At 32.5% G+C, this 57,671-nt stretch carries 52 protein-coding genes and 8 pseudogenes (1 of these 60 running past the window's edge); 7 read left to right on the forward strand and 53 right to left on the reverse strand.

Features of this window, described 5'->3' with window-relative positions; genetic code table 11:
- Nucleotides 1-72: 72 nt before the first annotated feature.
- The 3 genes and pseudogenes from F8162_RS29125 to F8162_RS22140 all read right to left on the reverse strand — a co-directional run.
- Nucleotides 73-357, reverse strand: a pseudogene (locus F8162_RS29125) (alpha/beta hydrolase); the annotation flags it as partial.
- A gap of 75 nt (nt 358-432) precedes the next feature.
- Nucleotides 433-1,185, reverse strand: coding sequence for a class I SAM-dependent methyltransferase (locus F8162_RS22135; protein ID WP_151630464.1), 753 nt, complete (start codon nt 1,183-1,185; stop codon nt 433-435).
- A gap of 266 nt (nt 1,186-1,451) precedes the next feature.
- Entirely contained in the window at nt 1,452-1,790 is a 339-nt protein-coding gene (locus F8162_RS22140; protein ID WP_151630463.1) for a winged helix-turn-helix transcriptional regulator, read from the reverse strand.
- Between the two features lie 193 nt (nt 1,791-1,983).
- Between F8162_RS22140 and F8162_RS22145 the strand changes: the two genes are divergently transcribed.
- Nucleotides 1,984-2,700 (forward strand): SDR family oxidoreductase, encoded by a 717-nt coding sequence (locus F8162_RS22145; RefSeq protein ID WP_151630462.1) that lies wholly within the window; start codon nt 1,984-1,986, stop codon nt 2,698-2,700.
- Nucleotides 2,701-2,743: 43 nt separating this feature from the next.
- On the opposite strand, the gene F8162_RS22150 is transcribed toward F8162_RS22145, so the two are convergent.
- The 3 genes from F8162_RS22150 to F8162_RS29130 are packed head-to-tail and all read right to left on the reverse strand — an operon-like array spanning nt 2,744 to nt 3,923.
- Nucleotides 2,744-3,319, reverse strand: coding sequence for an NUDIX hydrolase (locus F8162_RS22150; RefSeq protein WP_151630520.1), 576 nt, complete (start codon nt 3,317-3,319; stop codon nt 2,744-2,746).
- A gap of 49 nt (nt 3,320-3,368) precedes the next feature.
- Nucleotides 3,369-3,767 (reverse strand): HAD-IIIA family hydrolase, encoded by a 399-nt coding sequence (locus F8162_RS22155; RefSeq protein WP_225990187.1) that lies wholly within the window; start codon nt 3,765-3,767, stop codon nt 3,369-3,371.
- Between the two features lie 6 nt (nt 3,768-3,773).
- Complete coding sequence (locus F8162_RS29130; RefSeq protein ID WP_225990173.1) at nt 3,774-3,923, reverse strand: hypothetical protein; 150 nt, start codon at nt 3,921-3,923, stop codon at nt 3,774-3,776.
- 133 nt (nt 3,924-4,056) lie between these two features.
- Between F8162_RS29130 and F8162_RS22160 the strand changes: the two are divergent.
- Both F8162_RS22160 and F8162_RS22165 read left to right on the forward strand, forming a co-directional pair.
- Nucleotides 4,057-5,282 (forward strand): annotated as a pseudogene (locus F8162_RS22160) (MFS transporter).
- Between the two features lie 17 nt (nt 5,283-5,299).
- Nucleotides 5,300-5,956 (forward strand): hypothetical protein, encoded by a 657-nt coding sequence (locus F8162_RS22165; protein WP_151630461.1) that lies wholly within the window; start codon nt 5,300-5,302, stop codon nt 5,954-5,956.
- Nucleotides 5,957-6,071: 115 nt separating this feature from the next.
- Here F8162_RS22165 and F8162_RS22170 read toward each other — a convergent pair whose 3' ends face one another.
- The 5 genes and pseudogenes from F8162_RS22170 to F8162_RS22190 form a co-directional block, all read right to left on the reverse strand.
- The gene (locus tag F8162_RS22170; RefSeq protein WP_151630460.1) at nt 6,072-6,704 is read right to left on the reverse strand and encodes a type 1 glutamine amidotransferase family protein; all 633 of its coding nucleotides are present in this window, start codon (nt 6,702-6,704) and stop codon (nt 6,072-6,074) included.
- 74 nt (nt 6,705-6,778) lie between these two features.
- Nucleotides 6,779-7,450, reverse strand: a pseudogene (locus F8162_RS22175) (helix-turn-helix transcriptional regulator); the annotation flags it as partial.
- Between the two features lie 207 nt (nt 7,451-7,657).
- A complete protein-coding gene (locus F8162_RS22180; protein WP_151630459.1) occupies nt 7,658-9,601 on the reverse strand; it encodes an FtsX-like permease family protein in 1,944 nt (647 codons plus the stop codon).
- Nucleotides 9,573-10,346, reverse strand: coding sequence for an ABC transporter ATP-binding protein (locus F8162_RS22185; RefSeq protein WP_151630458.1), 774 nt, complete (start codon nt 10,344-10,346; stop codon nt 9,573-9,575). The genes F8162_RS22180 and F8162_RS22185 overlap by 29 nt, the downstream gene beginning before the upstream one ends.
- A 512-nt stretch (nt 10,347-10,858) precedes the next feature.
- Nucleotides 10,859-11,469: pseudogene (locus F8162_RS22190) on the reverse strand (sensor histidine kinase); the annotation flags it as partial.
- Between the two features lie 304 nt (nt 11,470-11,773).
- On the opposite strand from F8162_RS22190, the gene F8162_RS22200 reads away from it, so the two are divergent.
- Nucleotides 11,774-13,129: an RNA-guided endonuclease TnpB family protein gene (locus F8162_RS22200; RefSeq protein WP_151630457.1), complete on the forward strand. Its 1,356-nt coding sequence runs from the start codon at nt 11,774-11,776 to the stop codon at nt 13,127-13,129.
- Between the two features lie 317 nt (nt 13,130-13,446).
- Here the strand turns inward: F8162_RS22200 and F8162_RS22210 are convergent.
- From F8162_RS22210 to yqeK, 27 genes and pseudogenes are all read right to left on the reverse strand, one after another.
- Nucleotides 13,447-13,704 (reverse strand): annotated as a pseudogene (locus F8162_RS22210) (M20/M25/M40 family metallo-hydrolase); the annotation flags it as partial.
- A 395-nt stretch (nt 13,705-14,099) separates the two neighbouring features.
- Nucleotides 14,100-15,122, reverse strand: a complete 1,023-nt coding sequence (locus F8162_RS22215) for a sensor histidine kinase (protein ID WP_151630456.1) — start codon at nt 15,120-15,122, stop codon at nt 14,100-14,102.
- Complete coding sequence (locus tag F8162_RS22220) at nt 15,119-15,790, reverse strand: response regulator transcription factor (protein ID WP_151630455.1); 672 nt, start codon at nt 15,788-15,790, stop codon at nt 15,119-15,121. The genes F8162_RS22215 and F8162_RS22220 overlap by 4 nt, the downstream gene beginning before the upstream one ends.
- Before the next feature lie 81 nt (nt 15,791-15,871).
- A complete protein-coding gene (locus F8162_RS22225; RefSeq protein ID WP_151630454.1) occupies nt 15,872-17,854 on the reverse strand; it encodes an FtsX-like permease family protein in 1,983 nt (660 codons plus the stop codon).
- Complete coding sequence (locus tag F8162_RS22230; protein WP_151630453.1) at nt 17,844-18,611, reverse strand: ABC transporter ATP-binding protein; 768 nt, start codon at nt 18,609-18,611, stop codon at nt 17,844-17,846. Before F8162_RS22230 ends, F8162_RS22225 begins: the two co-directional genes overlap by 11 nt.
- Before the next feature lie 392 nt (nt 18,612-19,003).
- Nucleotides 19,004-19,229: pseudogene (locus F8162_RS22235) on the reverse strand (YxeA family protein); the annotation flags it as partial.
- A gap of 84 nt (nt 19,230-19,313) precedes the next feature.
- Nucleotides 19,314-19,454 (reverse strand): annotated as a pseudogene (locus F8162_RS29135) (integrase); the annotation flags it as partial.
- 255 nt (nt 19,455-19,709) lie between these two features.
- The gene (locus F8162_RS22245) at nt 19,710-21,539 is read right to left on the reverse strand and encodes an FtsX-like permease family protein (protein WP_151630452.1); all 1,830 of its coding nucleotides are present in this window, start codon (nt 21,537-21,539) and stop codon (nt 19,710-19,712) included.
- Nucleotides 21,540-21,555: 16 nt separating this feature from the next.
- Nucleotides 21,556-22,317, reverse strand: a complete 762-nt coding sequence (locus F8162_RS22250) for an ABC transporter ATP-binding protein (RefSeq protein WP_151630451.1) — start codon at nt 22,315-22,317, stop codon at nt 21,556-21,558.
- 283 nt (nt 22,318-22,600) lie between these two features.
- A complete protein-coding gene (locus F8162_RS22255) occupies nt 22,601-23,677 on the reverse strand; it encodes a sensor histidine kinase (protein WP_151630450.1) in 1,077 nt (358 codons plus the stop codon).
- Nucleotides 23,674-24,360, reverse strand: a complete 687-nt coding sequence (locus F8162_RS22260; protein ID WP_098096931.1) for a response regulator transcription factor — start codon at nt 24,358-24,360, stop codon at nt 23,674-23,676. Before F8162_RS22260 ends, F8162_RS22255 begins: the two co-directional genes overlap by 4 nt.
- Before the next feature lie 282 nt (nt 24,361-24,642).
- Nucleotides 24,643-24,804, reverse strand: coding sequence for a hypothetical protein (locus F8162_RS28880; protein WP_179196627.1), 162 nt, complete (start codon nt 24,802-24,804; stop codon nt 24,643-24,645).
- 112 nt (nt 24,805-24,916) lie between these two features.
- Nucleotides 24,917-25,849, reverse strand: a complete 933-nt coding sequence (gene bla, locus F8162_RS22265) for a class A beta-lactamase (protein WP_151630449.1) — start codon at nt 25,847-25,849, stop codon at nt 24,917-24,919.
- A 556-nt stretch (nt 25,850-26,405) separates the two neighbouring features.
- A pseudogene (locus F8162_RS22270) lies at nt 26,406-26,853 on the reverse strand (MerR family transcriptional regulator); the annotation flags it as partial.
- A gap of 115 nt (nt 26,854-26,968) precedes the next feature.
- Nucleotides 26,969-28,420, reverse strand: a complete 1,452-nt coding sequence (locus F8162_RS22275) for a serine hydrolase domain-containing protein (RefSeq protein WP_151630448.1) — start codon at nt 28,418-28,420, stop codon at nt 26,969-26,971.
- Entirely contained in the window at nt 28,420-28,932 is a 513-nt protein-coding gene (locus F8162_RS22280; RefSeq protein WP_151630447.1) for a hypothetical protein, read from the reverse strand. Before F8162_RS22280 ends, F8162_RS22275 begins: the two co-directional genes overlap by 1 nt.
- Complete coding sequence (locus tag F8162_RS22285; RefSeq protein ID WP_306638939.1) at nt 28,929-29,234, reverse strand: PadR family transcriptional regulator; 306 nt, start codon at nt 29,232-29,234, stop codon at nt 28,929-28,931. Before F8162_RS22285 ends, F8162_RS22280 begins: the two co-directional genes overlap by 4 nt.
- Nucleotides 29,235-29,653: 419 nt before the next feature.
- Complete coding sequence (locus tag F8162_RS22290) at nt 29,654-32,824, reverse strand: ATP-binding cassette domain-containing protein (RefSeq protein WP_151630446.1); 3,171 nt, start codon at nt 32,822-32,824, stop codon at nt 29,654-29,656.
- Nucleotides 32,825-32,903: 79 nt separating this feature from the next.
- Nucleotides 32,904-33,383: an SRPBCC family protein gene (locus tag F8162_RS22295; protein WP_151630445.1), complete on the reverse strand. Its 480-nt coding sequence runs from the start codon at nt 33,381-33,383 to the stop codon at nt 32,904-32,906.
- A 262-nt stretch (nt 33,384-33,645) separates the two neighbouring features.
- Nucleotides 33,646-34,206 (reverse strand): class I SAM-dependent methyltransferase, encoded by a 561-nt coding sequence (locus F8162_RS22300; protein ID WP_151630444.1) that lies wholly within the window; start codon nt 34,204-34,206, stop codon nt 33,646-33,648.
- A gap of 194 nt (nt 34,207-34,400) precedes the next feature.
- A complete protein-coding gene (locus F8162_RS22305) occupies nt 34,401-37,073 on the reverse strand; it encodes a M4 family metallopeptidase (RefSeq protein ID WP_151630443.1) in 2,673 nt (890 codons plus the stop codon).
- Between the two features lie 208 nt (nt 37,074-37,281).
- Nucleotides 37,282-37,656, reverse strand: a complete 375-nt coding sequence (locus tag F8162_RS22310) for a hypothetical protein (RefSeq protein ID WP_151630442.1) — start codon at nt 37,654-37,656, stop codon at nt 37,282-37,284.
- Between the two features lie 108 nt (nt 37,657-37,764).
- A complete protein-coding gene (locus tag F8162_RS22315) occupies nt 37,765-38,613 on the reverse strand; it encodes a GNAT family N-acetyltransferase (protein ID WP_151630441.1) in 849 nt (282 codons plus the stop codon).
- Nucleotides 38,614-38,711: 98 nt separating this feature from the next.
- On the reverse strand, nt 38,712-39,347 hold the full coding sequence (locus tag F8162_RS22320) for an SDR family oxidoreductase (RefSeq protein ID WP_151630440.1): 636 nt from the start codon (nt 39,345-39,347) through the stop codon (nt 38,712-38,714).
- Nucleotides 39,348-39,362: 15 nt separating this feature from the next.
- Nucleotides 39,363-40,100 (reverse strand): S-adenosylhomocysteine nucleosidase, encoded by a 738-nt coding sequence (locus tag F8162_RS22325; protein WP_151630519.1) that lies wholly within the window; start codon nt 40,098-40,100, stop codon nt 39,363-39,365.
- On the reverse strand, nt 40,100-40,774 hold the full coding sequence (locus F8162_RS22330) for a DUF3885 domain-containing protein (protein ID WP_151630439.1): 675 nt from the start codon (nt 40,772-40,774) through the stop codon (nt 40,100-40,102). The genes F8162_RS22325 and F8162_RS22330 overlap by 1 nt, the downstream gene beginning before the upstream one ends.
- Nucleotides 40,775-40,787: 13 nt before the next feature.
- A complete protein-coding gene (gene yqeK / locus F8162_RS22335) occupies nt 40,788-41,396 on the reverse strand; it encodes a bis(5'-nucleosyl)-tetraphosphatase (symmetrical) YqeK (RefSeq protein ID WP_151630438.1) in 609 nt (202 codons plus the stop codon).
- A gap of 192 nt (nt 41,397-41,588) precedes the next feature.
- On the opposite strand from yqeK, the gene F8162_RS22340 reads away from it, so the two are divergent.
- The 3 genes from F8162_RS22340 to F8162_RS22350 all read left to right on the forward strand — a co-directional run bounded on the left by F8162_RS22340 (nt 41,589) and on the right by F8162_RS22350 (nt 44,629).
- Complete coding sequence (locus F8162_RS22340; protein WP_151630437.1) at nt 41,589-42,284, forward strand: response regulator transcription factor; 696 nt, start codon at nt 41,589-41,591, stop codon at nt 42,282-42,284.
- Nucleotides 42,274-43,431, forward strand: a complete 1,158-nt coding sequence (locus F8162_RS22345) for a sensor histidine kinase (RefSeq protein WP_151630436.1) — start codon at nt 42,274-42,276, stop codon at nt 43,429-43,431. The genes F8162_RS22340 and F8162_RS22345 overlap by 11 nt, the downstream gene beginning before the upstream one ends.
- A 181-nt stretch (nt 43,432-43,612) precedes the next feature.
- Nucleotides 43,613-44,629 (forward strand): D-alanyl-D-alanine carboxypeptidase family protein, encoded by a 1,017-nt coding sequence (locus tag F8162_RS22350; RefSeq protein WP_151630435.1) that lies wholly within the window; start codon nt 43,613-43,615, stop codon nt 44,627-44,629.
- A gap of 63 nt (nt 44,630-44,692) precedes the next feature.
- On the opposite strand, the gene F8162_RS22355 is transcribed toward F8162_RS22350, so the two are convergent.
- The 15 genes from F8162_RS22355 to F8162_RS22425 all read right to left on the reverse strand — a co-directional run.
- Complete coding sequence (locus tag F8162_RS22355) at nt 44,693-45,145, reverse strand: DinB family protein (RefSeq protein ID WP_151630434.1); 453 nt, start codon at nt 45,143-45,145, stop codon at nt 44,693-44,695.
- Between the two features lie 12 nt (nt 45,146-45,157).
- Nucleotides 45,158-45,886 (reverse strand): alpha/beta fold hydrolase, encoded by a 729-nt coding sequence (locus F8162_RS22360; RefSeq protein WP_151630433.1) that lies wholly within the window; start codon nt 45,884-45,886, stop codon nt 45,158-45,160.
- Nucleotides 45,879-46,439, reverse strand: coding sequence for a hypothetical protein (locus F8162_RS22365; protein ID WP_151630432.1), 561 nt, complete (start codon nt 46,437-46,439; stop codon nt 45,879-45,881). Before F8162_RS22365 ends, F8162_RS22360 begins: the two co-directional genes overlap by 8 nt.
- A gap of 49 nt (nt 46,440-46,488) precedes the next feature.
- Complete coding sequence (locus F8162_RS22370) at nt 46,489-47,031, reverse strand: GNAT family N-acetyltransferase (protein ID WP_151630431.1); 543 nt, start codon at nt 47,029-47,031, stop codon at nt 46,489-46,491.
- A gap of 113 nt (nt 47,032-47,144) precedes the next feature.
- Complete coding sequence (exsK, locus tag F8162_RS22375) at nt 47,145-47,459, reverse strand: exosporium protein ExsK (RefSeq protein ID WP_151630430.1); 315 nt, start codon at nt 47,457-47,459, stop codon at nt 47,145-47,147.
- 289 nt (nt 47,460-47,748) lie between these two features.
- The gene (locus F8162_RS22380) at nt 47,749-49,689 is read right to left on the reverse strand and encodes an AMP-binding protein (RefSeq protein WP_151630429.1); all 1,941 of its coding nucleotides are present in this window, start codon (nt 49,687-49,689) and stop codon (nt 47,749-47,751) included.
- Between the two features lie 48 nt (nt 49,690-49,737).
- A complete protein-coding gene (locus tag F8162_RS22385; RefSeq protein WP_151630428.1) occupies nt 49,738-51,279 on the reverse strand; it encodes an acyl-CoA carboxylase subunit beta in 1,542 nt (513 codons plus the stop codon).
- Nucleotides 51,280-51,281: 2 nt separating this feature from the next.
- Entirely contained in the window at nt 51,282-52,070 is a 789-nt protein-coding gene (locus tag F8162_RS22390; RefSeq protein ID WP_151630427.1) for an enoyl-CoA hydratase, read from the reverse strand.
- 4 nt (nt 52,071-52,074) lie between these two features.
- Nucleotides 52,075-52,986 carry a hydroxymethylglutaryl-CoA lyase gene (gene mvaB / locus F8162_RS22395; protein ID WP_151630426.1) on the reverse strand — a complete coding sequence of 304 codons (912 nt, stop codon included), beginning with the start codon at nt 52,984-52,986 and terminating at the stop codon, nt 52,075-52,077.
- 21 nt (nt 52,987-53,007) lie between these two features.
- Nucleotides 53,008-53,223 carry an acetyl-CoA carboxylase biotin carboxyl carrier protein subunit gene (locus tag F8162_RS22400; protein ID WP_001985297.1) on the reverse strand — a complete coding sequence of 72 codons (216 nt, stop codon included), beginning with the start codon at nt 53,221-53,223 and terminating at the stop codon, nt 53,008-53,010.
- 26 nt (nt 53,224-53,249) lie between these two features.
- Nucleotides 53,250-54,587, reverse strand: coding sequence for an acetyl-CoA carboxylase biotin carboxylase subunit (locus tag F8162_RS22405; RefSeq protein WP_151630425.1), 1,338 nt, complete (start codon nt 54,585-54,587; stop codon nt 53,250-53,252).
- A 15-nt stretch (nt 54,588-54,602) separates the two neighbouring features.
- On the reverse strand, nt 54,603-55,748 hold the full coding sequence (locus tag F8162_RS22410) for an acyl-CoA dehydrogenase (protein WP_151630424.1): 1,146 nt from the start codon (nt 55,746-55,748) through the stop codon (nt 54,603-54,605).
- A 216-nt stretch (nt 55,749-55,964) separates the two neighbouring features.
- Nucleotides 55,965-56,933, reverse strand: coding sequence for a YbgA family protein (locus F8162_RS22415; protein WP_151630518.1), 969 nt, complete (start codon nt 56,931-56,933; stop codon nt 55,965-55,967).
- Between the two features lie 4 nt (nt 56,934-56,937).
- Nucleotides 56,938-57,591, reverse strand: coding sequence for a TetR/AcrR family transcriptional regulator (locus tag F8162_RS22420; protein WP_151630423.1), 654 nt, complete (start codon nt 57,589-57,591; stop codon nt 56,938-56,940).
- A gap of 24 nt (nt 57,592-57,615) precedes the next feature.
- Nucleotides 57,616-57,671, reverse strand: partial view of an ABC transporter permease gene (locus tag F8162_RS22425; protein ID WP_151630422.1) — the 3' end only. It continues 964 nt past the right edge of the window; only the last 56 of its 1,020 coding nucleotides appear in the window; its start codon lies beyond the right edge, outside the window; its stop codon occupies nt 57,616-57,618.

The following is a 57,671-nucleotide window of genomic DNA, read 5'->3' on the forward strand; positions in this document are numbered from 1 at the left end:
CATATACGCTTCAAAAAGGTTGATTCTTATACATTACAAGAATCAACCTTTTTGAAGTTATACTGGACTTTATCAATGTTTTCTCATTTCTTCTACTATACGAATAATTCCAATGTAACAGATGGTTAGAATACGGGATTAGATTTACTATCGCTCTTGTTTTTTGCCTAAAAATATTCGCTGTCTTCCCTCTATATTCATCCCAAATTTCTGGTACTGTAGCACGAAGTATTATTATATTAGATGGTAGCTCCTCATATATATTCATTGTTTCATCCTTATGCATACCTCTCGCATGTCAACATACTTATTTATTTCTATAGCAAAATCCTTAACTACAATTTCTAATAGTGGAGACTATCTTGTACAAACTTCTATTCCACACAAAAAGCTACTTTTTTTAAAGAAAAGCAGCTTTTACTCTATAACACATTATAATTTAACAGCAATAATCATAAATCTTTTTGAATTTGTACGAATCCCTTTTTCAGAACTATTTGCGTCAATGAAGTTTTGTAAAATAGTAAAATCCTCTTCCTCTACTCCAAATCTAGGAATAATAGGTGTATGTTTTAACAAGAAAATAAGATCTTCAGGCGTACTGTAATAATCAGTAATATTATATTCACGTACTTGCACGAGTTCAAATCCTGCATGAATAAGTTCCCTCATATACTTTTCTTTTAAAATTCCATCTTTTTCGCCTAAGCATTGCCCTCTTCCAAATGCTTCTTTCAGGTTCAATTTATCATGTTCGCTAACTTGTTGTGTTAAGAAAATAGCACCTTTTTTCATTACTTTTGCTAATTCAGATGCTATAAACGGTGCATGACAACTTGAAGCTATATCAAAATGCGCATGCGGAAACGCTAAAGCTTCAGAATCCATTTGAAGAAACTCAACATTTTGTACACCTGATTTTTTCAAGTTAGAATGTGCTGTTCCAATCATTCCATTAGAATTATCTATTCCAATTAACAATTTAGCCGAAGATGCTATGTTAAGTACATTCTCTCCTCCACCTGTACCAACATCAAGTAATATATGTGATTGCTTGCATCTTTCTTTTACCTCTCCATAAAAGTCCCATGTATCTCCTACAGTTTCACATTTTATTTTACTAAAATCCCATCCATTTAATCTTCCTACTTTATCATAAAAGTTTTTGTACTCTAATTCGTTCATTTTATTATTTCCCCTTTGTTAATATGCATGAAATGTTTAATCCTGATCATCCCGGAAATAGACTCGTAGTTTATATATTGGTAAATCTCCTTTTATATCTAGTGCGCATCTCTCAATCCCAAACAACTACTTACTTCGAGCAATACATAAATTCATCCCACCGCAATTAAAAGAATATATGTACGATAACATCATTTAATTAAGTATATTGTAAAATTTAAATTTTCAAAATAGCAGCTTTACACATTTTAGTTTACATAATATATTTACAGTCCATCTTCATTAATATATTCTAAATGTCTTCTTCCCCAACCACACATACTATCCAAGACAATACTTACTGTTTTTCCATGTTCAGATAAACTATATTCCACTTTAGGTGGTATTTCTTGATAAATTTCTCGTTCTATTAGTTGATCTTGCTCTAATTCACGCAATTGCTTCGCTAACGTCCCTTGAGATATATCTGGTATTAATCTTTTTAATTCACCAAACCGTTTTGTTCCATCTGTTAATAATATAAACAAAATGAGTGGTTTCCATTTCCCTCCGATTATTTGTAATGTCGCTATTACCCCTTTTAATTTCGGTTCTTGTAAATCCATTTTTCTCACCTCTCTCCTGATACCATAAATTATATTAAACATTTTTATATTACTTATATGTATGAAAAGCAATTAGTACGAAATTTGCGACTATGTACATATAAAGTGCGTACTTTTCACTTGCTATCTTTTAACGAATAATAAAAGCATAACAATTTTATTTTAAAATTTTTATTAAAGGAGTGGCTACAATATGTCTATTATTACATTAAAAGATAGTCGTATCGTTATCATTGGTGGGAGTTCTGGTATTGGATTAGCAACAGCAAAACAAGCAATCGAACAAGGCGCACATGTTATTATTGCAGGGCGTTCGAAAGAAAAATTAATGGTCGCTCAAGAAGTAATAAATAACAATCATCTTCAAACTTATGTATTGGATAACCAAGATAAAAATCAATTACAAGATTTTTTCAAGTACGTTGGGGATTTTGATCATTTATTCACACCAGGAGCTTCTTACTCACTTGGACCAATAACCGCTACGGATGATATTGTTGAAAGTAGCTTTATCGGAAAGTTTTGGCCACAATATTATGCTGTAAAATATGCAGTTCCTTTTCTCTCAAACACTGGATCTATCGTATTAATGTCCGGTGCATTTAGTCAAAGACCACTTAAAGGAGCGCCTGCTTATGGAGCATGTAATGGCGCTATTGAAAGTTTAGGGAAAGCTTTAGCTGTTGAACTAGCTCCAATTAGAGTTAATGTTGTTTCTCCCGGAACGATACAAAGAGAGAATGAACAAAATGAAAACAGACTAGTTGCTTATGAAACTTATAAATCTCTATCTCTTGTAGAACGGCCTGGGCATAATGATGAAATTGCGCATTCTGTACTATATTTAATGCAAAATAGTTTTTCTACAGGTAATGTATTGTTTCCTGATGGAGGATACACTTACCATTAAATTATTTAAAACAATAGCCACTTATAAAGGTGGCTTTTTGTTGCTAATTTAGAATCTGCTGAAGCAATACAGGATACTCTTTTAAAAGTTCTGCTAAAAACAAAAGTTGCGGAAAAGGTTGTAAGATTAATTCTTTATCCATTTTTTCTTTCAATATGGCTATTCCACCTTGCTTAATATAATCGTTTAGTGTTATTTCCTTACTACAAACTAGCCTAATATCACTTACTGAAAGCAATAATAACCCGCTCGTTTCAGAGGATGGAGTTGGTTCATTTTCTGAATGTGCCATATACATAATAGATAAAGTTTCATCTGGGCTATCAATAATTAATATTGGTTTGATTTCATTTTCTACTCTTATTTTCTTTGATTGTGCATTGCAATTCTCTTTATAATATGTACTTGGTGAACTGACTATTGCAATATCGATAGCAGCTTCTTCTTTCACTTCTCTTTTAGCAGTTTCTACTGCTGTTTCACCGGCTTCTTTATGTCCCCCCAGCCTTACTACACCTAATGTACCCCCTTTACTCGTTGGACCAACTTGAAAAACAAATAAATTTTTATACACTACATACGCACCAGCTGTTCGCACATTCTTATCTATTTGTATCAACATTTTCCCTCCTAACGACCTTTGAACAAAATAGTTTACTATAATTTTATTATGTATTCAAATTATCTTCAATCCAACACGCAGCATCAAGTAGGTTTTGCGCTATATACTCAGGTACTGTTTCTTTCCACGAATTTCTATACTTTGTTAATGAGCTTTCTCCCCATCCTGTTCGTACTAAAATCTTTTTCATATTAGCCCTTTCAGCTGCAATCATATCTGTACTCCCTGTATCTCCAATAAGAAAACATTCTTTTAAGCATAGACCATGGTCTTGCGCTGCTTTCAAAAGTAAACCTATATTCGGCTTTTGGCAGTCACAACTATTATTCATTTTATGTGGACAATAGTACATTCCATCTATATATACATCTTCATCTTTTAAAATTTGTTGCATCTTTTGAAATCCTTTAAGCAGTTCTTTTTCGGTAAAATATCCCCTTCCGATTCTAGCTTAATTTGTATATAAAAACACTTTTAATCCTAAGTTATTTAACTTTTGAATTGCTTTAGGTGCAAAATCAAATAATGTAAATTCATTCGGGTGAATCCCTCTACCTGTCCCTCCAATTGTCCCATCTCTATCTATAAATACTGCCTTCATTTTTATTTCCTCCTTTAGATTTTAAAATACCTCTAAAAAGTAGGATTCATCTAAAAACTACAGAATTCTATACATAACAAATATTGGACGGATGATTTTCAAATTCCTCTATATTAAAGGTGGTATAAACAGTGTGAAACTTATACAAGAACGAAGACTTACCGCAAAGTCAACTTTCTCTAAAGAATACAAGATTTTCATTTTTGGTTTACTCATTTCACGAATTGGGGATTCACTATATACTTTTGCGTTGCCTTGGATTGCTTATCAATTAACCGGTTCAGCTGTAATTATGAGTTCTTTATTTGCTATTAATGTATTGCCAATTGTTTTATTTGGCCCTTTAGTTGGTGTAATAATTGATCGATACGATCGAAAAAGGTTACTTTGGATAGCGGATATTACCAATATTATTTTAGTAAGTCTTGTTCCCATTCTACATACATTACATCTATTAGAAATCTGGCATTTATACGTAATTACTTTTACCTTAGCAGTTATGTCTATGCTTTTTGATGTAACAACTGTTACAGTCATTCCACATATTGCAGGTGCATCATTGACGAAGGCTAATTCTTTCTATCAAATGGTCAATCAATCGGCTAGTTTATTTGGTCCAATGATAGCTGGTTTTTTCATTTCTTTTATTGGTGGCTTTCAGGTGCTTTGGATTAATGTTCTTTCATTTATTGCAACATTAGTTGCTGTGATGTTATTACTGCCTATGAAAACCGTAAACAAGAAATGCGAAGGCAAAAATGCACTTCAAAATGTACTTTCTGACTTGGTTAATGGATTTACATGGCTCAAAAATGATCGCTTAAATATAGCTTTATCTTTTCAAGCTATGATAGGAAACTTTGGAGCAAGTGCGGTTTTAGGTGTATTCATGTATTATTTAGTATCCACATTGCAACTTACCCCAGAACAAAGTGGCTTTAATTATTCATTAATAGGTATAGGTGGGATTTTAGGAAGTTTAATTGCAGTTCCTTTAGAAAAAAATTGCAGCGCGGTCTTCTAATTCCTTTACTCCTATTCGCTGGAGCAATTGGCTTAACTTTCGCACTTTGGAGTACATATTGGTTTGTTCCTGGCATTGCTTTCGGTATTGCAATGACTTGCAATATTGCATGGAATATAATTGTAGCCACAGTTCGCCAGGAAACCGTTCCATCAAATATGCAAGGAAGGGTTTTAGGATTTTCACGTGTACTTACCCGATTAGCTATGCCGCTCGGGGCATTGGTAGGAGGCATTATTTCAGCCTATAATCCAGTACTTGTATTTGCTTTAGCTGCTTTCACGAAACTACTTGAAGTTTTTATTGCACTATATAGTCCGATACGAAAACTATGAGGAAAGGAAAGATAATTATGTATGATTGGTTAATTAAAATCGAAGAGCAAAAATATCCAGCACCTACTATAAATGAAGATTTTTATATAGAAAAGGTACCTCCTGTATCTTCAAAGACTTCTCTCAGTCCAATTTACCAACTTTTCAGTGGCATGGATGTCATACTTGAAGAGGACGTTTATACGTCCTTTCCCATTACAAATGACATTACTTTAAATATAGTTAAAAGTGAATTAATCCCTCATTATAACGATGTGAAACAAGTTTATATTAATAATGAATTACATGAAATTTTCATGATAGGTTTAAAGGAAGAATCAAAACAAACTTTAAAAGCACTTCTAACTAACGGTATATATCCCGTAGTGCCTGATTTATACCGAAGTTGTTCTTTTAATAGAATTGTCGGTAGAAGAACATTAAAATATTATTCTGTAATATTCGATTGCATTGCTCCGATGTTCTTAAAAGAAACTCAAGAAATAGCATATTTCCTCAAACATTCATTCTTTCAAAAAGAGAATTGCATTTCTTTAGTACCAACAGGTTGGTTTTTAAAAGAGTCATTAAAGGATTCCATTACACTCCGCTCATTTTGTACATTTGCAAATAAAATTGTACTAGTAGTTGACGAATCGAATCAAGAAGTAATTTCTCTTGATATTTACGGATAAGTTGATAAAGGGGGCGCGTCAGGAAAATACGAATTTACAACGATAAGGAAATTCCAAATTTAAAAGCCCAACTTCTCTACAAATCAATATAGAGAAATTGAGCTTTTCAGTTACTTCATTTATTTATTGAGTTCATTAACTGGAAGAAGTATTCAGGTTTATGAGTCTTATTTAGGTTATACCATGAATGTAATGTATCTGGTGTAAATACATCTATTTTTTTCAGTACCTCCATTGCAAATTCCAGAGGAGCTATTCCTGATGCAGTAACTAAATTCGCATCAGATACCGCAGATTCCAACTCATAGAACTTTTCTCCTTTATAGTTAGGACATACCATTTTAGTATATTCTAAGTTATTACTTGTATGCTTTCTAGTATCTAAGTATCCCATATTCGCGAGACCCTCAATTGCACCACAAATTGCAGCAACAATAGTACCAAGCTTTAAAGCTTGGCCAATTCTTTCCAAGATCGGTTGATGAATTTCTTCACTCCAAGTGGTCCCTCCTGGTAAAATTAAAAGATCTTTACTCTCAAAAGTACATTCATCAAGGGAAATCTCTGGTTTTATGTTCAGTCCTCCCATAGTAGTAATCATTTCTTTATTAGCTCCTACTGTAATTACTTTTAAAGCTGCTAAATCTTTTTTGAAATATCTTCCTGAGTTTAATTCAGCAATTAAATATCCATATTCCCAGTCCGACATTGTATTAAATACATATAAAAATGCTTTTTTTGTTTGCATCCAATAACACTCCAATCACAATTTATATAGCTATTATAATATAAATTCCCTGACAGTTAACGTCAGGGAATTTATCATACTTGATGAAATTTTATTAATTCCGAAAGAACTTCAATAAGTCTTTTCTTAAGACTTATTGGCTCAATAACTTTAATAGATTTATTGTACGGTAAAAGTAAATAAGGTACATATGTATGTAATATATCTTTTTCAAGAAGAAAAACCGCTTGATTTGAAGTCCGTTCTTGTAAATAATGTCCTAAAAACCAATGTTGGCAAATATCAGCCAATACACTTTTATCCCCATTAATAACCAAATAAATAGTCCCTTCCTTATCTTCTATAGTTGGAAGAAGACCATTTATAAAAAAGTCACGTGCTGAAAAATTTTCTGGTCGGTTAAACTTATTTTCTGTAAGCATTAGACTTTCAATTCGATCTACTCTAAAACTACGGATATCATTCCTAAGATGACAAAATCCAATTACATACCACTTATTATTCCAATAGATAATTTTGTACGGATCGACCAATCTATAATTTAATTGCTTTTCGCCACTTTTATGGTAAAGAATTTTTACTGAGTAGCCGTCAGACACGGCCTGCTCCAACTCCTTCAAAAAAGGTTCCATAGAGAGTGAACTTAATCGACTTATTACTTCAAGACTAGCTAAATGTTGGTTTATCTTTGTTTCCTGCTCTTGATTTGAGTATTTACTTAGTTTTGAAATGGCTGTTTTAACAGAACTAAGGGAACATGTTAGTGCTGGTGATGTATCCATTGTGGACAGTAGACAATATAGAGATTTTAAGGAATATTTGTTAAGCCAAGAAGATCAAAATGAATCGGAACAAATACATATTAACCTTGGTATATTTTTAACATTCTAAATGTGCATAGCCAACCATAATTAGTGATTGAGTATGCACATTTAATTTTTTGCCTATCTTTTTTATGAATACATTTTTGTACATATACGTTTTAAATAGTGATGTCTAATAATGAGGAAGTAAATCATTTGCATACAAATAAAGCTTACTAATACAATAATTGAGCTTTGAATAACAGACATTTCCCTACTTACTGTTTGTCCTAATTGATGCAGAGTAAGAAATGCAAAACTGCTGTGAACCATAGCCACTACAATCGGTAAGAAAAATAGTAGCATCATTTGTCTTGTCACGATTTGCTTTAACTCACTTTGACTTAAACCTAATTTTGAAATCATTTCATACTGCTCTTGATCGCGTTCTAAATCAGTAAATAGACGGAAATATAAAAAGCTTAGTGTAAATATGAAAAATACAATCCCCACCATTACACTTGAAATAGAGAGTAATCCGTTTTGTTGTTTCAATTCAATCCATTTTAAATACAGTGATGAAAAGGCATAATAATCCTCTTGATTCGTACCAATGAACTTTTTAAGGTTTGTAGAAATCGAACTTGTTTCAGACCAATCTTTAACGATAAAACCGTAAATCGTGTAATCTCGCAGTACGCCTTCTTCTTGAACATTTAGGACCTTATTATAAACAGCATCAGATACAATAACAGAGCTTCCAACCATTGCTAATTCTGGGATATAAACCGATTTTTTCACAGAAAGTGAAACCTCTAAATCACCATGTTTTATAACAAAATCCGTTAGATCTTCTGCACTATTTTCGTTCTTATTAAGTCGTATAGCAATGCTATCATTTTCATTTGTTAATTTCTCTATGTCATACCCTAATTGTTTTGCATATTCATTATACGTAGATAGGTTAATTAACGCCAATCCGTTTAGTGTCCTTTTAAATTCTGTTGCTACTAGGTTATAAGAAAATCCTGATGCTTCTAATTGTTTTTTTATCTCTTCAATATGTGCCTTTTCTTGTACATTCCCTTTATCTGATCGATAGGTAAATGCATATGGAGTTTCATGTTTTGCCAATTCAGGATTTGCGATAGCTGTACAAACTCCAATTGCAGTAAAAGAAACAGCGGAAATAATTGTAACGATAAAGAACGTTCTTGCATTATCTTTCATTCGATACATTAATTCTGAAATAACAAGGAGATTGGTTCGTTTAAAGAATGTAGTTTCCCTATTTTTTAAAGTGTGTAACACATATACACACAATTGAGTAAAGAAAAAATAAGTTCCAAATACAATAAATACGACACCTACTCCTACGAGTAGGAATAATTGATTCAAAGTCATGTAATTTACAGCGGCAATACTGTGGTGAACAGCGGAGTAACCGGCTCCAAATAAAATAAATACCAACAAGGATATATAGACTGACACTATTGGCTCAGTTTTTGGTTTTTCATCTGATTTTATGAGTTCTACAAGCTCATTCATTTTCACCATTTTTGATGTAAACAAAGAAATAAGTAGAAATAAAACAACAAAGGACATTGCTGTTACTAGCATTGCCTTTAAAGGAAAGTAAAATGCTAACGTTTGCTCTACTCCTAATAAAGACCCACTAACTAGTAAAAACAATTTAGAAAAAACCATTCCAAGTCCGATGCCTACTACTATAGAAGGGATTCCAATCAACATATTTTCGAAAAAAATTAATCGATGAAGCTGTTGATGAGACATTCCATGTAACATTAATAATCCAAACTCTTTTTTTCTATTTTTTAAAAATGCACTAACAGAATAGAAAATAAATAAGAAAGAAAAGACAAAGATTAAGTAATAAGATAACTGAAATCCTATTTTCCCAAATGTACTCATAATGGTACTTACATGAGTCAGTTCACCTTGTAGGTTCGGATGAAAGATAAGTAGCCCATAAGTAAAAAAAATCAATACCGCAAATGCACTACTAAAAAAATGACCTAGATATATTCGTTTATTCCGTAAAACATTATTGAATGCCAGCTTTCGAAAAGTCATGTTTATTCCCCCCTAACATAGAAAGACTATCTATAATATTTTTATAAAATAATGGGCGATCACCATTGTAGCAAACTTCATTGTATAACTGTCCATCTTTAATAAAAATAATGCGGTCACAGTAGCTTGCAGCAACTGGATCGTGCGTTACTAACATCATTGTCGCCTTTTCTTCTTTATTTAATAGTGTTAATATCTCCATTACGTCTTGAGAGGCTTTAGAGTCTAAGTTTCCTGTCGGCTCATCCGCAAGAACCAATTTAGGAGAGTGAATGAGTGCACGGGCAATCGCTGTTCGCTGTGCTTGCCCTCCTGATATTTCATATGTTCGTTTATTTAAGATTTCATTGATTCCTAATTTATTCGAAATAGATTCTACTCGTTTATTTATTCTTTTCACATTCATGCCATCTAATACAAGCGGAAGAACCATATTCTCTTTTACTGTTAATGTATGCATCAGATTAAAAGATTGAAAAACGAACCCTAATTCCTGTCTGCGAAATAAGGCCAAATCATTTACCGAAAGTTGATACGGATTTTTATTATGAATGGTTACACTTCCTGAAGTTGGCGAGTCAATAGTAGAAATCATATTCAATAGAGTTGTCTTCCCACTACCCGAAGGGCCCATAATCCCAACAAATTCCCCCTCTGTAATTGTTAAATTAATATTTGAAAGTGCTGTATGTGAAACCATCCCTTTGTATTCTTTACTAAGATCTTTTACTTTTACTATTTTCATATGAGAAATTACCTCCAATTTTACACACTAAGAATGAGACTTGATAGAAGATGCCTGCCTACATTTTGGCTTTTTTTAAAATACGAGTAAAGTATCATTCATTAATTGTCTAGTTTCGAATTTTCTTATTTAGACTGGAATATTTGGTCAAATGTATTAAGCACGAAAACAACTTGATATCGTACCTCAGGATTTTTGCGAATGATTCTGTTTTTCATTGTAGTAGTAAGGTAGGTTTTTTCATATTGAATTATCTTTCATTTATCTTACACGCTTGAAATATTTCTGAAAATACAGTCTATCCAGTCAACAAGCATGATTTTTTTGAGAGATAGCATAGAGGTATTTTTCACATGCACCGTGCTATACAGTAAAAAATTTCCGTATAGATTATACTTACAATTCATTAAATTTCTTTACCGTTTACCAATTTCCCCCTCTATTTTTATGTACATTAAAGGAAATGTTGAGATTTGATTAAAATAAATGAAAAAAGGTGTTGAACAAAAGTTCTACACCTTTTTTTGTAAATAAAAATAAAACAACACACCATCAACTGTATTATATACTCCATACTCTGCTCCATGAAGTTCTAAGATGTTTTTTGAAATGGCAAGTCCAAGTCCTGTTCCACCTTGCGACCGTTGTCGCGCTGTATCAACCTGGTAAAAGCGATCCCAAATTTTATCTAATTAATCTTCTTCGATATGGGCACCTTTATTTTCAACACAAACTTTTATTCGGCTTGGTTCATCTACTGTAGAAACAATAATGTCTTCTTTATCTGGTGTGTAACGAATAGCATTCGTGATAAAGTTTGTGATTATTTGTTCCATAAGACGATGACTAGCAATGACTTCAATCGCAGAAAGATGTGTGTGAACATGTAATTGTTTTTTATTATCTCCAAAGATAACTGTTCACATATATGCTGAATGGCAATGTCAATATAAAAAACATCCATCTGCATTTTATACGTACCAGACTCAAATTTTGCTAACTCAAGCATATCTACAATCATCATATCCATCTTATCTACTTCTTTTTCCATAGCCCTAAATTAATACTCTCTCTTATGATCTGCAACACCATCTTTTAAAATAGAAATAGTTAATTTTAATAATAAATAAACAACATTAAAACACTGTTTATCCTTTTCGGCAAGAAGACTCCATCTGATTTGTGTTACGGGTGAAACCCAACAATTCAGGTGGAGATGAATTGCCGTCAGTCAATAAGGCTGAACTCTTTTGTTTCGCTTATAACAGTTTTCCCGGGGGGAATGTTTGTTTCTTTTTGTCTTACGATATGTCGGAAATAAGGAGGGAATATATCTTAAGATAACGAAATTGGATAATCATAATCATATTGTTACTTGCACCAAAAGGAATTAATAAGTTAATTCTTTAAGAAAGGTGGTGAAAACAATGGCTAAAAAGAAAGCAGTGAAAGTATTACGGAAACAAAAGAAAAGAGAAACGCTGCGACGTTTCACGCAGAAGCAAAATATCGGACGAGCTTGTCTCACGGCTAAAGAATTTCGTTTACTTCAGCGCATGTCACATAGTTCAAAAGCGTTGCGAAATGTTGGGTTGTATATAATTAAACAAAGTTATTTGAATCATAATAAAATAGCTACTGTAAAAGAAGTTGATACCGCCATGCAAGCCGATATGAATTACTGGGGCATGCAATCAAACTCTGTCCAAGCCATTCGTAGAGCCTTATATGCAGAAGTAAAAAGCTTTTTTAAAGCATTGGAACAGTGGAAGCAAAAAACGGAGAATTTCACAGGGCGTCCTAAGTTTCCGAATTATTCTCGTTCCACTGACAAAAGAATTATTGAAATCTATCAAGTTCCAAAAGTAGATGAGAACGGGTATTGGATGATTCCGATGAGTGTTGCGTTTAGGCAAAAATTCGGTTCCATTAAAATACGTATGCCTAAAAACATAAGAAATAAAAAAATCTCCTACATTGAGATTGTACCGAAGCAAAAAGGTCGGTTCTTTGAGGTGCATTACACATATGAACTGCACGTTTCTCAAATGAAGAAACAACCCACGACTACGAGTAACGCTTTGAGTTGCGATTTAGGTGTAGATAGATTAGTAAGTTGCGTAACAAATACAGGTGATACATTTTTAATTGATGGGAAAAAATTAAAATCCATTAACCAATACTTCAACAAAATGATACGTAATCTAGGGCTGAAAAATGTGGGAAATGGACTTTCAAAACGAGTTGTAACGAATCGAATGGCTGCACTTTGGCATAAACGAGAAAAGCAAATAAATGGTTACATTTCACAAACGGTAGGCCTGTTGTTCAAAAAAGCGAAAGAATTCGATATAGATACGATTGTCGTAGGGTATAACGCTGGCTGGAAACAAAAATCTGATATGGGAAAAAAGAATAATCAAAAGTTTGTTCAAATCCCGTTTCATAAACTGATTGCAGCAATTGAGAATAAATGTATAAAAGAAGGTATCCGATTTTTCAAACAAGAAGAAAGCTATACTTCAAAAGCTAGTTTTCTTGATAAAGATCCGGTTCCAGTTTGGTCTAAGGATGATAAGACCCATTATTACTTTAGTGGCAAACGAATCATGCGCGGTCTGTACCAAAGTAAATCAGGGAAATGTATTCACGCTGATATTAATGGTGCGCTGAATACATTGGAAAAATCAAGAGTTGTAGAATTGGATGCCAATCTCAAAGTGAAAACGCCGATTCTATTAGAAGTGCAAAAACGTAAGGCTGTTGCTTCGCGCATAGCTTAGTGGGTGCGTCAACCATCCATGTGTACCCGACTTGTCGGGGCTTGTAGTACACGCCAGATTCATCTGAGTGGTGGCTTCTTTCATAAGGAAGAACTGCTCTTTTTCGAAAGGGTGGTGCAAGTGGGAAAACGATAGTTCGTTGCCAGTACCAACCAAAAACATACTTGGGGTGTTACCATAAGGTGGCATGAATGCTAGAGCGTCAAACTGTCTAGCGATAGACGAAAAGACCTAGCGTTCTAACTCAAGCCCCCACTGAAATGCTTTATCTCAGTGGGGGTAGTTGACTTATTATTTATAAATTTACTTAAACCGTGTTAATATGCTAATTCATATAATGTATGAATTAATACATTTACTCCTTCAGCTAAATCTTTAGGGTTCGTAGACTCAAACGGAGAGTGACTAATACCTTTATGACTTGGGACAAAAACCATCGCTGTCGCTATATAAGGGGCTATAATCTGAGCATCATGCCCTGCACCACTATGCATCATTTTATACACAATATTATTTTGCAAACATTGCTTTTCGATAATGTCAGTTATATCTCTATCCATTGGTACTGGTGCAGCTTTACCTAGTAAATTACTTGGTTGACTTGATGGGCATGGGGTCGCCATACTAAAAAAAGAAAATTGTATATTTTGAAATAATTTAGATACAAAATATCCGATTCCTTGTACGCTAAGGAATCGGATATTTGTTTTACTGTTTTATATAGTGGACAATTTCTCGCTTACGAGGCCTATGTAGCAACCGAACCAAATCTTACTTTAAGTATTAATGGACATCAAAAATAGTAATGATTAATCCAGATTAACATCCATCCGATTCACAATTACATATACCAATATGTTAAATGGCCAAATAATACAAACGGTATGAAGTGAATTTCTACTCTTTTCATACCGTTTTAAATTTGTTTATAAGTTTCATACGAAATTCGTGGAAAGATGGCAGCATCTCTTTATAAACAAGGATCAAAAGTTACCATACCTGACAACGGAAATATTAATGTAACTCTAGTTCCTTTATTCACTTCAGATTCAATGCCAATTTTCATTCCTAATTTTGAGCACAGTTTTTCGCATAGATACAAACCCATTCCTGTACTTTTGCTAAATCTCCTTCCATTCTCTCCAGTAAATCCTTTTTCAAAAACTCTATTTATATCTTTAGTTATTATCCCTACTCCATTATCTTCTATAGTTAGTATTACTGAGTTAGTTTTCTTAATTGTGTATATACGTATCATTTGTTCTTTGTTATTTGAGTACTTTACAGAATTTCCTATTATTTGATTAATAATAAATTCAACCCATTTTCCATCACTATATACAATCTCATCAATATCCTGTATATCTAATTTTATTCTCTTATGAATAAAATCTCTATAATTTCTTTTAATTACAGTTCTTACTACACCATCAAGGTTGATTGGTTTTATAATGTAGTCCTTATCGACATTATTGCTTCGAGAATAATACAGCACCTGTTCTACAAACCCTTCGATTCGATCCAATTGTGAGTCTATTTTATTAGTTACTTCATTTTGATTATTTTCAATTATTAGCTTTGTGGAAGCTATCGGCGTCTTAATTTCATGCACCCATGTTTCTATATATTCCCTATAATCTAATTGCATGTCTCTATAATATTTTACATTTTCATGCATATCTCTACTTACTTCTTTCAGTATATCGTTAAGCTTTTCCCCATGTATAAAGTTTGCTTCCTTTACTACCTCTGGTAGTAGATATTTTTTCTCCAAGTTTTCTAATATGCCATTAATCTCATTATAATAATTTTTACATTTTATAAATTCTATAACCATATATGAAATCAATGGAAAAAACCAAATACAAAAGACAAAGAATATTATAATGAACTGAACATTCGCAGTCAGCAATATACCTGATAGTATAATAAATACCAGTACATTAGATAGTACTACTACCATTTTATCTTTAAAAAATTCACCTATATTCATGGCATTATATACCCTAAGCTTCTTCTTGTTGCAATTGGATTTTCTATACCTATCTCTTCAAGCTTTTTTCTTAATCTATTTATATTAACAGTTAAGGTGCTATCATCCACAAAATAATCAGATTTCCATAAAATTTCTATGAGCGAATCTCTTTTTACAATATTTCCGCGATTATTTATTAAGCATGATAGTATTTTAACTTCATTTTTAGTTAATTCTACAGACTTGTCTTGATAAGTAACTGTTGCATTTGAAAGATTCAAATTAAAATCTCTATAAATTAAGATATGATTCGTCTTGAAATCTCCAGATGTTCTTCTTAAAATGTTTGTTACTCTTGCTAATAGTATTTCTGTATTATAAGGCTTTGTTATAAAATCGTCTGCTCCTAAATTCATACTTATTAGTTCATCTACATCACTATCTCTGCTTGTAACCATGAAGATTGGAACATCTGAAGTTTTACGTATTTCTCTGCATATATAATAGCCATCGAACACAGGAAGATTTATGTCTAGTAATATAAGGTCTGCATTCTCACTTTCTATATATTTGATAATATGATTAAAATCTGTGGGAGCATTTACTTCATATCCATACTTTATAAAAAAATTTTGTAATTCTTCTCTGATGATTTCATCATCTTCAATCAGAATAATTTTTTTCATGACTTTTCCCTCCCTATACAGAATATAAGGCTATTACATCTTGAGAAACAAGGTGTAATAGCCCTAATGAGCATTATAAAATCAAGTATTACTTTTTACAATATTTTTATACCCGACATATGTCGTGTAGAAATATACTACATACACTACAAGAAATACTAAACCCGTCATCAATGCTGGTAAAATAATGTCTGTTTGTTGAAATGTGTTAATATAATAATTGACTACATAAATTCCAACTATAGAATGAATTAGGGCAAGAATAACTGGAAGACTAAAGTATACGAAAGTTTGAATAAAAATCGTTTTGTCGATCATTGTTCCGTTTGAACCAATTCTCTTCAGAGATTTATATCGATCTATGCTATCACTGGCTTCTGATAATTGTTGAAGAGCTAATACAGCCATACTCGTTATTAAAAATACAATACCTATATATATCCCAATAAACAGTACGATAGTTTTCAATCCCTTACTTCCTGCATAAACTTCATCCTTTGATTTGCCTGCTATACGATTAATATTTAATTTCGGGCCATTTTCGTCATAAAAGCCCCGTGCAACGTTATCATATTTTTTATTATATTCTTCTCTATTTCCATCTAAATAATTTACATTAAGTACGGATTCAGTAATTTTGTAGCCTGATAAAAACTCATCATTTATAACGATTGTGAAGTAATTAGTTCGCACATCATAAGTGTAAAGATTCTCTTGTATAACTTTAGCGTTTTTTACCAAATATTCTTTTTCTTTAATATTCACCTTATTGCTATTTTTTAATCTTTCATTTGTCGAATTAGCCAACCGGCTTTCATTTGATAAAAGTAAAATTTCATTGTTATTTAAAGTGATTTCCTTTTCACCTTTAAGATTTAAAATTTTATTATAATCAGATACTTTAATGAAATCTATATTGTTATTATAATCTTTACCTTCTGGTACAAAGTCCACCACTTCCATCCCTGTTCGATATACATTATAAGATACATATTTTTCGTTATTACTTATTTTAAAATTAGCTTTATTTAATACTTCTTCTATAGTGTAACTTTCATCCTTATTCTCCAACGTAATACTGGCATCAAATGGTGTTATTTCTTTCGTTGTGGCGTCCATCATTCTGTTAAAGCTGATTCCTGTAGATAAAGCCACCATTGTAAGGAATAACATTAAACAGATTACAGACATGGATATAAAATTTGTATTAACCTTACTATTTATTTGTTTGATGATAAATATATTTAAACCTTTAAAATAGACTTTTTTATTCTTCTTTACAACATATAATATAAATCCAGATAAACTAAAGAAAAACAACAATGTACCTAATATGCCAAGAATGATTGATACCACGAGCATAGGATTAGTAAAATTCAATCCGATTTTTAGTACAGTCACATATGCATATCCAAGTGATGCTACACACATAATAAATGTGATTACATAGATAAGAGGATTTCTAAATTTTACATCTTCGTTTTTTCTACCTGCTGTTAACAAATCAATTATTTTGTATTTAGAAACAACATATACATTAAATAACATAACAAGTAAAAACATGATTCCAAAGTATAATACGCTTTTACCTATAGCACCTGTTGAAATTGCAAATTTATATTTATTGATGGGCAAGTCAAATAGCTTTAATGCAAATGTAGATAACCCCTGCGATACTCCAATACCTATTATAAGTCCACTCACTAAAGATATAACGCCAACTAGAAATGTCTCTGTTACTAATATTCTGGATATGTTTCTTCTTCCCATACCTAAAGTCATGTATATTCCTAATTCTTTTTTACGTTTTTTAATTAAGAAATTATTTGCATACAATATTAAACCACCTAATATTACGGATACAAATACTGACACATTTGAGATAGCGTTCATTACTGTAGGCACATACTTTCTATCTGAAGCGTTAATTTCCATAAGTGCCTTTTGTGATTCTATTGAGTTAAAGCTATAAAATATACAAACAGCCAGTGTTAGTGTTAAGAAATATATTGCATAATCTTTAAAACTTTTCTTTACATTCCCAATAGCAATCTTAGAGTACATTATTATCGTCACCTCCAAGAAGGGTTATAACTTCGATAATTTTAGTAAAGAATTCTTTTCTAGAATCATTCCCTCTTACCAACTCAATAAATATTTTTCCATCTTTAATAAAAAGAATTCTACGAGCATAGCTTGCTGTAAATGCATCATGAGTAACCATAAGTATTGTAGCTTTTAAATCCTTATTTAGACTTTCAAATCTTTCAAGTAATAATCTAGCTGATTTAGAATCTAACGATCCTGTTGGTTCATCTGCAAGTACTAAAGATGGATCTGTTACGATAGCTCTTGCCGAACCAACCCTTTGTTTTTGTCCGCCTGACATTTGATAAGGGTATTTGCTTAATACTTGTTCAATGTCTAAATACTTTGCAACTGCTTGTATTTTTCCATCAATTTTTGAACTTTTCTCACCTTTTATTGTTAACGCTAGGGCAATATTTTCATAAGCAGTAAGGGTATCTAATAAATTAAAGTCCTGAAATATAAACCCTAATTCATTTTGTCTAAACTTATCTAGTGACTTTGATTTTAACCGAGTAATGTCACTATTATTTATCATTATTTTTCCCGTAGTAACATTATCAATAGTTGATATGCAGTTAAGTAATGTAGTTTTGCCACTTCCTGAAGGCCCCATTATCCCAACAAATTCTCCCTCATCTACCTTAAAACTAATATTATCTATAGCCTTTGTTACATTATCTTTATTACCATAAAATTTTTCAATTTTTTCTACACTTAATATATTTCGCATTAATACTTCTCCTTTTTCATTATAAAAATTCTTTAACTCTCATTCATTTATGTAACTAATTTTATATAATTTCATTTATAGTATCGATGGAATTACATTTCATTAACATTACATTTTTGTTATATTGAGTAATACCTCTACATATAAGTTATCAGAAATCGCGATGGTATAAGTAAGGATTATTCAATGCCTTAACAAAGAGGCAGATTAATGTAGGGATATCTGCTCTGGTGCAAAAAACGAAAAGACTTATGTAATTAATGGAAATAAACAAACTGATTACGACGTAATAACAGCTCTATTTAAAAGACATGGATTCATAGTCATTTTAGAAAAAGATTTTGAAAACAGAAAAGGATTCGACCGTTAAGACCAAACCCTTTTTATTTTTATTATTTCGCAGCTAGTTTTTCTTTCACTTTCGCAGGAATCTCGTCCTGCTTCACTTCTTCCCAACCTGATACATCTTCTTCAACTTTTTTATCAGAGTAATAGACGCGTAGGAATGCTTCTTTACGAAGTTTTTTTTGAGTATTGAATTCTAATTCTTTTTTCTTTACCGTCTTTATCAAATCCAGTTAAATTATAATTAAAACGTTTTGATGTTTCTCCGTTATCAATCAAAATACGTACAGATTTTAAATTCGAATGGTTTGCTAGAGTTTCATTAAAGTGTTGGTGGTACGCTTTATAGGAAAAGCCCTAATTTACTTCTTCATATTCCTTCATAATTTTATAAAAGGTTTTTTTCTTTAGTTCTAACATTTCCATAAATATAACAGCAGTTATTTCTCCATTCTTCCATTTTGAATGAGTTTCCTCTATTAAAAAAATTGATTGTTCCCCAAAACACAAAAAACACACTAAATTCTCATAAATAACTGTTGTAGTGATATGAATTTTTCGTTTTGGGATACTTTAAAATATTAGCTTGATAGCGTGGTGCTACCCCATATATAAAAAATAAAACTAAGTTTAGGTATTTATATACTTTGTAAAACACGGCGTTGAATATCCAAATAAAAACCCAGTAATATCATACATAGGTACCGATATTACTGGGCTTTATGAGTTTAACATTTTGTATATTTTGTAAAACTAATTTTCTTTTGGAAGTACAATTCTTTTATACAATTGAACTGTAATAAAATAGTAAATCGAGTAAATTACTACAAAAATAATAATTGGTACCCAAATACGACTGTACGGATTAGGCAAAAGAACTCTGAACATGTTCATACCAACTAATACGTGAACAATACCCACAATTGCTGGGACTAAGAATACAAAAAATAACTCCTTATAAATTGATTGTGCTAATAACTCTTGGCGAACACCGATTTTACGAAGCATTTGATAACGTGTACAATCTTTGAATGCACCAGACAGAACTTTAAACATCAAGCAACTTGCCATCATTGCTAAAAATGCAACTCCAACGAAAAAGCCCATAAACATTAGTCCGCTGGCAAAATTATGACTCACAATATACGCTTGATACTTACTATCCAATTCTTCCGCTCTCACATTTTTATATTTTGCCATCTGTAATTCATCAAGTTTTTTCCATTCTTTTATGTATGATCCAAAATCATCTGTTTTCCCCATAAACACAGTACTTTCTTTACCCTTCATACCATCGTATATGTTTTGATCTACAATTTTCATTTCATAATCAGGATACATATAATCTGGCTGGATCGTTCTGAAAGCCTGGATCCATTGTTTTGTGTTCGTCTCTCCTTGAACCCGTTTTATTGAAAATGCACCAATGGGTATTTCCTCTGAAACTTTCTCTATTTTCATACCTTGCAAGTAAGGGCGATTTTTTTCTACATCTTCTTTAAGATAATAAACATACCTATCATCAACTTTGTAATGATATTCATGTTTTTCTTGAAATAAGATACCACCCAAAATTTTCTTTTCTTCCGCTGTTGGATTATGAATGACTGAATCGTAAATTCGCATTTGATCTGTCGTTTTTAGGATGTTGTTTTTAAATGCCATACCACAAGCAATTCCACCAGCACCAAGAGCCACTAAGATTGCTACTGTTGCAAGCACATTTGTTAGACCATTAATGCGGAAATTTAATTGTGCAAAAGTAAAAGCATTTAAGCCTTTTTCACTATGTTTTTTATTACTCTTTAGCTTGTTAATCATAACTGGGAGAAGTGATCCAAATATAAGGTAAGTACCAACGGTTGCTGTGATTAATCCAACAGCCATTAATCCTAAAGCAATTAGCGGATTTACATATGACATATAAATCAATGATGCATAACCAATACCCAATAAAAGAATACCAAGGAATGCAACTACAACGGTCATTTTTCCTTTTACGGCGACACGTTCAGTTTGTGCATCTGCATGTACAAGTTGCAGTACAGAAATACGAGATAATTTAATACTATTCATAATTGCAGATAATACAAAGAGTGCAAAGAAGAAGATGCAAGTAATAGCTATAGATGGCAGATAAAATGCTTTATAACCTTCGCCAGCAAACTCGAGTTGTTTCATTAATAGCTGACCGGTACCTTCTGCAAGTCCTACACCAACTGTAATACCGATCGTAAGAGACGCAACGCCTAATACGATTGTTTCGATAAACATAAGTAATGTAACTTTATGCTTTTTTGCTCCTAACATCATATACATACCAAATTCTTTTTGACGAAGAGCTGATAAGAAAGAGTTTGCATATAAAATATAGAAAAATGTGATAACCGCTAACAAAAAGGAACCAATTTTAAAGACAGCCACAATATCCCTAATAGAAGAGTTAGATTCAAGGAACGTTTTATTGGATGCTAGCGTTTGAAACATATAAAAAGTTGAAATAGAGACAATAAGACCAACAAGTAAAACAATGTAATCTTGCAACTTACTTTTTAGGCCTGACATAGAAAGCTTAAATAACATGATTGAACTTCCTTCCTTACGCTTTTTTTGTGCCTAAGTTTGCAAGCACGTCTAAAATTTCTTTATAGAATTCTTCACGGGTACCACTGCGATGAATTTCTTTATATAACTCACCATCTTGAATGAATAAAATACGCTGACAGTAACTTGCACTATATGGATCGTGAGTAACCATCATAATAGATACACCTTGTTCTTCATTTAAGTTTGTCATCGCATCAAGTAAACTTGCTGCATTTTTAGAATCAAGCGCTCCTGTTGGTTCGTCTCCTAAAATAATTGCTGGCTCATGTACTAATGCACGTGCTGCTGCTGAACGCTGTTTTTGTCCACCAGATACTTCAGATGGATACTTTTGAAGGATTGCTGAAATTCCTAACATATCAGCTACTTTTTCTACTTTCTGTCCAATATTTCGTGATGAAACACCTTGAAGGGAAAGTGGAAGAGCGATGTTTTCGTAAATAGTTAAGTTCTCCAATAAGTTAAAGTCTTGGAAAATGAATCCTAACTTTTGTGAACGGAAATCAGAAAGCTCACCTTGTTTCATTTTCGTAATATCTGTTCCTGCAATTTCAACGATGCCGCCCGTTGTTTTATCTAACGTTGAAATTACATTTAATAATGTCGTTTTGCCAGAGCCAGATGGTCCCATAATTCCGACAAACTCACCCTCTTGAATTGAGAATGAAACACCTTTTAACGCATGTGATTGGTTCTCACCTTTTTTACCGTACACTTTTTGGACGTTTTTCACATCTACAACTGGTTTTGTCATATATATCCTCCTACGTTTGTTTTTTCATTTCTTTAAAATAAGTCGCTATTCATACTTGCTACTAACAAAATAGTCATGTTGCATCTACCTTTTCCATAAGGCTGTCACGATGTATCCAACTGAAAGCTATAAAGAAAATTTTATTTTTAATTTCTCCACTCACCTCATTGCTTTGAATACATACATGATAAACTATGAAAATTAGGAAACACCCTGTAAAATCCTTAAGAATTCTTAAGTTTAATAAAAAAAGCTTATGGAACCTGTAATTCCATAAGCCAATCTATTTGATTGGATGTTCAATAACAAAGGACATCCAGCCATCTTTATATTCTGCATATATATTACCATGATGAAGTTCAACAATTCTTTTTGAGATAGCAAGCCCCAGTCCATTTCCTTGATCACTTTTTCTTGCCTTATCACCCCTGAAAAATCTTTCAAACAATTTATTAGGATCGCTAACAGGTGGTTTCTCGACTTTATTCGACACTTTCAAAATTGCTTTATTACCTATTCGTTCAAGACATACGAATAATGCCGATGGTTTCATGCTGTACTTTATCGCATTCATAAACAGATTTTCATAAACACGTACCATTTTTTCTACATCTATGAAGATAGGTATTGTTTCTTCCGTGATTGATTTTTGAACGATTAAACTTTCCTTTTCAAATATAGGAGTATATTCTCCAACTATTTGCTCCAACAAACCTGATAAATCGACTTCATTAAAGTTTAACTTAGCATCGATGCCTGATAAACGCGTATATTCAAACAGCTCATCAATTAAATATTTCAATCTCTTTGATTTTAAATACGTGGTTTCAAGATATTCCTGTAATTGTGTGTTACTGTTGTATTGCCCTCTTTTTAATAAATCTATATAACCAATAATAGATGTTAACGGTGTGCGTAAGTCATGAGATACATTGGTTATAAGTTCATTTTTTGTACGTTCTAATCTTCTTTCTTGTTCAAATGTATTTTCCAATTCCTTGGACATATAGTTGATATTTTGAGCAAGTTGGGTCAATTCGTCCTTCCCCTTAATCCCAATTGTCAAACCCAGTTTTCCATTTGCAATAACATTTACATTATCCGAAATGAGCTTCAAATAGGCTATTTTCTTTCGAACCAATATTAAAAAAATTATTATAAAGTTAATGATTGCGAACGCGAATAAGAACAACAATGCTAAATTGAATTCAAACATACCAAATTCTTCGTATTTTACAAATAATGGATCTATGACATATACCAAAATGAGGATTGTTAAACCAAATGAAATAAAAAAACTAACTGCAACAGCACCAAGAAGTTTTATAATGATCTTATTTCTGAAACTAACATTCTTCATATTTTATACCCAATTCCCCAAACAGTTTTAATATAAATGGGATGTTTAGAATCTTCTTCAATTTTGTCTCTTATTTTTGTAATATGCACCATGACGGTATTATCTGATTTATAAAAAACCTCTTTCCAAACTGATTCATATATTTTTGCTACACTCAGGACAATCCCTTTATTACGGGCAAGTAGTTCGAGAATATCAAACTCTTTTGGAGTTAGCCTTGTTTCCTTTCCCCTTACCCATACTTGACGAGTATCTGTATTCACGGTTAAGTCACCAATTTCTAGAATGCTTTTATTATGTTCTATTGACGTATTGTATTTTTTAAACCTTCTTAATTGCGATTTTACCCTAGCAATTAATTCTAATGGGTTAAACGGTTTTGATAAATAATCGTCTGCTCCAGAGGCTAGACCCTGAATTTTGTCTATATCCTCAGATTTTGCAGATAGCATAATGATAGGCATATTGCGATTCTCCCTAATCTTCATGCAAGCTTCAATACCATCCATATCCGGCATCATAATATCTAAAATAATAAGATCAAATTCCTTTTCTTCTAACAGTTGTAAAGCTTCCATAGCATCTTCAGCTTTTTGAGTTTTCAGACCTTCATTTTCCAAATAAACAGAGATAAGATTTCTAATCTCTTTATCATCATCAACAATAAGAATTTTTAACTCCATATTATTCCTCCACATTTTTTCTCGTATTGGACAACTAAAGACATAAACAGTTGAAACATTTCTATCTTACTTTCTTCAAATTAATTCCTTAAAGTATTTTGACTCCAATAAACCTTGAAATTGGAAGGGCTGCACCAACTGATTTCTAGTTCATTATATACAAAAATAAGAAAATGAATTATTTTCATACTTAATCCACCCACAGGTTTGAATTCATAATTATACACTAGCGTCCAAATCTTAAAAAAAGGTGGGAAAAGTTCTTAAGAATTCTTAAGCTTTCTACAGCATTTTGTCATAAGGATATATAGCCACTCTTGAAGTGGTCACTATTAGGTCTGCTACTTCTTTTAATATCACATTCATAAATAATGAAATAGGTGTCACATATCGTTGTAATTCCTCTGTAAATGTTTGTAGCTCATCTTGAATCGAGAGACTCATCAAAAAACGTCATCCTTTCTAATCTAGCTTATTTAGAAAGGATAACGTTTTTTGGTACTTGAGGTACTAAAATTTCTTAAGTTGATGGGCATGTATGGTGAACCCACTATTGTTATTTATTCGTAGCTTTTAAAGCATCTAACACTATTTTAGTTGCTTCTGCAATAAGTTTATCATCGTAGTTAGCATCCTCTTTATCATGATTAGAAAGTATCGCAAGAACAATTGGCTTTTTATTTGGTGGCCAAATAATTGCGATATCATTTCGGGTTCCATAAGATCCTGAGCCAGTCTTATCAGCTACTTCCCACCCTCCTGGAACTCCAGCACGAATTAAGTTGTCTCCCGTAGTATTTCTTTTCATCCAATCTATTAATAAATCCCGTTTCTCAGTTGAAAGTACATCTCCTAGACCGAAAGCCTGAAGACTAGTAGTTAATGCCTTTGGGGTACTAGTATCATGAGTGTCTCCTGGATGCACTTCGTTTAATTCTGGTTCAAAACGTTCAGGATTTGTAACAGTATCTCCTATTTCTCTCAGTGATTTTTTGAATTCACTAGGCCCACCTAATTGTTTAAGAATAAGATTTTGTGCAGTATTATCACTATATCGAAGGGAAGCATCTGCAAGTTCTTTCAGAGTCATACCTGTATCAACATACTTTTCTGTAATTGGATTGTAATTAACAAGATCTTCACGAGTATACAAAATTCTTTGATTTAGATCTTCTATTGATTTCTTTTGTAAAAGTACTCCCACAGCTAGAGCTTTGTGGGTAGATGCGTATGCAAACCGTTCATCTGATCGATAAGTAACAGTTTGATTCGTACCAGTGTCCAATGCATAAATACCAAGCTTAGAATCAAACTCTTTTTCAAGTTTAGAAAAAGGATGGTTAACTGTATTTTCTTGTTTGGTTTGTTTGGGTGGTTCAGATTGAGTAGTATTATTGGAACAGCCTAAAAGCGTTACACATAAAAGCAATAATACAGGTATAATCTTTTTATAATGTGAAATGTTAAAAAACTTATTTAAAACTATCATAAAGTTCCAACTTTTTTCAAGAAAATATAGATTTTGTCTAGGTATTTTAAATACCGATGCAATTAAAGAGTGTATAGGATAACACTCCTCTCACACTTCTCTTATATTATAAAATAAGCAAACTATCATGTTGTTTTCAAAATCATCATTCCTTTCAAACTTTTACTACTAAAAACAAATATTAAATTCAATACATTGTATCCAATTTAAACACCTGTTTTATACGTATACTTAATAGACAATCTAAGTAACAAGTTTGTTCCATACATTTAAAAATATTTTCAATCAACAAAAAAGTTGTTAACCAAAAACAAAAAATGAAAAATAACAACTATGATAGCTTCCATTTCTCATTTCGAACCATATTTTCATTCTTTATATTATAAAGGCTTGTATATAGATAGAGTTTCTTCAATCCACCATACATTGCCATCAAGCTAAGGTTTTGAAGTACCCCCTAAATGAAAATTTTCTTTTTCTACAATTAGTTTTTTTGAGAAATGAGCTCATTTTTTTGTTTTGGGGATGTTTACTTTTCTTTAGTAGATGGGCATGTGACGGTACCCCATAAATCCCCTTCACCATTATAAGATGGAATAATCTTTCTAACACTAGCTACATTTCTATTTGGAATTTCTTTTAATGAAACATAATAGTTCATCTCAACAACATCCTCTCTTATCATTTTCATTGAGGCCTAGAGAAGACATAATTGTTTTTGTAGGTCATTCATTTTATCCTTGATTTGAGCACTACGATTTTCAAATTGTGATTTTATTATTTCAATATTATCGCTCTCCACTATTTCTTTAATAGTAGAAATAGTGAACCCCCTATTTTTTAACGTTTGAATTTGATTTACTTTCTTTAATCGGGCCTGAATAGTATCAATATCCACTTTGTTCATCAACTTTTACTGGTTGTAATAATTCCACTTTATCGTAGTGTCTCAACATACAAATACTAATGGAAGATAGTTTTGAAAAGTCCCCTATTTTAAATATATTTGCCTCCCATTAAATACCTCTACTTCCTAGCTCAACTTTATCCTAAACAATGACATCGTGTGAGAGTCAACTGTTTATAACACTTGAATTATATTTCTTTAATTATTTCCCCTTATATTCCCTTCCGTCTTAAGGCTATAAAGATTGATATTAGTCCGTTCACAACTAATAAAGTTACTATAATACTTGTAAGAAAGGCTAGATCTGCCGCAAATATTTTAATTGTTCGCCATGGTGAGCTTGTACTATAAGTAAGAATTGGGATGAAAATAATAGATAATAGTAGAAATAGATTTCCTACGAAAAACCAAGTTAGTTTTTTAATATTTTTCTTATGCCTATATGTTTTAACAAACATAATTGGTGAAATGAAAAGCACGAGTATAACTATAGACATAGCAATTTGTGTGAATGGTATGTTTTTAGGTGGATCAATTGGTTCTTTTCCATTCAAAATACTAATAATCCCATTTTTCAATACCGATAGTGCTGGTTCTTCTAATACATGATTTTTATTTGTTAAAATCACACCAACCCAGCCACTTTTATTTAAAATAAATATTTCTGCACGAGCATCGGGCGTAGATCCTGAATGCCAAATCATCGTTTCGCTTTCATTCATATTTGTTGTTCTTAACCCAAAACCGTAACTTTTTTCTGAATTTATTTTATAAAGTGGTGAAAGATAAAGATCCATGTTTTCTTGCTTTAAAAATTGAGCATCCTCAGACCGATTCAAAAACATAATATATTGAATCATATCTTCTAAATTTGCAGTAATATAGCCATACGGTGCCCCGGCATTATCATAGGACACTACACTTTTCCTTGGAATGCCAAACCAAGACTGATAACCTGTTAAATAGCCTTTTTCATATGCAGTTTCTTTACTTGCTGCCGCACCATTCATATTTAATGGCTGAAAAATATACTTTTCCATATATGATGAATATGTTTCATTTGTGACTTCTTCAATAAGTGCACCTAAAACAATGTAATTCGCATTACTATATTGATATTTTTCACCTGGTGGAGCAGTTAATTTTACATTTGAAAGTTTCATTACATTTTCTTTTAATGCTGTAGAATTTTTGGATTGCTTATCTGATAATGCTAAGCCCTCATATGTACTGATTCCGCTTGTATGAGTTAGTAGATGTTGGATTGTTATAGTTGAGGATATTTGCGAATCTTTTAGTTTAAACCAGGGAAGGTATCGTTGAGCTGGATCCTCTAATTTTAATTTTTTATCTTCTATTAATTTTACTATAGCTAAAGCTGTTAAAGATTTACTTATTGAGCCGATTGCAAATGGGGTTTTACTAGTTACCTTTTTTTCAGATTCTCCAGTAATTCCTATCGTTTTTGTGAAAAATACATCTTTTTTATGTACAATTGCAACAGAAGCTCCTGGAATGTTCTGCTCTTTTATAAATTTTTCAATATACTTATCCAATGCAATTTTAATATTTTGCTGAGCGTAAACTTTTGGATCTGTAATACATAACATTAATAAATTACAAAGAATATAAATTAGAGACATTTTATAGATTGTATTCTTCATTATGCTTTAGAGAGCTTTCTTTTTTTATAACTTACTAAACTAATAAATACTACTACAGAGAGCATAAAACTAATCATTATTAATAATGAATTCCACCATTGATTTTCTGAAATACGATATAAAAGATTATACTGAAATGTATTTTTACTATTAGTGGGATTTAATGATCTAGTTAAAAATATTGTAAATGTAGTTTGCGATATGAGGTAAGTAATAACTGCGATGAATATGCCGCGTAAGATAGATTTGTTTAATTTCCCCTTTTCATTTTTCAATTGCTTTCTTTTAACTTGTAAATCAATCTCATTTATTTCTAAATAATCTTGAACAAATAATTGAGGTGTACCTAAATCATCTATACTATCTTCACCATGTTCACGACATTCTTGAATATGTTCTAATATTTGTCGCTTAATATTTTCCCTTTCTTCTAAACTAATATTGTATTGCCTTAATTCCTTAAGTACGTCTGTTAAAAATTGTTTTTCTTTACCTAGTAATCTATTCCTCATTTCAGAAGGTCTCCTTTCAAACCGCTTTTTAGTAATGTTTGAATATCCGATTGCAATTCTAACCACTCATTTATTTTATTCTCAAGACGTATTTTCCCGTTTTCATTAATTTCATAATAAATCCTAACTTTACCACTGTCTGTTACTACTTGATAAGTATTAACCCACTCTTGATTTTTCAACTTAGTTAAAATGGGGTAAATACTTCCTACTCCTTTCAATTTTAAATTGTTTACTTCAAGTTCTTTCATAATCTCATAACCATAACTTTTCTTTTTCGACAAAATAGATAATACACACATTTCTAAATGACCTTTAATTAAACTTGTTCTGTCCATAGGATAAATTTAACAGAAATATATACTTCATTCAAGTATATATTTCTGTTAAATCCAAAAAATCAGATAACAGAACGAAGATATTATAAGCAAAAGATATTACTTGCTTACTATTTTTACCCCTAATAATCACTTTTATAATATAATAATTACATAATATATCAACTGTTTGTCCCTTTTACTTTTCTATCTCTCCTCCATATTTCTTAGTTGGAAATGTAGTATACGGGACATAAAAATACTAAAAAATCCAATTCCTTAACTTTCACATTAAGAAATTGGATCTTCTTTCATTACCTTTACTCATACTGCGTTATTATAAACATTATAAAGAATATACGTTTTATATAAGTTATGTTAATAACACATAAACTAATATAACTTTACTGATTACTCTCAAGACATTCATAAACCGCCATCATATCTCGTTTATCCAATTCTCGAATACGATTAAAAATTGGTATTTGCGCAACAGCTTCTGTTAATAAGCTTTCATCCACAATATCACTAACTTTTCCAGTTAACCATGTTTGTACATCCACGCCCTCAACAACTTCTTTTAGTCCTTCGTCATTAATACCAGTTGCATTACAAGTTACACAAGGAATTGTTAGTTTAAACACACCATCATGTAGATTATCTTCTGTAATAACTTTCTTTCCTTTACAAAATGGACATGGGTTAGCTTTTTTAATTTTATTAATTTGGGTAACTAACTTTTTGTATCCAAACGCTTCGTATACATACGTAAGTTTTTTATATTTACCATTTGTGAAATACTTATCTATAATGTTTTCTCTCGTTTCATATACATTAGGGAAATCACAAACAGTTACTTGATTATTAACACTAATGGATTCAATATTTCTTTTTATTTCATCCCAGAATGGTAAGACATTTTGTAACACCATTTCATAGTTTGAAAAACTTGCCTGTTCTAATTCAAACATTTTCAGTGCAACTTGTGCTTTTCTTGGCAATAACGAAACATCTTCTGTCAATTTCATATCGCCACCAACAATTGATTTCAATTTATGAAGTGCAGGTAAATCACCGACTATTTTCAACACTTCATCAATTGGTTGATTGATAATTTCACGAATATCGAAGTTAGAAAATTTAAGCGGTTTTTGATGATTTAATACCGTTCCCGCACAAATTGGACATGTCATCATTTCTTTAGAAGTCTTAATTTCCTCTTTAATAGCTGCTTTTGAAATAACAATATATCCACCAATAATCGTATTAAATCCTACCCATGTTCTGCGTGTCTTTCCTTTTTTATCATAAAATGATTTTTCAAAATATCCGTACCAAAACGTTTGCTTTTCTTCTTCTGACATATCGTTATAGCTCTTTGATAAATCGTGACCAAGCTCATTTTTAATTTCTTCAAATAAAAATTCTATTTTTTCATATTGATAAAATTTTAATACTTTCATGATTTCTGGATCAAATAAACCATCCCAAAATGGAATGTTTTTATCTTGAATTGTAATATCTTTATCGAAAACTTCAATTTGAAGACGTCCAGAACAAGATGGACAGTGATTGTCCTGTGAATAGAAATCAAAACTTCTCGTATCTTTATTAGTTGGATGAGCAGCTACAATATGATTAATTAGTCCACCAATCTCATATAAGAAACTATATTGACTATATAAATGTCTTTCAAGATCAATAGCAACTACAGGTGCAATTGTATCAGATTCATATTCACCATAAATTAAACGAGCCATTGATGATAAACTTTTTAAAATACCACCTTTATAAATGTTTTCGGCATTTTTAAAATAGTTAATATGATTTTCTTCTAAATAGTGAACGCCTTCTTTATGCTTAAGTGCTGAAGAAATATGTATTTGCTCAGTATTATTCACACTACTTTTTTGACGATAATAATCTTCATGACTTACTACATCAAGATGCTTTATAGATTCAAGCTGTCTTTTCCCGAAATCTACAATATAATCAGAGCTTTCTAACATGTAACGATTATGCTCAATCATAATGATAGAGACTGATTCATCTTGCAATATCCCTCTAACACTATCTATAAATTGATTTAAAATATTTTGTGATAAACCTTTTGAAGGCTCATCAAAAATAAATAATGTATGTGGATTTCTTGTGTTTACAAATAACTCCGAAACTAAATGAACACATTGAAACTCACCTGTTGATAATGTTTGTGTTTTTCGTTCTAACGTTAAATAACCAAGTCCTAATTTAATTAGTAGACTCAAGCGTTTATACGCAATATCTTCATTTGGAAGTTCATCTATAATATCCTCAATCGAACGCTCAAAAATATCATCAATTTCTTCGCTATACTTTGTTAGTTTCTTTTTAATATCTAAGAAAGTGGCTACAGTTGATCGACTTGTAATAGATTGATTTCGATCTTGTCCTACCATAACTAATTTATCTTTTGGATATCGTTTCATGAAATCTGTAGCTAAACATTCATTGACAAGTGTAGATTTCCCGCATCCAGATTCTCCTGTAACCGTTACAAGCCTATTTTTAGGAATTTGAAACTCCGCCATTTGGATATTACGGCAATATAATTCTTGGAATGTATAATATTCTGTTGGTATTTCTTTATTTAAATCCCACAGTATTGGTTTTGGTCTAGGTGATTCTTTCACAATTTGTCCACCATATTTTCCGCTACCAGGCCCAAAGAACAATTGCTCATCTGTTGTATCCAGTACTGTATCTGAATGATCGATGAGCCAAATTTGATTTTTACACCCTAACTGCTTAATCTCTTCTAATATTTGTAATAATGTTTCATGATCAAGTCCAACTGAAATCTCATCAATAATAATTACAGCATTTTCACTTACTGCCATGAATTCAGCCAAATATAGTCTTGTTAACTCTCCACCTGACAACGTACCCATAATTCGATTTAATGTTAAATAACCAATGTTCATATTAATTATATTTTGCAGTATATGTTGCTTCGCTTCACTAATATTTAACTCTTCCGCTAACGAGAGAATAGACTCAACACTTAAATCATTAATATTTGAAATTGTATGTGGTTTAGCAAATAAATCTATCGTATGCTGTTCGATTTCTTCACTATAACGTTTTCCCTTGCATTTTTTACACTCAATATTTTTAGTAGTGCCTCGACCTTTACAGCCAGTACACCAGCCTAACTGGTTATTGAATGAAAAAACCTCAGGTGAAAGATGAAATACTTCGGCAAGTTTTCCACGAACTTCAGTAAACACACCAGTATGAGTACCTATCGTTGAACGTGGGTTGGAAGAAATCGATGATTTTCCTAGAAAAAGAACTAAAGGCATATCTTCCATCTTAATAGCACTAAAATTCGTTTCCATAATGTTAGGAAATAAATATTGATATTCAGCCTTTGGCAATAAAGAAACTAATCGTTTTTTTGATTCTTCGCCAATCGTTTGGCAAAAAGTTGTTTTACCTGATCCTGATAAACCAGCGATTCCAAACGACTTACTAAATGGAATAGCTGTATCTAATTTGTTTATGTTATTAGCAATTAATTGATTTACTTTCATATTAACCTCTATTCTTATTTTTCATTAAAATCATTTTTACAGTGTAATAATTACATAATTAATATAACCTTTTATATAATTATCCTCTCACTTCAAGGATCTTATCCTTATATATTTCAAACCATTGCTGCCATTCATCTTTAGAAAATTCCTTTTCTTTTCCTTCTAGTACAGAGGAAAAAAGATTTAAGCAAATATGCCAACCAGCTATATCTTTCGGAGTATGATCCGTTAATTCATGAATGTACTCTTTAAGAAGGAAAAGAGCACCATTTTTTTCTTTATGTATTTCAAATCGGACACGATCTTTATCCCACGTAAATTCAAATACTGAGTTTACTTGACACTCTAAAATATCAATATTTATAAATGAACCGTCCATCATGTCAAACTTGATTATTCCACCTGTTTTAAGGCTTTCAATCTGTAAATTAGACATCCATTTTTTAAGCTTACTGTTTTCCGTTAAAACAGACCAAACTTCCTCTATTGTATATGGAAATTGGTATTCAAATTTTACAATATACCCATCAGTTACTTTTTCAATTTCAGCTATCATATTGATCCCCCCTATATAGAATGTATGTTCTCACTTTATTTTACACGAATATAAATATAAAATAAATATTTATATCACCGAAGTATTAATTTAAAGTTAATGGCGCTGAAAAACTTAAATATTTTCTAAATCAAGTTATATTTTGTTAGGAATTAAATATCATGTATGTCCATTTCCTTATTAAATATAAACTTACGTACAAAAAAAGCCGCATTTGCGACTTTTGAAATGATAGAATTTACTCGTGTTTTTGTTGAATGATTTAGCGCTTAATCGCATCGACAATTAGCGATGGAAAACCAAGTTTATCGCCTTTATTTCTAGAATCATACCTTTTGGAACGAAAAATAACACCATCGTTAGCATCCCATTCGTTGTAATAAAACTCACCATTTTCATCACAATATTCAAGTAGAACTACCTCAAATCCAGCAGTTTCAAACATTTTCGTTAATGTTTTATAATTATGAACAATTTTATGACTTGCTGCTGGATGATCTTTCGGACCAGGTCCGCCTATTTGAACTATATATTGGTATGCTTCGTCTCGGAAAAATGCATCAGGAACACCGCACCGAATGTGCCCTGCTGGCTTTAAAAATTCATAACAAATTTCTGCTGCCCTTACACCCTCTTCAAATGTAAGGTGTTCCCATACATGCTCAGCTAAAATAGCTGAAATAGAGTTGTATTCAAATCTTTCTTCCCACGTTGTTTTATCTAGTAAATTAAGTTCATCTTCTTGCGTTTCTATCCAACCTGGATTATTGTTAAATATTCCAGCTCCGACTACTATTTTAATTGCTTCTTGTTTCATTGCCATCACTTTCACCTCGTAAACATTTTAATTATTAATATATTCTATGTTTACTATTATTCTACCTTCTACAATAAGTTAAGAATAAATAGTGATTGTTTTAACAAAAAATAAGTTCCGGACAATATCAAACTCACTCTCTAAAAATCCCTTAATGCAATGATCTAACTAACTTAATGGAATCATTTCATGATACACAACTATTTTTGTATCTTTCTAAATTTGCGAGCTAAAGTGAGTACGGTACCTGCAATAACCATCCATATGCCCATTGTTACACTGTTAGTTGTACTGGCACCCGTGTTTGGAAGCTCTTTATATGTAGATTCTTTTTTATCGGAATTACTGTTGTTCGGGATATTACTGTTATTAGTAAAACCTTTAGCTTTGCTAGTGTCTTTATCCTTCACTAATACTTTTTGTATTGTATGTACCTCATTACCTACAGTATCTGTGACACTATATATTACTTCAAAACTACCAGCTTTAGATGTATCTACAGTTCCTTCATACGCTACTTTAGAAATAAGGTCACCATCCTCTTTATCAGTAGCTGATACTCCTGCCATCGGATCGAATTGATCCCCTTTTGTAATTGTAGTTGTAGCAGGTACTTTTAGTATTGGTATTTCATTTTTAACTTCTTCTCTAACTTTGACCGTTACAGTTTGTTTCGCAGTTCCTTCATGTCCTTTAGAATCTGTCACTATGTACGTTAATACGTAAGTACCAGCTTTAGATGTATTTATTTCACCATTAACTTTTACTTTAGAAGTAAGATCGCCGTCTTCTTTATCAATAGCTAATACTTTCGCCATTGGATCGAATGAATCTCCTATGTGGATTGTCGCCGCAGTAGGCACTGTTAATGTAGGGTTTAAATCTAATGTTTCTCCATTTCCCTCTACAACTACCGTCTGTGTAGCCGTTACATTCCCTCCTTGTGAGTCAACGACCGAGTAGTCCACAATGTATGTACCTATTTTAGAAGTATCTACATCCCCTTTATGTTTTACTTTATTTGTTAAATCACCATCTTCTTTATCAACAGCTTTTACATTACTCATCGGGTCAAACGTATCACCTACACGCAGTGTAATTGTAAACGGTACAGTTAACTCTGGGACTTGGTTTTCTGCAGTTTTTTCGTTTTCTTTCACTGTTCCTTTAATTTTTGCTGCATCAAAAGCTTTTTGGACCGCTTGAGCCTCAATTGAGTTCAACCCATATTTGTTCGTTGCAACTTTAAGACACGCTAATCTTAATTCAGAGAAATCAGATGTCATGTTTAATTCATCAGTATTTGCATAATAGAAAATATCAAACATTTTATCTTCACCAATACCATTTACAGTTACACCATTATGAGTGCCACCTTGTGCAATTAAATACGCGACTTTATTAATAATACTTGAGTTGAAATGAACGCCCTCATTATCTTCTCCGTTTAAATCGCTGTATTTGCTATAGTCATCTGGATACGATACTCCATTGAAAAAATTAATTGCAGATGGATTTTTCATATTACGGAGAACTGATCCACTTTGTTCTCCTATTGTCCAATTAAATTCTCCATTATTTATATATTTCTCAATGGCCGTTCCCATAATATCAGATAACGCCTCGTTAATTGCTCCAGATTCTCCAAAAAATTCAAGATTAGATTCACTAGATGTAACCGCATGTGTAAATTCATGACCCGCTATATCAAACGCTCTAACCATTGGATCACCATATATAAGCATACTAACATTGCTAATATTAGCACTAAATGCATTCCCCCAATTTTTAGGATCATCTGTTTCTCCAGAATCCCACGCATGTACAACTGAAACTACTTTTTTCCCCTTATTATCAAAACTATTACGCTTATATTTGTCTTTATAAAAATCATATACGTTTGTTGCTAAGAAATGAGCACTTACCGCTTTTGGATCATTAAATGTTGTTGATGTGCTAGTTGCTAATATACCAGGATAATATTTATCTTCAAAAGTAATATCTCTATAATTTACATCGTACGTCTCAATTCCTTGCCCTCTTGTGTAATCAGCAAGGGCATATTTCCCGTTACTTTGTTCAGAAATACCGAATGTGCGAATTATACCTAAATCATCTTTACCTGTTCCGGTTAATGATTTGACATTGCTTTTTTTACTCTCCTCAATAGATTCAACATGCTCTTCACTTACTTTTAAATCTGACTCTTGCACCATATTTTTCAACATATCACCATTATGAGCATTCACTAAATAAGTTCCAGATACATATTTTGGTGTTGCAGCAGCAAATGTAACTTGATATGCATTGCTAGCCTGCCCATTATTTTCATTAACAAAAATAATTTCCTTAACTTCTGGGTCAGAAATAAAGCTAATATCGTTTCCGTACTTCGTATAAATATATTGCTTCGCTTCTTCTTTTGATAATTTTTTTACATTCTTTAAATTTTCTTGAGTTAAATTTTGCGCACTTTCTCCTGAAATACTTTTAATAATCCCCTTTTTATCCACATGAGCAGTCAATTGGTGTCCGTATACTTCTTTACCTTCATATATTTGTTGCATCCGCACAAGTGTAGTCCCATCATAAGAACCACGTTTTTGAACAACTTCGTAATCTACCCCTTCGTCTCCACTCACTTGTTTTGGAGACAAAGCATGCTCTGTCTTTTCTTTAAGTGCATCTTTCACTACGTTCTCAGGCGTCTTTTGTGATGGTTGTGTAAGTTCACCTGTACGGAACGAATCCTCTTGAATTTCAACTTGCATTTGACCCTTTTCCTCTGCATAACCTACTTCATATGGTGTTACAGTTGTTAAGGCTAATCCTGCTGTTAATGCAACTATAGCTATTTCTTTTTTATTCTTCATTTTATTTTCCTCATATAATTTCCTAAAATATGAAACTGCTTAAATGTATTCCTATCAAAAATAGAAAAAATCAAAAGTATACCACATTACACAAAACCGTATTATAAAAAGATGACTTCTGTAATCAACAAAAGTCACCTCTTCAATATGTCATATCCCTAATATGTTTTTAATACATAATTTCTATATGAAAAAGAAAAAGTATTCTTTAACGAGCATTTTGCATTACTTTTATTAGGTCATTTATATTCTCAACTTTTTGCTGAAACTGATCAAATCTACTATGTAGTAATGAAGGATTTTTATCTTCAGTTGAAATAACTTTTTTTAATTCCTCTTCTAATTTATCATATGTATGAAAGAAATTATCAAATTCAACACTCACAAGTTCTTCATTTTCACGATAAAATCTTTTTGCTTCTATATAAGTCATATATGATTTATTTAAAAATCCTAATGAAATTAAATATTTAGAAGTGTTTTCTTGATAAATAGCAATATCACATGCTATTTTAATATCAGAATAAGTTTTTTGAACGAAACAATGTAATTCAAAAATCTTAAACTTTAATACATTATTCATTTCATCCCCTCCCATCCTATCTATTCTACATAAAAAAAGAATATTGTACAAAGTAAAATATCAATATAGTACCAAAATAAAAAGCGAAAGAATAACTCCTCCCACCTTTTATAGCAATATATACATTTCATATTGTGCTAATGAGTTCTTTTCAAATCCAGTTTTCTTTAAAAATCCTTCTAGTAAATTGTTGTTTGGAAACCCAATGGATAAACTTGATACATTTAAGTTTTCTCTTGCCACTTGTAATAATTTTGATCCAATACCACGATTTCTATAGTCTTTGTCTACGAAAAGAAAACTAATTTTACCTTGTTCATTCACACATATAGAACCCTTTAAATCATTATCGACATATGCGCCGTAAAATGTATTATTTGATTTTTCGATATAATCCATATCATTTTGCCAATTTATATGGAAATGCAACCATTTCTGTATTTCAAGTTTAAACGATGGAAAATCTAATTGTTTTACTTCAATTCCCTTACAGTCTTTAGTTATTATCCTAGTCAAATCTTTTAAATTATAATAAAATAGATCGTACACTTTTTCATAGCCTAATTTCGTATAAAAATGAATCGCTCGGTCATTTCCTACAATGACTTCAAGGAAAAGTTGCTTACACTCATTTTGAAGCGCCTCTTCTTTATGTAGTTCAAATAACTTTTGACTCACACCAATACCACGGTAATTTGGATGAACGGCTAATGTTCCACAGCGCATTGTTTTTATGTTTTCATAATCCTTTATCCCGCCAAGTATTACACCAACAGATTTCTTACCGTCTACGGCAAGAAAGGAATGTTTAAGTGAATTCCCTTCTGGCCCAAAAAACCTTTTTATAAAATCTTCTTTTGAAACTTCCATTTTAATAATGTAATCTGAAAATCCATCTTTAAATGCTTCATATACTAAATCTACACTTACTTCACTGCACCTTTTGTATTGAATCATATAAAATTATCCCCCACTTACTCGTTTTAAACTTAACATTCAAATACATAAAATATACTAGTTCCATCCTACCCAACATTCTTTAATTTTTATACCACTTAATTTGAAATGAACGGACACCTCCCCACATATCTATCACTATTAATTTGTTTTATAACAAACGGTGCAATATCCCCATTTTGTATTTTGATTCCTGGCATATCAACTAAACTCTCTTTTATATTTCCAATACCATTTCCCTCTATAACAAATGGTAATCTAACAATTGTCCAATCTACTTCACTACTTTGGATAATTTGTAATTCTTTATATTTATCTTGCATCATTTTTGATAAAAAAACTTTAAATAATGTAGCCCCTATTTTATTTGCAATTCCCTTTTGATCTCCTGTAACATTTAAAGAACCTCCAGAAATTACAATATATCTTTTTATTTCAAACTCCTTCATTGCTTCTAGAATATGCTTCGTTACTGTGCTAAAAATATAAGATTCATTTTTTGGTTGACCTACCGCATTAATTACAGCTCGACACCCTTTAAGTAATTTGCGTATTGAAGTAAAATCACGTGCATCTCCATTAATAATCTCTAAATTTTCATTTGTTATTTTGATATTATTAGAATTTCTTGTTAATATTTTTACTTGATATCCCTTTTCTAACACTTCGTTTACAAGGAATTTCCCAGCTTTTCCGTTTGCACCCAGAATAGCTATTTTATTTGTACTTTCCAATATTAACCCCTCTTACTATCTATTATTTACTACATTAATCTCATGTACACGTAAAAAAGCAATTAAATGCTCGCACGCTCGTTCACACGCTAACATTTTATAGATTTTTTGTTCCTCTTTCGTTTTATCATTTGCTTGATCTGATGCAGCTTTTAAACTAAGAAAAGGTTTGTTATTAATTTGACACACATAAGCAAAAGCTGCCACTTCTTGATCAACCGCTAATGCTCCATATACAGTATGAAGTAAATATCTCATTTCTGAACTACGGATACGTTGGTCTCCAGATAAAAATGTACCATAATGAATCGGATCATAAGATCGTATCTTTTTTATTCTTCTTACAAGTGACTTTGTCGTTTCAATAGGTGCTGTCCTACCATTATATAAATTAAAAATATCTTCCCCTGAACCAGCAGCAGTAACGTCGTGTTGTATTGCATTAAGGGCTACTACAATATGTCCATTTTTCACCTTATTTGATAGACTTCCACATATTCCTGTCATAAACAACTCATCTGGCTGAAACACACTAATTAATAATTGCACACAACTAGCACAGCTTACTTTGCCAACTCCAGTTATAACGGAGATAATTTCCAGATTATTAATATAATGAAAATGAAATTCCCAAGCTGCTCGTTTTTCAATACGTTCACTTGGATAACATTGATGCAAATACATAAGTTCTGGTTCCCATGCGGCTACGATTGCAATACGTTTCATTACACGCTTCACTTCCCCTATTGTTATCATGTAAATACTTTATCTATACCTTCTCGTTCATAATCTGGAATCCACTCTTTATATTTCTCATATAAATTTCGTATTGTTTCTTTATTCTTCGCAATTACTTCACATCCTCTATCATCGTATATAAACATGATAATATCTTTCGTTACATTTATAAGAAATACATCTGGATAAGAAATTTCTTTTTTGCTTCCAAAACGAGGATAAAGACCTGGAAAATCTTCATGATTCGCAGCTTGAATAAGTGGTATATACTTTATATCGCTAGCAAAACATTTTAGTGAAAATTGATATGTACAATATAAATCAGCTTCTTCATCTTCAAATAGAAAAGGTAATGTTTCTAGTCTTATTTGGATTTTTAAATCCCTCTTTTTAATAAATCGATTATATACATTTATTTTCTGCGACTTTTTCACATTTTCCTTTTTAAATCGATAAACATTTGTTACTAAAAAGACTTCATCTTCCTTTGAAAATATATCTTTAAATAAGTATTTATTATATGTATACAGTTGAGTGAAGTATTCCCTATTTACATCTTCGGTTCTTTCTACATATAGGTCTTTCCCTTTCCCAAAATGAAAATGCAAATGATTTTCCCATTGAAAGTGTATATGTGGTACTAATGTAACCCCAGGAAATGTTTGATTCACATATTCTTTTAATCGCATTCTTATACCCTTTCTACTCTACAATTTCTTTTAACTGCCAATATGCATCTTCTAGCCACGGATGTAAAACTTTCAACGTGTCTTCCCTATCCCACAAATATGAAATATATGCAAAAGCAGCATGTTCTAAAGATTTTTTTAATCCTTTTTTTATTTCTACTAAATATGGTGGTGTACCATTTTGATCCCATTCTAATTTATCAGCAACAAATAACACTAAATCCATTTTCGTTGCATGTTTACGTAGTGTAGTATGACAACATATTGCATTTAAAATCTCTTCATCTTCCACTTTAAATATCTCTTTTGCAATTACTTCCGATAACTTTTGATGAATAATCAGTGGGAATTCTCGTTCTTCTTGTAATATCTCTATTCCAAATTGCTCAGCAACTGCAATCCGATCTTCATTCGGAAAAATTGCACTAATATCATGCAAATATCCTGCAATTGCTGCCTTTTCTTCATTTACATAATACTTAACCGCAATTTTTCGAGCTTCATTTGCCACCCGAATTGAATGTTTATATGTAAGTTCTTTATTGTATTTTAATAGAAAATCTTTTATATCATTTTCAATTTTTCCAGTTGGAATAAATGAATAAATATTCTTATATAACATCGTAAGTCCTCCTTCTTCTTAACTCTCAATATAACGTTATATTTAAATATCCTTTTTATTTGTATTCGTTAAGAATGTTTTAATCCCTTTTTTATACGTTACATGAAATTTTATGTGGAATCATTGCTACAAAATACATAAATGTTTGATATTATAGTAATGTTAATGATTTGTTAGGAAAGGAACTACATAATGAATAAAAACATATTAATTATTGATGATGATAAAGAAATTGTTGAATTACTTGCTGTTTACTTACGAAATGAGGGCTATAACATTTATAAAGCATATGATGGCGATGAGGCATTACAAATGATTTCTACCTATGAAGTTGACCTTATGGTTCTAGATATAATGATGCCAAAACGAAATGGATTAGAAGTTTGCCAGGAAGTTCGTGAGAATAATACTGTACCTATTCTTATGCTTAGTGCAAAAGCAGAAGATATGGATAAAATATTAGGTCTTATGACAGGTGCCGATGATTATATGATTAAACCATTCAATCCATTAGAATTAGTAGCTAGAGTGAAAGCTTTACTACGAAGATCATCTTTCCAAAATAGCACTTCTCAAAAGAATGAAGATGGTATTATCCATATTCGTTCTGCTGAAATTCACAAACATAATCATACTGTTAAAGTAAATGGAGAGTATATTAAACTTACATCTATTGAATTTGATATTTTACATTTACTTGCGAGTAATACCGGAAGAGTATTTAGTTCCGAAGAAATTTTTGAACGCGTTTGGAATGAAGATGGTTATGGTTCAAATAAAACTGTAATGGTCCACATAAGTAATTTACGGGATAAACTTGAAACAGGTATGAATGGAGAAAAGTTTATTCATACTGTTTGGGGAGTAGGCTATAAAATTGAGAAATGAAGCATTTGATATATTAAAAGATATCCCAAAATGGAAGTTGATTTTTTGGTTCATGTTAGCCATCACCCTTACCCCTATTACTGAATTAATTGTATATCGTCTCGTTACAAGTGTAATTGAAAGTTCACTTACGTTAAGCGAACTCGGCAAAGAATTCATAAGAATTTTTGGTTATGAAAAATATAAAGGAATAAAGGAATCTCTTTGGATGATGATCGTCTCTTATTTATTTTTATTTTCGATTTTCTCATCCTACCTATACATTTTTTACCGTCATGAAAGAAAGCTTTACTATGAAACTTGTATTAAAAAAATGATAGAAGAGATTCGTTATATTGCAAATGGAAATTTCAATCATAAAGTTTCTATCGTAAACCATAATTATCTGGAAGAGTTAGCAAGTGGGGTAAATCACATTGTTGAACAATTGAAAGTTTCGATTGATGAAGAAAGACAGGCGGAACAGGCAAAAAGTGAACTTATTACAAATGTATCGCATGATTTACGTACTCCTCTTACCTCTATAGTTGGATACGTGAATTTAATCCATCATGATAATTATAGAGATGAAGTGGAATTACGTCATTATATACAAGTCATTTACGATAAAGTAACACGTCTTAATGCATTAATGAATGATTTGTTTGAATATACACGTGTTCAAAATAAAGAGTTAAGTTTATATTCTGCTCCTATTGATATTGTAGAGCTACTTGGACAATTAACTGTTCAATTCCGCATTCAGTTTCAAGAAGCTAATATAGAATGTCGTCCTTCTTTCCCATCTCAAAAACTCATGGTATTAGCTGATGGAGACAAATTAGTTCGCGTATTTGAAAATCTAATTATTAATGCTATCGCTTACGGTAACGATGGTGAGTATATTGATATTACTGTTTATGAAAGTAATAATATGATTGCAATTGATATAACAAATTACGGTCAACCTATTCCTAGTACGGATTTACCTCATATTTTTGAACGTTTTTATCGCGTTGAGAAATCACGCTCTACAAACACCGGTGGATCTGGACTCGGGTTAGCAATTGCAAAAAGTATTGTGGAATTGCATAAAGGAACAATTGAAGTGTATAGTGATGACAAAAAAACCACTTTCACTGTAAAACTACAACAATATAAATGTTAATAGAGCTTAACTTTAGGTCCAATTCCTTATCATATAAGGAATTGGACCTTTCATTTTCCATTAACATCCAAAATTTAATAATCCTTTATAATTCTTTAGAAATTCTTTACCTTTTCTTTCTTCCTAATTAAGCATTCCTTTTTACAATATTATTATCGATGTCATAATAGGAGGATCGCTTATGCAATTCTTGAAAAAATTCACAATTTTATTGTTATCTTTTGTTATTACAGCACTTATCGTTTTATATTTTTATCTTTATGTAAATGGTCCAATTATTCAAGCTAAATCAGCTATTTTAATAGATGCTAATTCAGGTGAAGTTGTTTATAAAAAAAATGAAGAAATTCCTATACAGTCAGCTACTTTATCTAAATTAATGACAGAGTATATCGTAATGGAACAACTGAATGAAGGGAAAATACAATTAGATGAATCAGTAAAAATAAGTAATGAAGTTTTCCGAGCAGAAACGAGTCCTATACAAGTAACTTCGAAAGATAAAACGACAGTTCGTGACTTACTTCATGCATTATTTTTGACAGGGAATAATCGTTCCGCACTTGCCCTTGCAGAACACATTGCTGGAAACGAAGATAACTTTACACTTTTAATGAATGAAAAAGCAAAACAACTAAAGTTATCACAACCATCCCCGTTTCTAAATGCTACTGGTATGAATAACGATACAAATAAACAATCAAATACAACAGCGATAGATGTAGCGAAACTAGCGACACAATTAGTAAAAGACTTTCCAGATGTATTAAATATTACGAAACTAACCTCTTACCAATTTACCTTCAAAGATTCAAAAGTTTTCAACACAAATAAAATGATTTATTCCCTTAATAAAAACATTAATCTCCAAGGTGTTGACGGCTTACAAACTAGTTTTTCAACTAATGGTAATTATAGTTTTGTAAGTACAGCACATCGAGGAGATACTAGACTTATTTCTGTAATATTAGACTCAAATGAAGAAAACAGTACCTTTATTGAAACAAAAAAGCTACTACAGTACGGTTTTGATCCATCCTCTTACTCTGCACTCCAAGCTTTTAAAGATGCTGTTACATCTTGGACAGTTTTGCTTCAGTTTAAAAATTTAATCATACAAACATTATTGATTTTCTTCATTATTACAATTTTAATGTTTTTACATATACGTCAGAAAAAATCCGAGGATTTCAATTAGGAAATCTTCTTATATATATAAAACGGCTTGCATTTACAGTACAAGCCGTTTTTTTAACTATAATCATCTTCCAATTAAATTCGCTGAAACAGGCTGAAGATTTAGTTCTCTCGCCCATATAGATAGCTGACCAATGTGATGAATTTCATGTACAATTACATGTCTTAACACTTCACCATATGTATATGTTTTATTTGTCCACGAAGCTTTTAATATCTTACATTCTAGGCTAGATGACCACAACTGCAAAAAATCATCTAATTCTCGTTTATATAAATCAGATAACGTTTTCACTTTTTGGATTGATCGATAATCTTTAAACTGCGGTTCATTATCTTCTTTTCCTTGAAGTGCGCTAATCCAGCTGTATTCAACATCGACAATATGGAATAATGTTTCTAAAATACTCCCTACACCACCTACACGCTTGCGGAGCAATTCTTCCTCTGAAAGTTGTTCACACCACTTAAACCAATCATCTCTTACTTGCCAATTGTATTGAAATAATGTGTACATATTTATCTCTCCCTATCCAATAATCCACTTAACCGCATCTATCACATAATATGGCTCATCTTTTTGAATATAGTGACCACTTTGTTTTGCAATTACAAATTTATTATTGCTTGATAATCGTAATAATTCTTCTTGCAATTGTAACCATTTCATTTGTGCATCTGACGAATAAAAAGCTTTTTTACCTGCAGCTAACACGACAAGTGGAATATTTCTCATTGACTGACAATGTTTATCTGCTTCGCCTAGACTAAACATAAACTCTTCATATGAACTTTCATGTACAAATTGTTTATAGTATGCTTCTTGAAATTCAGGAGACATGATTTGCAAAAAATCTACTTTATAATTTTCTGGTGTAGAATCGACCAAAACTATTCCTAACATATCTTCGGGATAAGAAGTCGCAAATAAACGTGCATTTATACCACCAAAAGAATGTCCTACAAAAATATAAGGTGGTTTCAATTGTAATTGCGCTAAGCAACTTCTTAAATCTTTTACCATCTCAGAACTAATATGTCGCTTGGAACTCTTCCCACTTTTCCCTAACCCCGCTCTGTCATATGTAAGTACCGTTCCATATTCCGTCAACTCTTCAGCAATATGATCCCATGCCTTTGAATAATCGCCATAACCTGCCTCCATTATAATAACTGGCTGCCGCTTCTTTCCTTGGAACTTTTTCGTATACATTTTAAAATCGTCAACTTGTACATATTCCTCTATACATTTAATCATTGACAATCACTTCTCTTCGGCCAAGTTCCTCTACAGCATGATTCATTATTTCACTTACAGATAAAGAGCCATCCAATACAATATCCGAATTCGGCTTAACAGTACGAATTGCCTCTAAATAAGCCTTTCTCGCAAATGTCATATAATGTTTTAAATCATTATGTATTTCATCTATTGTATCTTCTTTAAAATCTCGCAAGATTCTTCTAGCCATCGCAATATCTAAAGGCGTATCTATAAATATAGTTGCATCAATAAATTCTCGCATTTCACTATTTAAGTATGCAAAAGGATAATCTACAATAAGATAATCTACATTTCCATCTCGTAATAAATGCTGAATATCATGAATTAATGGCGTAAGTACCCATTCATCATAATTTGCTCCATCATCAATCCATTTACAAATATCTGCAGGACAGTTTTCAAAGTGATAGCTATCAAAATATAGTGCTTTTGAATTTGTTAGCTTTTGAGTTAATCTTTCTGTAACAGTTGTTTTACCTCCTCCCGAAACAGCTGCAACCGAAATTACTTTAGTTTTTTTATTCATAACTTCCCCACCATACCCCTTTTAATTAACATAACATAATTATAAAAAACTATTGTTTTTTATCGCTCCATTCATATTCTAACATACTCATTTCCCATAAATTCCAATACGCTTCTCCTACTTTTTTTGACTCTCGTAATAAACCTTCTTTTACAAACCCTATTTTTTCATAACATGAAATGGCCGACGTATTAAAATCATAAACGCCAAGAGTTACTCTATGTAGTTTTAATTCTTCAAATGCACCTTGTAGTACTGCTTTCATCATATGTTTCCCTATAGAACGTCCTCGCATTTTCGTATCACCGACTAGTACTTTTCCAATCCTTGCAGACTTATTTATATTGTCTATTTGCCCAAGTGAAATATGACCAACTACTTCTTTAGTCTCTTCATCTATTACTTTAAATGCAAGTGTATTTGTGCTTTCTATATATTTTTCTAATTGCTGTTCATTTAAAGGATATGTAAATGAATTTCCTGACCACTGTATTAAAAATTCTTCGGAATCAATCCAATTTATTAATTGTTTGAAATCAGACTTTTTAAAGGTTTCTAGTTTTATCACTTTCATGCTCCTTTCGTACATCATACTTTATAGCCTCGAACTTATTTCTATATAAAGAATATATTCTCCTTTTATATGAAATTAAAATAAAGCCATTCTAATGAATGGCTTTACAAAAAAGCATAATTATACTTTCCCTAGGTCAACAATGGTTCAATCGCTTCAATATTACAAACGGATATTATTACTGTAACTACCCCAGCACTATTAGCAAGCTTTACAACATCACAAGTTACTGAATAAACTGTTCCCTCATAATTATTTCCTACTGTCGTAATGCGCGCCGCTCTGTTTACTAGTTTTTTTAATTCATCTCTAATTCCCGGTACACAGCAACAGTCACATGGCTTATTTTGCTCTTCATGTTCTTTTTTACACTCTTCAAATACATGCCAACAATCATTTGGTTTACATGTACATTTTTTTCTATAATTACTAGATCTATAAATCACAATCTCACCTCCAAACTCTTTCTATTAATAAAGTATGTCTACGAGCTTATAAATGTACTAGGTAAATACATAGAAATCCAAAAACAAACACTCGTCCTAAGCGATTAAATACACATAAAAACACTTGTATTGCTATGTGAATTTTCATTTTAAATAAATAAAGTATATTCATTATCCATACAAAAATATATACAACTATTATAAATCTTCTTTTTATCATTAATTATAATGCAATAAAAACTGACCTCTAACGATTAGAGGCCAGTTCATATTATACATACTTTATATCTTATAATTTGCTAGACTGTAACCCCTCAATAAACGGAACTACTTCAGGGTTTACAAGTGATGATAAATCACCTAATTCTTTTCCTAAGTAAGCAGCTTTAATGACGCGTCGCATTACTTTAGAATTACGTGTTTTCGGTAAATCTTCTACAACGTGAATATCTTTTGGACATAATGCTTTTCCAATATGAGAGTTTACTAAACTCATTAATTCCTTCTTTAACTCTACTGTGAATGTTACATTGTCCCTTAATACTACAAAACAATGACAAACTTCACCTTTTACTTCATCAGGTACACCAATCGCGGCAGCTTCTATGACGTCAATATGCTTTACAAGAATTGATTCATATTCAGCAGGTCCAATACGTTTCCCAGCAATGTTTAACGTATCATCTGAGCGTCCTGTAATAATATACTGCTCACCATCATAAATAACCCAGTCACCATGAACCCATTTATTTTCAAAACGTGACCAATATGTGTTCACATAACGCTCATCGTCCTCCCAGAAACTTTTCGTCATACCAACCCAAGGTTTCTCTAAACATAATTCTCCAACTTCATCACGAATTGGATTACCTTGATCATCGAGCACAACCGCTGCCATTCCTGGTAAAGAAGCGTTAAAGCTTATCGGTGCAATTGGTTTAATAAGGACGTTTCCGAAAATCCCACCAGAAATTTCAGTTCCGCCTGAATAGTTACAAATCGGCACATTACTTTTTCCAACTGTTTCAAATAGCCACATCCAAGGATCTGGATTCCAAGGTTCACCTGTTGATGCGAATACTTCTAAACTCTTAAGCGAATGTTTATTTACATACTCATCACCTTTCGCCATTAACGCACGAATTAATGTTGGTGATATACCAAGATGTGTAATTTCATATTTATCAACTGTCTCCCATAAACGATCTGCTTTTGGGAAATCCGGAACACCTTCATACATAACCATCGTCGCTCCATTAATGAGTGAGCCGAATAGTAAAAATGGTCCCATCATCCAGCCCATATCAGTTACCCATAATACGCGGTCACCTTGTTTTATATTCATTCCGAACCCTGCATCAAAAGCAGCTTTCAAAGGAAATCCAGCATGAGTGTGTACTGTCCCTTTCGGTTTTCCAGTTGTACCTGATGTATAAATGAGCATTAACGGATCATCACTATGCATTTCTTCAGCATGTACACATGGCTTTTCTTTTTCTAACGTACTCCATGAGAAATCATAATTATGCGGTGTAAATTCATTTCCTGCGTGACGCACGATAACGACTTTTTCAACAGTTGGACAATGCTCACAAGCTTTATCTACTTCATCTTTTAATGAAACAACTTTACCACGGCGTGAAAAACCATCTGCAGTAATGATCATTTTTGATCCTGCCGCTTGCACACGTGTCATGACTGCATCAGACGCAAATCCTGAGAATATTGGTGAAATAATTGCTCCGATTTTCATAACAGCCAGCATTGCAACAACTGTTTCTGGAATCATCGGCATATAAATTGTTACACGGTCACCTTTTTCAATACCCGCATGTCTCAAACCGTTTGCAACGCGACTTACCCAGCTGTCAAGTTCTTCATATGTAAATGATTTTGAAGTTCCATTTTCCCCCTCATACTGAAGTGCTGGTTGCATTCTTGTTTCATCATCTGCAAGCCAGCGTGATAAAACTGACTCTACAACGTTACATGTTCCGCCATTATACCACTGTGCAAACGGCGTACCATTTTCTAAATCTAGCACGTCTGTATAAGGTTTCATCCATTGATAGCCAACCGCTTTCTCAGCTTCTCCCCAAAACCAAGCTGTTTCTTCAATAGATTTATTATAAAACGTTTCATAATCTTCATAGCCCAATGATTTCATCCAACCATATAAACGCGTTTTTTCTTTATACTCTTCTGTTGGAAACCAAACTGCTTGTTTCAATGTTTTCCCCTCCTTGACTTTTGAGCAAGAAAGCCCTAAATAGGGCTTTTAAACTGGATAAACAGGATGTTTACGATCCGTAAATACTTGATATTTACTCATGTACATTTCGAATCGTCCTTTTAACTCTTCTCTTAAATTGTTTGGATGAACAATACCATCAATGACCATCTCTGATGCTAAATGGTAAATATCAATATCTTTCTTATACTCTTCGCGTTTTTCAGCAATGAAGCTATCACGCTCTTCTTCTGGTAAAGCTGCAATCTTATTTGCATATACAGCATTGACCGCGGCTTCTGGACCCATTACCGCAATAGAAGCTGTCGGTAATGCAAGGCAACAATCTGGTTCAAAGGCTGGGCCTGCCATTGCATATAAACCAGCACCATACGCTTTACGAACAACGATAGAAATTTTCGGTACAGTTGCTTCACTCATTGCAGAGATCATTTTTGCACCGTGGCGAATAATACCAGCACGCTCTACTTTTGTACCAATCATAAATCCAGGTACATCTGCAAGGAATAATAATGGAATATGATATGCATCGCATAAATTAATAAACTTCGCTGCTTTATCAGCTGAATCGTGGAATAATACGCCGCCTTTCATACGCGGTTGATTTGCAATAATTCCAACTGGCTTACCATCAATACGTGCTAAACCTGTAATGAGTTCTTGAGCAAATAACTTTTTCACTTCATAGAAAGAACCTTCATCAATAACTCTATTAATGAGATCTTTCATATTGAAAGGAGCATTTTGGTTTTCTGGAATGATTTGTTCTAACGTTTTATCGAATTGTTTCGGTTCTTGAGGTGTAACCAATGGAGTCTTTTCTAAGTAGTTGTTTGGAAAATATGAAATGTATTGTCTTGCTTGCGTTATTGCATCTTCTTCTGTTTTACATAAAACATCTCCGCATCCTGATACAGAGCAATGCATACGAGCTCCGCCCATCTCTTCTAAAGTTACCTTCTCACCGATAACCATCTCAGCCATACGAGGAGATCCTAAATACATAGATGCATTTCCTTCAACCATCATTACAACGTCACAGAAGGCTGGAATATATGCGCCACCAGCTGCCGAAGGTCCAAATAATAAACATACTTGCGGAACTTTACCTGATAATTTCACTTGATTATAGAAGATTCTTCCTGCACCGCGGCGCCCTGGGAACATTTCAACTTGATCAGTAATACGCGCTCCAGCAGAGTCAACTAAATAAAATAACGGAACACGTAATTTTTCTGCCGTTTCTTGAATACGTAAAATCTTTTCAACTGTACGTGCACCCCATGATCCAGCCTTTACTGTTGAATCATTTGCCATTACGCATGCAGTACGACCATGTATTTTACCTGTTGCCGTAATAACACCATCAGCAGGTAATCCTGTTTGTTCACAATTGGCAAATAATGCATCTTCTACATATTCACCATTATCAAATAAAAGAGTTAAGCGATCTCGAACGAATAGTTTTCCTTTTGCTTTGTTTTGTTCATGATATTTTGGTGCGCCGCCTTGTTTAATCGTTTCAACTCGTTCTTCAAATGTATTCGATTGGTGTTTTTGGTCTAACATATTTACTCCCCCTTATACATTGGTGTGCGTTTTTCTTTAAATGCTTGTAATCCTTCTAATCTATCTTTCGTATGGATTACACCTTCATACGCTTGTTTTTCCATTTGTAATCCGGTATGTAAATCAGCTTGAATACCGTTTGAAATTGCTTCTTTTGCTAATCGAACAGCGATTGGACCATTACTAGCAATTTTCTCTGCTATTTCAATCGCCTTCTCTTCAAGTAAATGAGCTGGTACAACAAATTCTACTAGACCATATTCTTTTGCTTCTTGCGCCGAAATACGTCTTCCTGTATAAATTAATTCTTTTGCTCTACCAACACCAATTAATCTTGGCAAACGCTGCGTACCACCTGCTCCTGGTATAATTGCAAGTGTAGTTTCAGTAAGACCAAGACTTGCAGTGCCTGAAGCAATTCTAAAATCGCAAGCTAAACTTAATTCCGTACCACCACCAAGTGCGATTCCATTTATAGCAGCAATAACTGGCTGTGGTAATTGTTCAACCATTTCCATAGTAGAACGAATCATACTAACAGCATGACGAACTTGTTCTTCATTCATGCCAGCACGTTCTTTTAAATCAGCACCAGCACAAAACGCTTTTTCACCAGCACCTGTTAGAATAACTACACGAATATTTGACTCTTCATTTATTTGAGTTAATAAGTTTTGTAACTCTTCTAATAACGCTAAAGATAATGAGTTTGCTTGTCTTTCACGATTTAATGAAATCTTTACAACTTGAGGAGTTACATAATCAACTGAAATATTTTGTAATTGTAGCATCTTCTCACCTGCTTATCGTTTTATGTTGAAGCGCTCTATACACATGACTCGGTAATTGGATATTTAATTTACTTTGAATAAATTGACTCGCTCTCAATAACTTCTCTTCATCAATATTCGTTTGGACCCCTAACTTATGGAGCATATGAACTAAGTCATCAGTTGCAACATTTCCTGATGCTCCCGGTGCATATGGACAGCCCCCAAGACCACCACAAGAGCTATCATACGTTGTAATACCATATTCTAATGACTTCACTACATTCGCCAGAGCCATTCCATACGTATTATGGAAGTGCATTGCAAACTGCGAGGCATCATATTTCTTTAATAAATGTTCTAATACTCGCTCTACTTGTAGCGGATTCGCTACACCGATCGTATCCCCTAATGAGACTTCATAAATGCCATATGAAAATAGTTGATTACATAATTCGTCAACTGCCGTGGCACTTATATCTCCTTCATAAGGACATCCAAATACAGTAGAAACATAGCCTCTTACCTTTTTCCCTTCGAATAATGCCTGTTTTGTTATATCTTCAATTACAACTAAGGCTTCTTTAATTGATTTATTAATATTACTTTTATTATGAGATTCACTTGCTGATAAAAAAACATTCACCTCATCTACATTTTGCAAAAAAGCTCGTTCCAAACCATTTTGATTTGGAACAAGCGCTGCATAAGTAACATTTGGATCCCTTTTTAGCTCAGAAAACACATCATTTGCATCTGCTAATGCAGGGACCCATTTAGGGTGAACGAATGAGGAAACTTCAACGTACGACAATCCCGCTTCTGTAAGTAGTTGAATCCATTTTACTTTATCTTTTGTGCCAACAATCTTTTTTTCATTTTGTAAGCCATCACGTGGCCCGACTTCCTTAATGACAGCAAAATTAGGTAGTTTCAATTCGCTTCCCCCTATATCTCCCTATTCAATTTCTAGTAATACATCTCCTTCATTTACAAAATCGCCTTCTTGCACATTAATTTTCATAACTGTGCCAGCTTCTTCTGAAACGATTGGAATTTCCATTTTCATAGATTCCAAAATGACGACATCCTGCTCTTCCTCTACTGTATCTCCTACTCCTACAACAATCTTCCATACATTTCCTGCCATCGATGCATATACTTTCGTCATCATTTTTTCCCCCTTAATGTTGTTAAATCTTATTTTTTAACAAGTTGTTTCGTTACAAAACCCGTTGTATAAATACCACTTTTGAACACATCGTCTTCCAATACTTGAAGTAACATTGGCGTGTTCGTTTTAATACCTTCTACCTTTAATTCTTCTAAAGCATCATGTAATTTTGAAATTGCTTCTTCACGAGTTTCACCATGAGCAATGACTTTTGCAATCATTGGATCATAGAAAGGTGTAATCGTTACTTGATTCTCCAAAAAGTGATCAATGCGTACATTTATTGGAAGCGTTAAACCTGTAATTTTCCCAGGTGATGGGAAGAAAGTTTTCGGGTCTTCTGCATAAATGCGCGCCTCAATGGCATGACCACTACGTTTTACATCATCTTGTGTAAATGATAGTTTCTCACCGTGTGCAATTAGAAGTTGTTGTTCTACAAGATCTAAACCAGTAATTTCTTCTGTAACTGGATGCTCTACTTGTAATCTCGTATTCATCTCTAAGAAATAGAAGTTCTGCTGATCATCAACTAGAAACTCAACTGTACCAGCATTTGTATATCCTAGAGCTTTGGCAGCTTGTACAGCAACTTCACCCATCGCTTTTCGTGTACCTTCATCTAAAAATGGTGAGGGTGCTTCTTCAATCACTTTCTGATTTCGGCGTTGTACTGAACATTCACGCTCCCATAAATACACTGTGTTACCATGTGTATCTGCTAAAAGCTGAATTTCAATATGATGTGCATCCGCTATATAGCGCTCTAAATACATTTCTCCGTTACCGAAGAAGTTTTGTGCTCTTGTTTTGTTACTTTCAAATGCTTTGGTGAGCGTTTGCTCAGTTTCCATCAACTGCATTCCAATGCCTCCGCCGCCTGCGGATGCCTTCAGCATTAATGGATAACCAATTTGTTTAGCAATTTCAATTGCTTCTTCAGCTGTTTCAATATTTGAAGTAATACCTGGAACTACTGGGACATCTGCAGCTTGCATTGCAATACGTGATTCGATTTTACTTCCCATCTTCGTAATGATTTCTTCTGATGGACCTATAAATACGATTCCTTCCTCTCTACAGCGTACTGGAAAAGACGGATTCTCTGATAATAATCCATATCCCGGATGGATTGCTTCAGCATTTGTCTTCTTAGCAATTTCAATAATTTTTTCAAGGTTTAAATAACTTTCTTGGACACGAGGGCCACCTACTAAGTAAGCTTCATTTGCCATTTTTACATGTAGGGCATTTTCATCAGCCTCAGAATAAATAGCAACTGTACGAATGCCAAGTTTTTGACAAGTTTTCATAATACGAACTGCGATTTCCCCGCGATTAGCAATTAATATTTTTTGAAACATAGTGATTCCTCCTTTTTATCTACATCCTAAATGTCTTGCAATTACGAGACGTTGAATTTCAGAAGTTCCTTCACCAATTTCTAATAGTTTTGCATCACGAATATGTCGTTCCACTTCATATTCACGCATATAGCCGTATCCACCGTGAATTTGTACCGCTTGATTTGCAATACGACTAGCAGCTTCAGATGCGAAAAGTTTTGCCATAGCCGCTTCTTTACCAAAAGGTTTATCGTTATCTTTTAACCAAGCTGCTTTATGTACTAAATTACGCGCTAGCTCTACTTCAGTCGCCATATCAGCTAATTTAAATTGAATCGCTTGGAAATTAGAAATTGACTTTCCAAATTGTTGACGTTCTTTCGCATATTGCAGTGCACGTTCAAATGCAGATTGCGCAATACCTACTGCTAATGCTGCGATTGAAATACGTCCTCCATCAAGTGTATATAAGAATTGTTTAAATCCTTTATTTACATCACCAAGAATATTTTCTTTCGGTACACGTACACCATCAAGTACGATTTCACATGTATTAGAAGCACGAACACCCATCTTATCGTAAGGACTTGAGATCGTTAATCCCTCACTTGTAGTCGGTACGATAAATGCCGAAATACGTTTTCTACCATTATCTTCAACACCATTGATAGCGGTTACAATAATTGTATTTGCATACTCTGCATTTGTAATCCAACACTTTTCACCACTAATAACATATTCATCTCCATCTAATACAGCTTTCGTTTGTGTGCCGCCTGCATCAGATCCAGCGTTCGGCTCAGTTAATCCGAAAGCACCTAATGTTTTACCTGACGCCATTGGAACTAAATATTTCTGTTTTTGTTCTTCTGTACCGAAATAATAAATTGGAGAAGCACCTAATGAAATTGTTGCAGCGTAACTTAATCCTGTCCCACCACAAGCACGACCAATTTCTTCAACTGCTAACGCGTACGATACAGTATCGCCACCTGAACCTCCATACTCTTCAGGGAATGGGATGCCTAATAATCCTAGTTCGCCCATTTTTTGAAATGTTTCATATGGAAATTCCCCAGTTTTGTCATAATACACAGCTTTCGGTGCGATTTCCTTTTCAGCAAAGTCACGTACCATTTCTTTAATCATTTGTTTTTCGCGAGTTAGAGTAAATTCCATTCCGCTACACACCCCTTATCGAATATTGAGTTTCGACAGCGTGCGAGTTTCTACTACAAACATTACGAATTAAAAGACACGAATATTAGTTAGACAATTGTTATAATTCTGTCATAACTTAATTTTAAAACAGATTCTGTACTAATGCACAAAAAAATTCCTACATTGTTCTACAACAATATAGGGAGTTTTGTGTCGAATTATGTAATTTATTGTTTAATAATCTCTACCTTTTCCCGAATCAGAAATTTCTACTAAAGCTTCAGGGTATGGTTCAAAATATGTTTGTCTTAATAAATACTTCTCGTCAAATCGAATGGCCCATGATTTTAAAATTGTAAGTAAGCTACTAAGCGGGACTTTCTTTTCTATATACTTTTGTATCAAATCTAAAAAATGATCTTTTTCTTGTTTTTTCAACTTTGTTTTAAAATATCCAAAAATATGCTCACATACATTTACATTCGATGTATAGCGGGGTGTGCGCATAAATAATTCATATAATGTCTTCTCATACTTATCAAATACAACTTCAATCGTTTCATTTTTTTGATTTGCAATAATACGCCCTAATTCTTTTTGTTTCACTTGATTATATGCCATAAATAAATATTTATAGTCTGATTGAAACGATACGAGTTCTTTTATGTTTTTAGTATGTTTAATCATTTTGTAATGTGCAATTGTAAACAGACGTGTAAAGAAATGTTCTCTAATAATAAAATTCGACAATCTACCTTCTTCTTCAATTGGAAGATGCGAAAATTTTTTTATTACTGCTCCGCCAAATAAGCCAGATCCCTTTCCTTTTGCTGGTGCTTTTTCAAAACCAGAATAAATTTTCACATCACGCGTACCACAACTTGGCGAACGGTTCTTTAAAATAAAACCATCCACATCAGGTAAAGTTTGTAAAAAGCCGTTTGAAAATTGCTCCATTTTCTCCGTTACATCTTCCCGGGTTGACGGCTGCACAAGCTTATTCACACCTTTTTCTTCTACAATTCGTATCGTTTCACGAGGAGTCCCCAATCCAATCTCAACTTCTGGACAAACAGGTATAAATGTAACAAATGGCTGCAAATTTCGTATTGTTACATCTGGAATCATCTCGCCATTATAACGACAAGCATCAAATTCTAAACATTTACTAACAACAATTTTCGGTTTTGCAAATTGGCGCATCATATTACCTCCGTGGCGTTAGTCCGTACAATATAAATTGAATCGTATTTTCAATTTCCAATTCATCATTCCATTTTTCTTCTGGTAATAATAAAAAACGTGTTAATAGTAACCCTAATACAGCTGATAAAGTAAGTCGTAATACAGAAGATGGGGGGATTTCAATAATCTCCCCTTCCTCTTGAAACTTTACAATTAACTTTTTAAAATGTGAAAGTAACTCTGTTTCTACTAAATGTTGTATTTCATTTTTCAATTCTGGCTGAAATGGCACTTCTTGAATTAATATTTTTATCATTGGAAAATGCTTTTTTGCAAATTCAAAACGATTATGAATAACAACTCTTAGAAGCCCTTCATATGATTCATACTCCGATTTAAATATTTCCTTTGCGAAAGCTTGTACGAAAAATGGTGCAGCAAACTTTGTTAATGTCGGCATGACGACTGCTAACAATAAATCTTTTTTCGTTTTATAGTAGCGGAAGATTGTTCCTTCCGCTACACCAGCACGCTTTGCAATTTCACTTGTTGAAGTGGCAGCATATCCTTTTTCTCCAAACATATCAACAGCTGCCTCTAATATACGCATTTGACGTTCATTTCGTTTATCCGTATTTGTAGCGGCAATTAATTCTTCCAGCCAATCCTTCTTCATCTATAATGCCCCTTTGTATCATCATTATATTTTTCGATGTTTCTTTAATGCAAATACATTCCCTATTGCAAATAATAGAG

Source organism: Bacillus sp. CH140a_4T (assembly GCF_008923725.1).
Lineage (GTDB): Bacteria > Bacillota > Bacilli > Bacillales > Bacillaceae_G > Bacillus_A.

Bases quoted from the DNA above. Each gene is read 5' to 3' on its own strand.
- F8162_RS22135 (WP_151630464.1), bottom strand. From the start codon at position 1,185: ATGAACGAATTAGAGTACAAAAACTTTTATGATAAAGTAGGAAGATTA.
- F8162_RS22140 (WP_151630463.1), bottom strand. From the start codon at position 1,790: ATGGATTTACAAGAACCGAAATTAAAAGGGGTAATAGCGACATTACAA.
- F8162_RS22145 (WP_151630462.1), top strand. From the start codon at position 1,984: ATGTCTATTATTACATTAAAAGATAGTCGTATCGTTATCATTGGTGGG.
- F8162_RS29130 (WP_225990173.1), bottom strand. From the start codon at position 3,923: ATGAAGGCAGTATTTATAGATAGAGATGGGACAATTGGAGGGACAGGT.
- F8162_RS22165 (WP_151630461.1), top strand. From the start codon at position 5,300: ATGTATGATTGGTTAATTAAAATCGAAGAGCAAAAATATCCAGCACCT.
- F8162_RS22170 (WP_151630460.1), bottom strand. From the start codon at position 6,704: ATGCAAACAAAAAAAGCATTTTTATATGTATTTAATACAATGTCGGAC.
- F8162_RS22180 (WP_151630459.1), bottom strand. From the start codon at position 9,601: ATGACTTTTCGAAAGCTGGCATTCAATAATGTTTTACGGAATAAACGA.
- F8162_RS22185 (WP_151630458.1), bottom strand. From the start codon at position 10,346: ATGAAAATAGTAAAAGTAAAAGATCTTAGTAAAGAATACAAAGGGATG.
- F8162_RS22200 (WP_151630457.1), top strand. From the start codon at position 11,774: ATGGCTAAAAAGAAAGCAGTGAAAGTATTACGGAAACAAAAGAAAAGA.
- F8162_RS22215 (WP_151630456.1), bottom strand. From the start codon at position 15,122: ATGAATATAGGTGAATTTTTTAAAGATAAAATGGTAGTAGTACTATCT.
- F8162_RS22220 (WP_151630455.1), bottom strand. From the start codon at position 15,790: ATGAAAAAAATTATTCTGATTGAAGATGATGAAATCATCAGAGAAGAA.
- F8162_RS22225 (WP_151630454.1), bottom strand. From the start codon at position 17,854: ATGTACTCTAAGATTGCTATTGGGAATGTAAAGAAAAGTTTTAAAGAT.
- F8162_RS22230 (WP_151630453.1), bottom strand. From the start codon at position 18,611: ATGCGAAATATATTAAGTGTAGAAAAAATTGAAAAATTTTATGGTAAT.
- F8162_RS22245 (WP_151630452.1), bottom strand. From the start codon at position 21,539: ATGTTATTTAAGCTTTCTATGTCAGGCCTAAAAAGTAAGTTGCAAGAT.
- F8162_RS22250 (WP_151630451.1), bottom strand. From the start codon at position 22,317: ATGACAAAACCAGTTGTAGATGTGAAAAACGTCCAAAAAGTGTACGGT.
- F8162_RS22255 (WP_151630450.1), bottom strand. From the start codon at position 23,677: ATGAAGAATGTTAGTTTCAGAAATAAGATCATTATAAAACTTCTTGGT.
- F8162_RS22260 (WP_098096931.1), bottom strand. From the start codon at position 24,360: ATGGAGTTAAAAATTCTTATTGTTGATGATGATAAAGAGATTAGAAAT.
- F8162_RS28880 (WP_179196627.1), bottom strand. From the start codon at position 24,804: ATGAGTCTCTCGATTCAAGATGAGCTACAAACATTTACAGAGGAATTA.
- bla (WP_151630449.1), bottom strand. From the start codon at position 25,849: ATGATAGTTTTAAATAAGTTTTTTAACATTTCACATTATAAAAAGATT.
- F8162_RS22275 (WP_151630448.1), bottom strand. From the start codon at position 28,420: ATGAAGAATACAATCTATAAAATGTCTCTAATTTATATTCTTTGTAAT.
- F8162_RS22280 (WP_151630447.1), bottom strand. From the start codon at position 28,932: ATGAGGAATAGATTACTAGGTAAAGAAAAACAATTTTTAACAGACGTA.
- F8162_RS22285 (WP_306638939.1), bottom strand. From the start codon at position 29,234: ATGTGTGTATTATCTATTTTGTCGAAAAAGAAAAGTTATGGTTATGAG.
- F8162_RS22290 (WP_151630446.1), bottom strand. From the start codon at position 32,824: ATGAAAGTAAATCAATTAATTGCTAATAACATAAACAAATTAGATACA.
- F8162_RS22295 (WP_151630445.1), bottom strand. From the start codon at position 33,383: ATGATAGCTGAAATTGAAAAAGTAACTGATGGGTATATTGTAAAATTT.
- F8162_RS22300 (WP_151630444.1), bottom strand. From the start codon at position 34,206: ATGGCAATGAAACAAGAAGCAATTAAAATAGTAGTCGGAGCTGGAATA.
- F8162_RS22305 (WP_151630443.1), bottom strand. From the start codon at position 37,073: ATGAAGAATAAAAAAGAAATAGCTATAGTTGCATTAACAGCAGGATTA.
- F8162_RS22310 (WP_151630442.1), bottom strand. From the start codon at position 37,656: ATGAATAATGTATTAAAGTTTAAGATTTTTGAATTACATTGTTTCGTT.
- F8162_RS22315 (WP_151630441.1), bottom strand. From the start codon at position 38,613: ATGATTCAATACAAAAGGTGCAGTGAAGTAAGTGTAGATTTAGTATAT.
- F8162_RS22330 (WP_151630439.1), bottom strand. From the start codon at position 40,774: ATGCGATTAAAAGAATATGTGAATCAAACATTTCCTGGGGTTACATTA.
- yqeK (WP_151630438.1), bottom strand. From the start codon at position 41,396: ATGTTATATAAGAATATTTATTCATTTATTCCAACTGGAAAAATTGAA.
- F8162_RS22340 (WP_151630437.1), top strand. From the start codon at position 41,589: ATGAATAAAAACATATTAATTATTGATGATGATAAAGAAATTGTTGAA.
- F8162_RS22350 (WP_151630435.1), top strand. From the start codon at position 43,613: ATGCAATTCTTGAAAAAATTCACAATTTTATTGTTATCTTTTGTTATT.
- F8162_RS22355 (WP_151630434.1), bottom strand. From the start codon at position 45,145: ATGTACACATTATTTCAATACAATTGGCAAGTAAGAGATGATTGGTTT.
- F8162_RS22360 (WP_151630433.1), bottom strand. From the start codon at position 45,886: ATGATTAAATGTATAGAGGAATATGTACAAGTTGACGATTTTAAAATG.
- F8162_RS22365 (WP_151630432.1), bottom strand. From the start codon at position 46,439: ATGAATAAAAAAACTAAAGTAATTTCGGTTGCAGCTGTTTCGGGAGGA.
- F8162_RS22370 (WP_151630431.1), bottom strand. From the start codon at position 47,031: ATGATGTACGAAAGGAGCATGAAAGTGATAAAACTAGAAACCTTTAAA.
- F8162_RS22385 (WP_151630428.1), bottom strand. From the start codon at position 51,279: ATGTTAGACCAAAAACACCAATCGAATACATTTGAAGAACGAGTTGAA.
- F8162_RS22390 (WP_151630427.1), bottom strand. From the start codon at position 52,070: ATGCTACAATTACAAAATATTTCAGTTGATTATGTAACTCCTCAAGTT.
- F8162_RS22400 (WP_001985297.1), bottom strand. From the start codon at position 53,223: ATGATGACGAAAGTATATGCATCGATGGCAGGAAATGTATGGAAGATT.
- F8162_RS22405 (WP_151630425.1), bottom strand. From the start codon at position 54,587: ATGTTTCAAAAAATATTAATTGCTAATCGCGGGGAAATCGCAGTTCGT.
- F8162_RS22410 (WP_151630424.1), bottom strand. From the start codon at position 55,748: ATGGAATTTACTCTAACTCGCGAAAAACAAATGATTAAAGAAATGGTA.
- F8162_RS22415 (WP_151630518.1), bottom strand. From the start codon at position 56,933: ATGCGCCAATTTGCAAAACCGAAAATTGTTGTTAGTAAATGTTTAGAA.
- F8162_RS22420 (WP_151630423.1), bottom strand. From the start codon at position 57,591: ATGAAGAAGGATTGGCTGGAAGAATTAATTGCCGCTACAAATACGGAT.